The organism is Brevibacterium sp. ACRRH (assembly GCF_022346365.1).
Lineage (GTDB): Bacteria > Actinomycetota > Actinomycetes > Actinomycetales > Brevibacteriaceae > Brevibacterium > Brevibacterium paucivorans.
In genome coordinates, this window is the sequence record NZ_JAKRMN010000001.1 from 1 (window position 1) to 57,671 (window position 57,671).

At 59.6% G+C, this 57,671-nt stretch carries 52 protein-coding genes and 1 rRNA gene (1 of these 53 running past the window's edge); 31 read left to right on the forward strand and 22 right to left on the reverse strand.

Going from position 1 to position 57,671, the window contains the following annotated elements:
• Positions 1-116: ribosomal RNA gene (gene rrf, locus MHX53_RS00005) — 5S ribosomal RNA — on the forward strand.
• A 65-nt stretch (positions 117-181) separates the two neighbouring features.
• On the opposite strand, the gene MHX53_RS00010 is transcribed toward rrf, so the two are convergent.
• Both MHX53_RS00010 and MHX53_RS00015 read right to left on the reverse strand, forming a co-directional pair.
• Positions 182-838 (reverse strand): hypothetical protein, encoded by a 657-nt coding sequence (locus tag MHX53_RS00010; protein WP_239270788.1) that lies wholly within the window; start codon positions 836-838, stop codon positions 182-184.
• Between the two features lie 133 nt (positions 839-971).
• Positions 972-2,468, reverse strand: coding sequence for a helix-turn-helix transcriptional regulator (locus MHX53_RS00015; protein ID WP_239270789.1), 1,497 nt, complete (start codon positions 2,466-2,468; stop codon positions 972-974).
• 180 nt (positions 2,469-2,648) lie between these two features.
• Between MHX53_RS00015 and aceA the strand changes: the two genes are divergently transcribed.
• The 3 genes from aceA to MHX53_RS00030 all read left to right on the forward strand — a co-directional run bounded on the left by aceA (position 2,649) and on the right by MHX53_RS00030 (position 6,924).
• A complete protein-coding gene (gene aceA, locus MHX53_RS00020) occupies positions 2,649-3,926 on the forward strand; it encodes an isocitrate lyase (protein WP_204515118.1) in 1,278 nt (425 codons plus the stop codon).
• A gap of 96 nt (positions 3,927-4,022) precedes the next feature.
• A complete protein-coding gene (locus MHX53_RS00025) occupies positions 4,023-5,678 on the forward strand; it encodes an aldolase/citrate lyase family protein (RefSeq protein WP_239270790.1) in 1,656 nt (551 codons plus the stop codon).
• Positions 5,679-5,703: 25 nt separating this feature from the next.
• Entirely contained in the window at positions 5,704-6,924 is a 1,221-nt protein-coding gene (locus MHX53_RS00030) for an aminotransferase class I/II-fold pyridoxal phosphate-dependent enzyme (RefSeq protein ID WP_239270791.1), read from the forward strand.
• 22 nt (positions 6,925-6,946) lie between these two features.
• Here MHX53_RS00030 and MHX53_RS00035 read toward each other — a convergent pair whose 3' ends face one another.
• From MHX53_RS00035 to MHX53_RS00045, 3 genes are all read right to left on the reverse strand, one after another.
• Positions 6,947-7,315 (reverse strand): metalloregulator ArsR/SmtB family transcription factor, encoded by a 369-nt coding sequence (locus MHX53_RS00035; RefSeq protein WP_239270792.1) that lies wholly within the window; start codon positions 7,313-7,315, stop codon positions 6,947-6,949.
• Between the two features lie 100 nt (positions 7,316-7,415).
• Positions 7,416-8,159, reverse strand: coding sequence for a hypothetical protein (locus tag MHX53_RS00040; RefSeq protein ID WP_239270793.1), 744 nt, complete (start codon positions 8,157-8,159; stop codon positions 7,416-7,418).
• 279 nt (positions 8,160-8,438) lie between these two features.
• Entirely contained in the window at positions 8,439-9,407 is a 969-nt protein-coding gene (locus MHX53_RS00045) for an NAD-dependent epimerase/dehydratase family protein (protein WP_204515113.1), read from the reverse strand.
• A 136-nt stretch (positions 9,408-9,543) separates the two neighbouring features.
• Here MHX53_RS00045 and MHX53_RS00050 point away from each other — a divergent pair, with 136 nt between their 5' ends.
• The 5 genes from MHX53_RS00050 to MHX53_RS00070 are packed head-to-tail and all read left to right on the forward strand — an operon-like array spanning position 9,544 to position 13,339.
• Positions 9,544-10,425: a hypothetical protein gene (locus tag MHX53_RS00050; protein WP_239270794.1), complete on the forward strand. Its 882-nt coding sequence runs from the start codon at positions 9,544-9,546 to the stop codon at positions 10,423-10,425.
• A gap of 54 nt (positions 10,426-10,479) precedes the next feature.
• Positions 10,480-11,145, forward strand: a complete 666-nt coding sequence (locus MHX53_RS00055) for a hypothetical protein (protein WP_239270795.1) — start codon at positions 10,480-10,482, stop codon at positions 11,143-11,145.
• Positions 11,142-11,993, forward strand: coding sequence for a DUF692 domain-containing protein (locus MHX53_RS00060; protein WP_239270796.1), 852 nt, complete (start codon positions 11,142-11,144; stop codon positions 11,991-11,993). The genes MHX53_RS00055 and MHX53_RS00060 overlap by 4 nt, the downstream gene beginning before the upstream one ends.
• Complete coding sequence (locus tag MHX53_RS00065) at positions 11,990-12,505, forward strand: hypothetical protein (protein ID WP_239270797.1); 516 nt, start codon at positions 11,990-11,992, stop codon at positions 12,503-12,505. Before MHX53_RS00060 ends, MHX53_RS00065 begins: the two co-directional genes overlap by 4 nt.
• 30 nt (positions 12,506-12,535) lie before the next feature.
• Positions 12,536-13,339 carry a 3-oxoacyl-ACP reductase gene (locus MHX53_RS00070; RefSeq protein ID WP_239270798.1) on the forward strand — a complete coding sequence of 268 codons (804 nt, stop codon included), beginning with the start codon at positions 12,536-12,538 and terminating at the stop codon, positions 13,337-13,339.
• Positions 13,340-13,342: 3 nt separating this feature from the next.
• Here the strand turns inward: MHX53_RS00070 and MHX53_RS00075 are convergent, their stop codons facing one another.
• From MHX53_RS00075 to MHX53_RS00085, 3 genes are all read right to left on the reverse strand, one after another.
• Positions 13,343-16,072, reverse strand: a complete 2,730-nt coding sequence (locus MHX53_RS00075) for an alpha/beta fold hydrolase (protein WP_239270799.1) — start codon at positions 16,070-16,072, stop codon at positions 13,343-13,345.
• Between the two features lie 23 nt (positions 16,073-16,095).
• Complete coding sequence (locus MHX53_RS00080; RefSeq protein ID WP_239270800.1) at positions 16,096-17,133, reverse strand: 3-oxoacyl-ACP synthase III; 1,038 nt, start codon at positions 17,131-17,133, stop codon at positions 16,096-16,098.
• 177 nt (positions 17,134-17,310) lie between these two features.
• Positions 17,311-17,895: a dienelactone hydrolase family protein gene (locus MHX53_RS00085; RefSeq protein ID WP_239270801.1), complete on the reverse strand. Its 585-nt coding sequence runs from the start codon at positions 17,893-17,895 to the stop codon at positions 17,311-17,313.
• 75 nt (positions 17,896-17,970) lie between these two features.
• Here MHX53_RS00085 and MHX53_RS00090 point away from each other — a divergent pair, with 75 nt between their 5' ends.
• The gene (locus tag MHX53_RS00090; protein WP_239270802.1) at positions 17,971-19,323 is read left to right on the forward strand and encodes an MFS transporter; all 1,353 of its coding nucleotides are present in this window, start codon (positions 17,971-17,973) and stop codon (positions 19,321-19,323) included.
• A 46-nt stretch (positions 19,324-19,369) separates the two neighbouring features.
• Complete coding sequence (locus tag MHX53_RS00095; protein ID WP_239270803.1) at positions 19,370-21,487, forward strand: DUF255 domain-containing protein; 2,118 nt, start codon at positions 19,370-19,372, stop codon at positions 21,485-21,487.
• Here MHX53_RS00095 and MHX53_RS00100 read toward each other — a convergent pair.
• Positions 21,484-22,857 (reverse strand): M18 family aminopeptidase, encoded by a 1,374-nt coding sequence (locus MHX53_RS00100; RefSeq protein ID WP_239270804.1) that lies wholly within the window; start codon positions 22,855-22,857, stop codon positions 21,484-21,486. The two genes, MHX53_RS00095 and MHX53_RS00100, sit on opposite strands and share 4 nt — an antisense overlap.
• Positions 22,858-22,876: 19 nt before the next feature.
• Here MHX53_RS00100 and MHX53_RS00105 point away from each other — a divergent pair, with 19 nt between their 5' ends.
• Together MHX53_RS00105 and MHX53_RS00110 are read left to right on the forward strand one after the other, a co-directional pair.
• Positions 22,877-24,124: an MFS transporter gene (locus MHX53_RS00105; RefSeq protein WP_239270805.1), complete on the forward strand. Its 1,248-nt coding sequence runs from the start codon at positions 22,877-22,879 to the stop codon at positions 24,122-24,124.
• 63 nt (positions 24,125-24,187) lie between these two features.
• The gene (locus MHX53_RS00110; RefSeq protein ID WP_239270806.1) at positions 24,188-25,750 is read left to right on the forward strand and encodes a DUF1684 domain-containing protein; all 1,563 of its coding nucleotides are present in this window, start codon (positions 24,188-24,190) and stop codon (positions 25,748-25,750) included.
• Between the two features lie 55 nt (positions 25,751-25,805).
• Here the strand turns inward: MHX53_RS00110 and MHX53_RS00115 are convergent, their stop codons facing one another.
• The 3 genes from MHX53_RS00115 to MHX53_RS00125 are packed head-to-tail and all read right to left on the reverse strand — an operon-like array spanning position 25,806 to position 29,192.
• On the reverse strand, positions 25,806-26,426 hold the full coding sequence (locus MHX53_RS00115) for a PepSY domain-containing protein (RefSeq protein WP_239270807.1): 621 nt from the start codon (positions 26,424-26,426) through the stop codon (positions 25,806-25,808).
• Positions 26,427-26,482: 56 nt separating this feature from the next.
• Positions 26,483-27,232, reverse strand: a complete 750-nt coding sequence (locus MHX53_RS00120; protein WP_239270808.1) for a class I SAM-dependent methyltransferase — start codon at positions 27,230-27,232, stop codon at positions 26,483-26,485.
• Between the two features lie 7 nt (positions 27,233-27,239).
• Positions 27,240-29,192 carry a M13-type metalloendopeptidase gene (locus MHX53_RS00125; protein ID WP_239270809.1) on the reverse strand — a complete coding sequence of 651 codons (1,953 nt, stop codon included), beginning with the start codon at positions 29,190-29,192 and terminating at the stop codon, positions 27,240-27,242.
• A 43-nt stretch (positions 29,193-29,235) separates the two neighbouring features.
• On the opposite strand from MHX53_RS00125, the gene MHX53_RS00130 reads away from it, so the two are divergent.
• Positions 29,236-30,336 (forward strand): glycerate kinase, encoded by a 1,101-nt coding sequence (locus tag MHX53_RS00130; RefSeq protein ID WP_239270810.1) that lies wholly within the window; start codon positions 29,236-29,238, stop codon positions 30,334-30,336.
• On the opposite strand, the gene MHX53_RS00135 is transcribed toward MHX53_RS00130, so the two are convergent.
• Both MHX53_RS00135 and MHX53_RS00140 read right to left on the reverse strand, forming a co-directional pair.
• Positions 30,293-30,949: a copper resistance protein CopC gene (locus tag MHX53_RS00135; protein ID WP_239270811.1), complete on the reverse strand. Its 657-nt coding sequence runs from the start codon at positions 30,947-30,949 to the stop codon at positions 30,293-30,295. The genes MHX53_RS00130 and MHX53_RS00135 overlap by 44 nt on opposite strands.
• A 202-nt stretch (positions 30,950-31,151) precedes the next feature.
• Entirely contained in the window at positions 31,152-32,372 is a 1,221-nt protein-coding gene (locus MHX53_RS00140; RefSeq protein WP_239270812.1) for an MFS transporter, read from the reverse strand.
• Between the two features lie 136 nt (positions 32,373-32,508).
• On the opposite strand from MHX53_RS00140, the gene MHX53_RS00145 reads away from it, so the two are divergent.
• Positions 32,509-35,244 carry a cation-translocating P-type ATPase gene (locus MHX53_RS00145; RefSeq protein WP_239270813.1) on the forward strand — a complete coding sequence of 912 codons (2,736 nt, stop codon included), beginning with the start codon at positions 32,509-32,511 and terminating at the stop codon, positions 35,242-35,244.
• A 13-nt stretch (positions 35,245-35,257) separates the two neighbouring features.
• Here the strand turns inward: MHX53_RS00145 and pgm are convergent, their stop codons facing one another.
• From pgm to MHX53_RS00165, 4 genes are all read right to left on the reverse strand, one after another.
• Positions 35,258-36,898 (reverse strand): phosphoglucomutase (alpha-D-glucose-1,6-bisphosphate-dependent), encoded by a 1,641-nt coding sequence (gene pgm / locus MHX53_RS00150; protein WP_239270814.1) that lies wholly within the window; start codon positions 36,896-36,898, stop codon positions 35,258-35,260.
• Between the two features lie 87 nt (positions 36,899-36,985).
• On the reverse strand, positions 36,986-37,312 hold the full coding sequence (locus MHX53_RS00155; RefSeq protein ID WP_102238882.1) for a rhodanese-like domain-containing protein: 327 nt from the start codon (positions 37,310-37,312) through the stop codon (positions 36,986-36,988).
• 42 nt (positions 37,313-37,354) lie between these two features.
• Complete coding sequence (locus MHX53_RS00160) at positions 37,355-38,863, reverse strand: acetyl-CoA hydrolase/transferase family protein (protein WP_239270815.1); 1,509 nt, start codon at positions 38,861-38,863, stop codon at positions 37,355-37,357.
• Between the two features lie 22 nt (positions 38,864-38,885).
• Positions 38,886-39,593, reverse strand: a complete 708-nt coding sequence (locus tag MHX53_RS00165; protein WP_239270816.1) for a TetR family transcriptional regulator — start codon at positions 39,591-39,593, stop codon at positions 38,886-38,888.
• A 191-nt stretch (positions 39,594-39,784) separates the two neighbouring features.
• Here MHX53_RS00165 and MHX53_RS00170 point away from each other — a divergent pair, with 191 nt between their 5' ends.
• Positions 39,785-40,546, forward strand: coding sequence for an SDR family NAD(P)-dependent oxidoreductase (locus tag MHX53_RS00170; protein WP_239270817.1), 762 nt, complete (start codon positions 39,785-39,787; stop codon positions 40,544-40,546).
• A 116-nt stretch (positions 40,547-40,662) separates the two neighbouring features.
• Here the strand turns inward: MHX53_RS00170 and MHX53_RS00175 are convergent, their stop codons facing one another.
• Positions 40,663-41,268 (reverse strand): hypothetical protein, encoded by a 606-nt coding sequence (locus MHX53_RS00175; protein ID WP_239270818.1) that lies wholly within the window; start codon positions 41,266-41,268, stop codon positions 40,663-40,665.
• A gap of 148 nt (positions 41,269-41,416) precedes the next feature.
• On the opposite strand from MHX53_RS00175, the gene MHX53_RS00180 reads away from it, so the two are divergent.
• The 8 genes from MHX53_RS00180 to MHX53_RS00215 all read left to right on the forward strand — a co-directional run bounded on the left by MHX53_RS00180 (position 41,417) and on the right by MHX53_RS00215 (position 48,934).
• Positions 41,417-42,658, forward strand: coding sequence for a sensor histidine kinase (locus tag MHX53_RS00180; RefSeq protein WP_204515088.1), 1,242 nt, complete (start codon positions 41,417-41,419; stop codon positions 42,656-42,658).
• Positions 42,649-43,293, forward strand: coding sequence for a response regulator transcription factor (locus MHX53_RS00185; RefSeq protein WP_005883494.1), 645 nt, complete (start codon positions 42,649-42,651; stop codon positions 43,291-43,293). Before MHX53_RS00180 ends, MHX53_RS00185 begins: the two co-directional genes overlap by 10 nt.
• A gap of 1 nt (position 43,294) precedes the next feature.
• A complete protein-coding gene (locus MHX53_RS00190) occupies positions 43,295-44,299 on the forward strand; it encodes a DUF4097 family beta strand repeat-containing protein (RefSeq protein ID WP_239270819.1) in 1,005 nt (334 codons plus the stop codon).
• Positions 44,283-45,131 carry a DUF402 domain-containing protein gene (locus tag MHX53_RS00195; protein ID WP_239270820.1) on the forward strand — a complete coding sequence of 283 codons (849 nt, stop codon included), beginning with the start codon at positions 44,283-44,285 and terminating at the stop codon, positions 45,129-45,131. Before MHX53_RS00190 ends, MHX53_RS00195 begins: the two co-directional genes overlap by 17 nt.
• Positions 45,118-46,347: an alpha-hydroxy acid oxidase gene (locus tag MHX53_RS00200; protein ID WP_239270821.1), complete on the forward strand. Its 1,230-nt coding sequence runs from the start codon at positions 45,118-45,120 to the stop codon at positions 46,345-46,347. The genes MHX53_RS00195 and MHX53_RS00200 overlap by 14 nt, the downstream gene beginning before the upstream one ends.
• A gap of 21 nt (positions 46,348-46,368) precedes the next feature.
• Positions 46,369-47,217, forward strand: coding sequence for an enoyl-CoA hydratase-related protein (locus tag MHX53_RS00205; protein WP_239270822.1), 849 nt, complete (start codon positions 46,369-46,371; stop codon positions 47,215-47,217).
• A gap of 131 nt (positions 47,218-47,348) precedes the next feature.
• A complete protein-coding gene (locus MHX53_RS00210; protein WP_239270823.1) occupies positions 47,349-47,570 on the forward strand; it encodes a hypothetical protein in 222 nt (73 codons plus the stop codon).
• Positions 47,571-48,046: 476 nt separating this feature from the next.
• Positions 48,047-48,934, forward strand: a complete 888-nt coding sequence (locus MHX53_RS00215; RefSeq protein WP_239270824.1) for an ATP-grasp fold amidoligase family protein — start codon at positions 48,047-48,049, stop codon at positions 48,932-48,934.
• Between the two features lie 79 nt (positions 48,935-49,013).
• Here the strand turns inward: MHX53_RS00215 and MHX53_RS00220 are convergent, their stop codons facing one another.
• The gene (locus MHX53_RS00220; RefSeq protein WP_239270825.1) at positions 49,014-49,220 is read right to left on the reverse strand and encodes a hypothetical protein; all 207 of its coding nucleotides are present in this window, start codon (positions 49,218-49,220) and stop codon (positions 49,014-49,016) included.
• Positions 49,221-49,253: 33 nt separating this feature from the next.
• Between MHX53_RS00220 and MHX53_RS00225 the strand changes: the two genes are divergently transcribed.
• Positions 49,254-49,550, forward strand: coding sequence for a helix-turn-helix domain-containing protein (locus MHX53_RS00225; protein WP_275433410.1), 297 nt, complete (start codon positions 49,254-49,256; stop codon positions 49,548-49,550).
• A 277-nt stretch (positions 49,551-49,827) separates the two neighbouring features.
• Here MHX53_RS00225 and MHX53_RS00230 read toward each other — a convergent pair whose 3' ends face one another.
• The gene (locus MHX53_RS00230) at positions 49,828-50,775 is read right to left on the reverse strand and encodes a formate dehydrogenase accessory sulfurtransferase FdhD (RefSeq protein WP_239270826.1); all 948 of its coding nucleotides are present in this window, start codon (positions 50,773-50,775) and stop codon (positions 49,828-49,830) included.
• Between the two features lie 33 nt (positions 50,776-50,808).
• On the opposite strand from MHX53_RS00230, the gene MHX53_RS00235 reads away from it, so the two are divergent.
• Positions 50,809-52,158, forward strand: coding sequence for a molybdopterin molybdotransferase MoeA (locus MHX53_RS00235; RefSeq protein ID WP_239270827.1), 1,350 nt, complete (start codon positions 50,809-50,811; stop codon positions 52,156-52,158).
• A gap of 17 nt (positions 52,159-52,175) precedes the next feature.
• Here the strand turns inward: MHX53_RS00235 and MHX53_RS00240 are convergent, their stop codons facing one another.
• The gene (locus tag MHX53_RS00240; protein WP_239270828.1) at positions 52,176-52,835 is read right to left on the reverse strand and encodes an NUDIX hydrolase; all 660 of its coding nucleotides are present in this window, start codon (positions 52,833-52,835) and stop codon (positions 52,176-52,178) included.
• 316 nt (positions 52,836-53,151) lie between these two features.
• Between MHX53_RS00240 and MHX53_RS00245 the strand changes: the two genes are divergently transcribed.
• The 5 genes from MHX53_RS00245 to cls all read left to right on the forward strand — a co-directional run.
• The gene (locus tag MHX53_RS00245) at positions 53,152-55,017 is read left to right on the forward strand and encodes a glycosyltransferase (protein WP_239270829.1); all 1,866 of its coding nucleotides are present in this window, start codon (positions 53,152-53,154) and stop codon (positions 55,015-55,017) included.
• Positions 55,014-55,976 carry a glycosyltransferase family 4 protein gene (locus MHX53_RS00250; RefSeq protein WP_239270830.1) on the forward strand — a complete coding sequence of 321 codons (963 nt, stop codon included), beginning with the start codon at positions 55,014-55,016 and terminating at the stop codon, positions 55,974-55,976. Before MHX53_RS00245 ends, MHX53_RS00250 begins: the two co-directional genes overlap by 4 nt.
• A 67-nt stretch (positions 55,977-56,043) precedes the next feature.
• Complete coding sequence (locus MHX53_RS00255; RefSeq protein WP_239270831.1) at positions 56,044-56,880, forward strand: ATP-grasp fold amidoligase family protein; 837 nt, start codon at positions 56,044-56,046, stop codon at positions 56,878-56,880.
• 45 nt (positions 56,881-56,925) lie between these two features.
• Positions 56,926-57,390 carry a MaoC family dehydratase gene (locus MHX53_RS00260; RefSeq protein ID WP_239270832.1) on the forward strand — a complete coding sequence of 155 codons (465 nt, stop codon included), beginning with the start codon at positions 56,926-56,928 and terminating at the stop codon, positions 57,388-57,390.
• A 61-nt stretch (positions 57,391-57,451) separates the two neighbouring features.
• A protein-coding gene (gene cls, locus MHX53_RS00265) for a cardiolipin synthase (RefSeq protein WP_275433411.1) crosses the window boundary here: on the forward strand, positions 57,452-57,671 show its beginning. Its footprint extends 1,271 nt past the window's final position; the window shows 220 of its 1,491 coding nt (coding positions 1-220); its start codon is at positions 57,452-57,454; its stop codon lies off the right edge, out of view.

A 57,671-nucleotide genomic window follows, 5' to 3' on the forward strand; every position in this document is an offset into this window, starting at 1 on the left:
GCGGTGGTTATAGCGTCAGGGAAACGCCCGGCCCCATTCCGAACCCGGAAGCTAAGCCTGACAGCGCTGATGGTACTGCACACGAGAGTGTGTGGGAGAGTAAGACACCGCCGCAAAACCACTCTTATCATTAAGGGCCTGACCACCACACCGGTCAGGCCCTTAAACAATTCACCCAAGCTTAGTTCACCTTGACGTTGTCGGGCAGGCTTGGGAACTTGATCTGGTACTGGATCATGCCGTCCTTAAGTCCTTTAACAATGACGGTTCCAAAGTATGGTCGGTCTGGTGTTTCAAGCTCACAGCTCTGCGAACCCCGACCCCTGTAAACCTTCACGTCGTCTCGACACTCCACCGCTGTTAGCTGCTTCATGTTGTACTTGTTCTTCATAAGGTCGTAGATATCAGCTTCAATTGCGGCTTTAGGAATGACACCGGTACCGTCTTTATCGACCTTGACTCGAGTGTCTGAAGCTTTATTTGAGGTGTCTTGGCTTTCGCTTGTGCCGGAGCCCGAAGAACTGCCGTTCGACGAGCTACTACCGGAAGATCCACTGCCATGGTTACTGGTGCCACTGTTGCTTGAACTGCTACTGGAGCCCGAGTTGCTCTGATCAGTTCCGTTGTTGCCCTGAGGTGCTGTTCCCTGATCCGGTGCTGTTCCCTGGTCCGGGGCAGAACCTTGGTCAGGTGCAGTTCCGTCACCCTGAGGCTGCTGTTCGGTGCCCTGGCCTCCCTGTTGCTGGATCTGTTCACTCAACAGACCACAACCGGTAAGTGAAAGTGATGCCGCAACTGCAGCGGTAACGACGGCTGTGCGAATGTGTAGCTTCTTCATCATCTGTACTGTCCTCTCATGTGATGACTTGTATTGATTACTACGCTAGGCGTCAGCATCACGGATGTGGGCGTGGGACAGTAGTCACCCGGATACACATGTGGCCAGACCATCACATGTGGTCACGGGCACGTCATGAACTGGGGGAGTGCTTCTCTAGAAACTCAAACACCTCGGTGGAATCAACTCCGGGAAACACTCCGGGTGGCACAGCCGCCAGAAGCGACGAGTGAGTACGGGCCGACGGCCATGATGCATCCGCCCACTTTTCTTCCAACCACTCAGGCGGCTTCCGGCAGCAACTAGGGTCCGGGCACCACGACTTCGAGCGCACATGCGTGTCACGCCCTTCAAACCACTTGACGTGCGCGAAAGGAACACCCACGCTAATCGCAAAATCGCCGGCGCCAGGCATGACGCGCGCAGTACACCAGTACGTGCCATCCGGAGTATCGGTGTACTGAAAGTACGGGCTGAACCTGTCGGCAACAGTAAACACCGTGCGCGAACTGAACCGCTTACACGCATACTGCCCCTCAACCGCGCCAAGCGGGTCCGTGGGGAACGGCAAACCGTCATTCGAGTACGCCTTATGAATCGTCCCGTCGATGTGTACCTTCATGAAGTGAACGGGCAAATCCAAGTGCTCAGTGGCCAGATTCGTGAACCGGTGGGCAGCGGTTTCATAGCTCACGCCAAAGTAGTCGCGCAGCTCCTCAATAGAAATCCGACGATTTTTCTTAGCTTCCTGCAGGAACGGAACGGCTGACTTTTCTGGGATCAGAAGCGCTGCAGCGACATAATTGGCTTCCACACGCTGGGTGAGGAAGTCTTGATAGTCAGAAGGCGGTTTCTGCTCCAAGATTGCTGAGGCCAACGCCGTCAACAAATTAGACCTCGGATCCGTCCCTGCAGCATCGTCATTCGACATGTACAACCGCTTATTGAGCGTGTCGGACAACGACCGCACTGACCGGGGCAAATCAGACACATAGTGCAGACTGAAGCCCAGCCGCTCAGCAATATGAGCCGCGTCCCGGCGGCTCAATGGCCCGCCGTGATAGTCGATGTGGGCCAACACTTGCCGCGCCCGCTCCTCCAACTCCCCAAAGTAGTTGCCACGCGACCGCATCTTTTCACGCAACAGCCGGTTAGTGCGCCGAGCCTCTTCAGGTGTGGCAGCGCGCTTCTTCGTCATGTCGTGCAGACTCCGCTGGAGGCCCACGATCGCCTCGAGCGCGTCGTTGGGAAGTGACTTCACGCGCACCGTGGGCAAGTTGAGTGAGGAGTAGAGGGGTGAGCGCTGTGCGCGCTCGGCTTCCAGCTCTAAGGCTTGCCGTTGTGACACGGGGGTGGGGTCAAGGAGTTCGGCCGCCGAGGTGTCAAGCGCCTTGGCAAGTGCCGTCAGGAGCGTAATAGAGGGTTCTCGCTTGCCTGATTCAAACGCCGATATTTGTGAAGCGGCCCGGCCCACTCGTTCGCCCACTTGTTCCAGGGTCATCCCATGTTCGGTGCGAAAGTGGCGGATCTTGCGACCAATGCTGAGTGCGTCAGCGGTTCCTTCGGCGGTGTGTTCGCTCGCACCTGTGTCGGCGCCGAAACTGCGTGCGCCTGGCATGTGTTCTCCCATGCGCTTATCTTAATGTGACTCGTGCCACAAAAGCGACATACTCACGCAAAACAGAAAAACGGTCATTTTTTACTCGAGAAAAACCTTCCGGCCCCCTTGCGCACACCGAATACTGGTTTCACAGCAACAAAAAAGCTTGCATCACCCAATGCAAGAACACTCATATGAAAGCGAGAAGCGATGACTAACGAACTCCACAACGCCGATGCAATCCGCAGCGACTGGGCAACCAACCCACGCTGGTCCGGTGTCGCCCGTGACTACACGGCAGATGACGTGGTTAAACTGCGCGGATCGCTGATCGAAGAGCACACGCTTGCTCGTCACGGTGCCGAGCGCCTGTGGAACCTGGTCCACTCGGAAGACTTCGTTAACGCGCTGGGTGCCCTCACCGGTAACCAGGCAGTACAGCAGGTCAAGGCCGGCCTCAAGGCGATCTACCTGTCTGGTTGGCAGGTCGCGGCAGACGCCAACCTCGCATCCCAGACCTACCCAGACCAGTCCATCTACCCAGCCAACTCGGTGCCAGCAGTCGTGCGTCGCATCAACAACGCACTCATGCGCGCCGACCAGATTGAGACCTCGGAAGGCACCACCTCGGTCGAAGACTGGCTGGCACCCATCGTCGCTGACGCGGAAGCCGGATTTGGTGGCGCGCTCAACGTGTACGAACTCATGCGCGGAATGATCAACGCTGGTGCTGCTGGTGTCCACTTCGAGGACCAGCTGGGATCCGAAAAGAAGTGCGGCCACCTGGGTGGAAAGGTGCTGGTGCCCACTGCACAGCACATCCGCACCCTCAACGCAGCCCGCCTGGCAGCCGACGTTGAAAACGTCCCCACCCTCATCATCGCGCGAACTGACGCGGAAGCGGCAACCCTGATCACCTCGGACGTGGACGAACGCGACCAGAAGTACCTCACAGGGGAGCGCACCGCGGAAGGCTACTTCAAGGTCAACAACGGACTGCAGCCATGCATCGACCGCGGTCTGGCATTCGCACCGTACAGCGACCTGCTGTGGATGGAAACTTCCACTCCAGACCTGGATGTGGCTCGCCAGTTCGCGGAAGCGATCAAGGCTGAATACCCAGACCAGATGCTGGCTTACAACTGCTCGCCGTCGTTTAACTGGAAGAAGCACCTGGACGACGACACGATTGCCAAGTTCCAGCGCGAACTCGGAGCCATGGGATACAAGTTCCAGTTCATCACCTTGGCCGGATTCCACGCACTCAACTACTCCATGTTCGACCTGGCACACGGTTACGCACGTGAACAGATGAAGGCATACGTCGAACTGCAGGAACGCGAGTTCGGTAGTGAAGAGCGTGGCTACACCGCCACCAAGCACCAGCGCGAAGTTGGAACCGGCTACTTCGACCTGGTCAGCACGGCAGTCAACCCACAGTCCTCGACCACCGCGCTGAAGGACTCAACTGAAGCAGCGCAGTTCTAAACCGCTCTACACCGCTCTAAAAACAGAGCACCCCACACTTCGAGGCGCCCGGTAGCCTGAGCCACTACTGGGCGCCTCGAACTACAAGGAGGCACCATGTTCACCGTCAACGGGCCACACATCACCGGCATCGACAACATCTTCACTCCCGCCGCGTGCGATTTCCTCGACGAACTCCACCGCGTGTTCTACGCGCGCCGACGCGAACTTCTCGCCGCCCGCAACGCCAGCCGAGGTGGTTTTGAGAACGGTGACCTCCCCACTTTTGACCCTGCCACCAGCGATATCCGCAACGGAGACTGGAAGGTGGTGGGCACCTCGGGAGCGCCGGGACTCAAACGCCGCGTGGTGGAGCTGGCGACCCCGGTGGAACCCCGGGAGGCCGCCAAGTCGTGTAACTCCGACGCTGACGTGTGGATGGCTGACCTGGAAGACGGCATGGCGCCCACCTGGTCGAACGTGGTCACCGCCCACGAATGCCTCATGCGGGCTGCCCGTGGTGATTTCGCGTTCCAGTCGCGTTCGGGGAAAACCTTCAAAGCACGCAACCCGCACCCGCCCACGATGGTGCTGCGACCTCGGGGATGGAACCTCACAGAAGACCACCTGACCTGGACGGACGCGACCGGGCGCGCGCACCCAGCCAGTGCGACCCTGGTGGACTTCGGGCTGTTCGTCTTCCACAACAGCCGGCCGTTGCTCAAGCGCAATCACGGGCCGTACTTCTACCTGCCCAAGGTGGAAAACAGGTACGAGGCGCGGTTGTGGAACAGCCTGTTTGAGCACGCGCAGGAGACTCTGGGGTTTGCCCGGGGGACGATTCGGGCGACGGTGTTGATCGAGTCGGTGACGGCGGCGTTCCAGATGGACGAAATCTTGTACGAACTGCGTGACCACGTGGTTGGCTTGGCCGCTGGGCGTTGGGATTACGTGGGTTCGCTGGTTACGCACTTTGGCCTGCGCGAAGGGTTCACGGTTCCGCAGCGGGACGAGATTCGGTCGGATTCGCCGTTCATTCGCGCGTTTACGGACCTGCTGGTGAGCACGTGTCACCGGCGTGGCGCCCAGGCGTTGGGCGGGCTGAGTACCGCTGTGGTTGAGTCTGCGCATTTGCCGGTTGCGGAGCCACATGAGCGTGAGCGCGTGTATGAGGACAAGCTGGCCGAGGTATCCGCTGGCTTCGACGGCACGTGGATCGCGCACCGGTCACTCATCGATGTGGTGCGTGCGGCGTATGGGAAGGCGCGGGCTGACCGTGTGTCGGCTCCCGTGGCCGAGGTCGTCGCCACCGACCGTGTAGATCTCACCGAACAGTTGCTCACGGTGCCTTCCGGGGTGATCAGTGAGGAAGGTGTGCGGTGGAACTTGCGGGTGTGCCTGCACTACATCGATGCGTGGCTGCGAGGCGTGGGTAGTGTCGGTTACAACGGGTACGTCGAAGATGTGTCGACGGCTGAGCTTGCGCGGTTGCAACTGTGGCAGTGGACGCGCCAGGGTGTGACTTTGGAAGATGGGCGGATGCTTAGCCAGGCGCTGGTGACACGATTCCTGGTAGAAGAGTTGGCCGTGCTTCCGCGCACCAACGCTGACCATTTCGACGAGGCTGAAGACTTTGTTCACAGCGCGTTGCGGAGCGAAAGCGCACCCGAGCCGTTCTACCCAGTGGCCTACCGTGACCACATGGTCTTCCGTGGGGCGTCGGTGCTGAGCCCTTCGCGTGGCAGTGCGCCCGGTGTTTCGCGCGCTGCTTAACGGGTTGGTGTGACACCATGTGAACATGAGTAGCAACCAACCTTTACCCAGCACCCTGACACGCATTTCAGACCGGGCGAAGGTGGTGCGCCCGTTCTCTGTCATGAACATTCTGCAACGTGTAGCAGAACTCGAAGATCAGGGTCGCGACATCATTTCCCTGTGCGTGGGTGAACCGCTGCAGGGCGCACCTAAAGCAGTTCGCACCCGTGCTGCAGACATCATGACCGATGGCACGTCCCTGGGCTACTCGCCAGCCGCCGGTATCCTGCCTCTGCGCGAAGCACTGTCCGGCCACTACAAACGCTGGTACGGACTGGACATCCCAGCCGACCGGTTCTTCGTCACCACGGGATCCTCCGGTGCGTTCCTCCTGTCCTTCCTCGCGTGCTTTGACCCAGGTGACCGCGTGGCTCTGGCCCGTCCCGGCTACGCGGCGTACAAGAACATTTTGGCCGGCCTGGGTATCGAGGTCGTCGAACTGGACTGTGGCCCCGACGAACGCTTCCAACCCACGGTTGAATTGCTGGACCAGGCACACAGTGAAGGTGCGCTCGCGGGTATCATGCTCGCCTCACCGGCGAACCCCACCGGCACCATGATCCCTGGTGAGCAGTTCGAACAGCTCTCCAAATGGTGCCACAGCCACGACGTTCGCATCATCAGCGACGAAATCTACCACGGCATCACCTTCACGGACTCGATCGGTGACTGCGCCCTGCAGTTCAACGACGACGCAATTGTCATCAGCTCATTCTCTAAGTACTGGGGCATGACCGGTTGGCGTTTAGGCTGGGCCGTTCTGCCCGAAAACCTTGTGGACACAGTTTCGGGCCTTGCTGGAAACTACGCGCTGTGCGCCCCGGTTCCAGCTCAGCACGCCGCCGTGGAAGCCTTCACCGAATCTGCCTACGCGGAAGGTGAGGAGGCCCTCGCGGGATTTGCTCGCGCGCGTCAAAACGTTCTGGACGCTGCCCCGTCGCTGGGCTGGCGTGACCTGGCACCTGCTGACGGCGCGTTCTATATGTATGGCCTGGTAGAGGACGTCCTGGGGCCGTATGAAACCGCCACCCAGTGGTGTTCGGCGTTGCTGGAAACGGAAGGTGTCGCGGTGTCGCCCGGTCTTGACTTCGACAACGTGAACGGTGACAAGTGGGTGCGTATTTCCTTGGCTGCCGGGCCCGAGGCGGTTGCTGAGGCCCTGCGTCGCATCGCCAAGTTCCAAGCGGCTTATCTGGAAAAGTAAGGCGCGGGTTGGGTTTGCTTGGCTAGTTGGCGTTCTCGAGTTCGTTGACGTGGGCCATGGCGTCAAGAATGATGTGCGCGACGTGGTCGTCCATGAGCGAGTAGATCGCTTCTCGACCATCGCGTTGCACGGACACCAGATGAATCCCACGGAGCACTTTGAGGTGCTGTGACACCAGTGGCTGTGACAGCTCGGTTGCGATTACGATTTTGCTGACGCTGGCCGGTCCATGGGACAAAGTGAGCAGAATCTTCAGGCGTGACGGTGTAGCAAGAGCTTTGAATAGTTCAGCGGTAAGGCTGATGTTTTTTTGCGACGAAAATTCTGTTGGAATGTCGCAGTCACCCTCAGGGTGAATCTTGCTGACATCGACGGCTGTAGTTTCTGACATATTGAGTATCTTACCCGCGTGGAACAAACGACGTGTCTCCCTGGCTCCCTTCCCCTAGTAGGCGCCTGGGAGACACGCGCGTCGTGCCACGTGGCGTGGACTATTCAACCGGTCCTGCATGGTGGATCTTGGGCGCGTCGTCATTGGCCTTGAGCGTTCGCCATGCCAAGTTCTCCCACTTGCCGTAACGGTCCGGGTATCCCGAACGCTGCACAGCTTGCGCAGCGTCGTTCAGGCTCATCTTTTCCCAGCCTGGAATGTCCAGAAGACCCGCGTTCTCCACCTTGGGGTTCACGCCGTAGAAGGACTGAGCAGCAAATGTGCGCGTTTGGACTTCGTCTTCGGTTCCCCAGTTGTACTTGGGGCGTTGCTGGAACAGCCCCTTCGAGTCCTTGTCGCCGTGATCCAGGTTGTACATGTCGGATTCCTGGAACGCTGTCATCAACGCGATCTGAATTCCCCGGTCAGATACGTTGAACGCGCGTCCCACGCCAATAATGATGCGGGCGTTTTCAATCTGGTCTTTGTCCAGATACGACGGCTGCGGAGGAAGCTGTCGCTTGGGCTCTGGCTTCGGTTCTGGCTTCGACTCGTTCTGGACTGGATCTGCCTGTGGCTTCGACTCGTTCTGGACTGGCTGAGTCTGCTCTGATTCTTCCGGTGTCGAGTCAACTGGAGCCGGTGACTGCGACTGTTCGGGTTGCGCAACATCATCGCTCGTCGAGCTGGAATTGTTGTCGGTCACATTACCCGTCAGTGACGGCATCGCCGACGCGGGAGCTGAAAAGAGGCCTACTGATACAACGCCTACAGCGATTGCAAGTGGCAATTTTGTCTTAAGCATATGTTCCTAAAAGTGGGAAGTGGGAGCATTTAGCTTGTGTCGCCAAAAAGGATCGTAGTAGACATTTGCGTCAAATGATACACGCGAGCGTAGCCGAAACGTTATAAATAATGCTTACACCGATGTGATTCCGCAGGTCATGAGCACATCAAAGCGCGTAGAAAAAAGTTAAAAAAAGTTTCAAAATGAACGCTTATCGCGTGTCATGCTTGCAATCCCAGGTGGGTGTCGTTCCAGTCGTGCGTTGCTCGGTCACCCCGCAACCACCTCGGCGGCGATTTACTTTCCGTAGTGCTGAGCCAGGATCTTCAGACCCTGCTCGATGCTCACAGCGGGCGTCCAATTTAGCGCCTCACGGGTGCGGCGCTGGTCAAACCAGTGCGCGGTCGACAACTGCTCGGCAAGGAAGTGCGTGAGAGGTGGTTCGTCGTCGTGCTCGGTGAGGTTCCACACGGTCTCAATCGCAGAACCTGCCACTTTCGCGGCGCCGGCTGGGACGTGCATGCGGATGGGGTCAGCTCCGCCAGCCACGGCAATCCTGTTGAGAAGTTCGCCAACCGGCCGAGGTTGCCCGTTAGTCACCACGAGTGCCTCCCCGTGCGTGTGGGGCACCACCTCAAGGGCTGCGAGGATCGCGTCTATAGCGTTCGTCGAATACAGCGTGTCGATCAGGGGAGTGCCCGAACCCAAGATGGGGATGCGGCCCTGTTTGGCGCGTTCGATGACGCGTTCGGTCAGTTGCGTATCACCAGGGCCCCACATGAGGTGGGGGCGTAGCACAATCACGGGGAACGAATCGGAATCTGCGTTCAGTGCAATGATTTCGCCCTGTGCTTTTGTGCGTGCGTAGTCCCCGCGGGCTGTTTGCGGGTTTGCGGGTTGGGCTCCATCCCCAATAATTGACGACCCTGAGTGTGCCACCGAAGGCGATGAAATGTGGACGAAACGCTTCACACCCGCAGCCTGGGCGGCTTCAACCACCGTGCGTGTTCCATCGATGTTCACGCGGTCAAACTGCGCCGAGTCACCCGCCATGGAGACTTTCGCTGCCAGGTGGATGACCGCCTCGGCGCCGGCGAGCGCACCTTCCACACACGCAGGGTCCGTGACAGATCCCAGCACATCCTGCGCCCCGTCAACCCCGGACGGCCTGCGCTGCAAAGTGGTCACGTGGTGGCCCTGCTCAATGAGCGCGCGAGCAACACCAGATCCCAACAGTCCAGAAGCGCCAGTGACACAAATTCGCATATCTCAAGCGTAGCCGGTTGGGTGGGTGGGGTTTGTGGGGTGGGTGCCCTGGTAGACCCCACATCCATTGCAAATCTACGTACAGATGTAACCTGCTCGCCACACACAGCGCACATTCAGCCCGTACATTTGAACCATGAACCTGTTTATGACCGATGTGCCGGGACCCGTGTTCCTGGCCTTTTACGCGGTGCTCATTGCGATATGCGTTGTCCTGCTCATCGTCGCGCGAATGACATCAGCCGGGCCGCTACGCAAAACCCCTAACGTGCTCGAACTGGCCTACGCATCAGGTGGCCGCATAGGCCTGGTCACCACCGTCGTGTCCCTACTCGACCCGCCACAGCGCCTGGAACACCTGGAACGTCACGGTAACCCAGAGCTGTACCGCAACATCAGCTCGCACCCCATTGTGGGACGGGTGCGCCAACTCATGGAGGCAACTGATCTTCAGCACCTGCCCATTTCCAAGCGCGCGGAGAACGACCTCGGGTTCAAAGAACTTGAAAAAGACCTCATTGCTGACATGAAGCGCAACCGCCTTCTGTCAGACAACAAGACGTTCCTGCGTAAACTGGCCGGCTGGTTCACGCTTGCAGTGTTTCTATTCGGACTTTTCCGTTGCGCCGTGGGCATGTTTAACGACAAGCCCGTAGGCTTCCTTGTGGCCATGACCTTTGGCCTCATTTTCTTGATCGGATTTTATGTGTACGCGGGCCCAACGCAGGCCATGAAGCGAACACGCGCCGTAACGCTTAAGGACACCATGGCGCAAATGAGGGGACTTGAACCTCAGTCGCAAGCGTTCGCCCTGGGCTTCCCCCTGGCCCTGGCGGTGGGTGGAGCCTCAGCCGCGTGGCAACTGGACCCATCGTTTGCCTCGTTGTGGGCGTTGCCAACGGCGGCAGCGCTCGCGGACGGTGCTGGCAGCTCCTCGTGCGGTTCAGGATCCTCGTGCAGCTCGTGTAGCTCGTGCGGTGGCGGTGGTGGCTGCGGTGGTTGTGGAGGTGGCGACTAGTCTGGTGTGTGGCTACCGTGTGCATGGGTTTGGTAGCCACAGAGGAGGAGATTCATGTTCGACCACATCACAGGTGGAGCTTTCCTGTGGTTCTATGGTGCCTCGGTGGTGCTGCTGTTCTTCATTGTGTGGGGCGCTCGCGTGATGGTGAGCCGCGAATACGCACGCACACCCAACATTTTGGAACTGGCATACTCCAAGGACCGCCGCTCAGGCGTATACGCCACCGTGTCCACGTTGGTGTGCCCTCCCGCTCGAGCCGAATACTTCGCACGCAACGGTGACGTGAAAATCTTTGGCGGGCTCATGCAACAGCCGCTCATTCAACGCGCCCTGGAGATCACCGACAAGCAAGAAGTCCCTGAGCACGTGTACGAACAACTTGCACGCGACGACTATTCGCGCGCCCTTGTGCAGGATCTTCGCCGTGGCATGCGCGAAACTGGCATGCTCATCAGCCCCAAGCACCCGGCCCTGTTGGTTGCGCAGGCCGCCGGGTTGGCTCTGTTTTTGTTGGGAACCGCGCGCCTGGTCATGCTGGCGTTCGCCCACGAACCGGTGTGGGGTCTGTTGATCGAGGTGCTGGTGGTCGTCGGGATTCTGGCCTGGGCTTTCCGCGAAAAGGTCTCCAACCCCACCAAGAAGTTCCGTTCGCGCAACTACAAGCAGCTGACCAATGACATTCGCTCCTTGGATGTATCGTCCCGAGGTCGTTCGTGAGTAGTCTCCCCGCGGGCTTAGGTGTGGGGTGGCGTTGGGAAATGCGTCAGTCGCAGGCCAAATTGACGCCTGCTTTTGTTGAGGTTCTAGCCGAGAACCACAATCCGGGCGCCTTGGATGAGCACCTGCAGGTTCTGGTTGATTCGGATGTCCCGGTGGTCACTCACGGGGTGTCACTGTCTCTGGGTTCGGCTGAACCCCCGGACGCGGATACCTTGAACATGCTCAACGCGGTTGCAGAAGCGTGCGACTCCCCAGTGATCAGTGAACACATTGCACTGGTTCGCGCCCAGGAACTAGACGGGTTTTCGTCGCCGCACGCCCGGGTGCTGGAAGCTGGGCACTTGTTGCCAGTCCCGCCCACCAGTGACCAGCTGGCTGTCATGGTCGACAACGTGAACCGCGCACAAGATGTGTTGCAACGCCCGCTCGCACTCGAGCCGATCGCCACCCTGGTGGAATGGCCGGACCCGCAGATGCCCGAAGGCGAGTTCGTGACAGCGCTCTTAGATGAAACAGGGGCCGGGCTCGTGCTCGATATTGCGAACGTGTGGGCAAACGCCACCAATCACGGGCGCGACCCGCTCACCGATGTTTTAGCTATGCCCTTAGATCGGATCGCGTACTGCCACATCGCGGGCGGTTCGTGGCGAGGCGATATGTACCACGACACCCACGCGAGCCCTGTTGTACAGCAAGTCATGGCGTTGGCCCATGAAGTGGTGGAGCGAACCGGTCCGGTTCCGCTCATGTTGGAACGTGACTCAGCGTTCCCACCTGAAGACGAAATGTTCGCTGAACTCAACGCGCTCGCCGACATCGCAGGCCTAGACAGGATCACGCCGTGATGGCCCGCGACCTCACCGCGATTCGCGAAAAGCTGGCACAGGACCAAGCTCAGTTCGTGGCCATCATGGTGGGTGGTGCGGACAACACGATGGGCTTGGACCAGAAAAAACTTGATGCGGCTCGAAGTAGCCTGTTTTCCAAACGTTTGAGCACCTTAGGTGGGCACTACCGTGGCCTTGCCGTGGGCCTGAAGCGCGCGCGTTCGCAAGGCGAACCTGCATGGGAAACGGCACAGGACTGGCACACCACACACCCACCTGCCGACCACGACACAGACGGCGCGAGCCTCCTATTCTGCCTGGCTGACGCGCGGCAGCTACCACCCGAGGCGCGGGCGGACTTCGTGGGCGCCCGCATCCGCTACCGAAGGGTCACAAGCGGGCCCGGCAACCAGTCAAAAGGCCAGCCTGATGTGAAACCCCGCATAGGTCCGTTCGTCGTGTCACAAGATGGACTCGTGGCGTTCGGCTGGGGCCGGTGGGCATGGATTTTTGGTCGGGGAATGCGATGATGGTGCCAACTACGCATTGGAGGAGTCACTATGGCTAACGCACATGCCCATTCGACAAATGCTTTGCCCATCAGCGACCAGATTGTCCTGATCACTGGGGGTGCCCGAGGTCTGGGCGCGGCTCTGACGAAGACGTTCGTTTCCGAAGGTGCCAGTGTCGTCATCAACTACCGCACCAGCGAAGATGCTGCAGGTGAACTTGTTAAATCGATTGAGGGACAAGGCGGCCGGGCGCTCGCCGTTCAGGCCGATGTCACCGACTTCCGCGCGGTTCTTGCCATGTTTAAGCACGTGCAAGAGGAGTGGAACGCCCCAGTGTCCACCGTGGTGAACAACGCGTTGGTGGACTTTTCCTTTAACGGCGACGAACGCCCCCACGCCGATGAAATCGACTACGAACACTTCTCTGCACAGTTCCGCGGTTCCGTGGGTGGTGCGGTGAACACGATCCAGTCGGCCCTGCCAGGGTTCCGCGAACTGGGGTCCGGGCGCGTCATCAACATTGGCACCAACCTGTTCCAGAACCCGGTTGTTCCGTACCACGACTACACCGCTTCAAAGGCCGCGCTTTTGTCCGTGACCAGGACTTTCGCAAAGGACCTGGGGCCTCTGGGAGTCCGGGTGAACATGGTGTCCGGCGGTCTGTTGCGTACCACGGACGCGTCTTCGGCCACCCCGCCCGAGGTGTTTGACGCTATCGCTTCCACCACCCCTTTGGGGCATGTCACCACTCCCGAAGAGTTCGCGGCGGCAGCCACGTTCTTCGCGTCCCCAGCTTCACGCGCTGTGACTGGTCAGAACTTGGTGGTCGACAACGGCCTGGTGTTCGACTGAGTTTCACCCCAGCTGGGCCTCGGCCCATGCGCGTAGCTGTTCGCGGTTGATCTTGGAGTTGTGGCGGATGTCGGTAAGGAAGTCCTTGGCCACAAGTACAGCCGCCACATCTAAGTCGCACTTCTCGAGTACGGTTTCTCGGATCTGTTCGGTGATGTCGAGGCCGGCCAGGCCCGGTTTCATCTCACCTGTGCGCTCCAAAACAACGACGAGTGCTTGGTTACCGTGTGGCCCAACACCCACCACGGCACTGCGCGAAACCCCAGGCACCGTGTCCACAACGGCTTCGACACCTCCGGGCGCCACTGGCCCATAAGGCGTGGTCACAATGTGCTGTGTGCGCCCTTCGACCCAGATGCGCCCCTGCGCGTCCACGTGACCAATGTCGTTGGTGCGGTGCCATGTGTGGCCACCTGCCGTGTCGCGTTTTGATTCGATATCGGTGAGCCACAGGCGGTCGTAGCCTGACTTGATGTGATCGGCTGACACCACGAACTCACCCAAGACCCCCACAGCTTCAGAAGCCGCAGACGAAGAGAGTTCAACCAGCTCATCGGACGGGGAACCGTCAGGAAGAATCGGGGCGATCGCAAAACGCACGCCTTCGATCGGGCGACCCACGCACACGCCGTGATCATTAGCCGCTTCCTTCGCTTCTGCCACGCCTTCGGCAGTGATGTCGGCTAGCAACAGACCTTCCGTCATGCCGTATGGCGAGTGAACGGACGCGTTGGGGAACACAGACTTGATCTTCCGCATGAGGTCAAGCGGAACGGGCGCGCCAGCAGACAGCGCCATCTCGACACCGGCGCACGCTTCGCGTTGTTCGTCAGTGAGCTCATCAGCGGTTGCCGCAACATTGGTGTAGGCGGCCGGGGACGCGAAAACCATGGTGCAGGACCCGGCGGCGACCGCCTCGGCCAGGGCGCGCGCCGTGAGCGTGCGCGGCTTGGTCACAGACATGTTCGGAGTCACAGAGCTGGCGCCAATTCCCGGCCCCAACAGCGCAAACGGCGGGAACCCAGCCACCAGGCCGGTACCCGGTTTGACGTCGAAATGACGTTTGAGAACCGTGGCCAAGGCACCCAGCGCTCGGTGCGTGTAACGCACACCCTTGGCCGGGCCGGTAGAACCGGAGGTAAACAGCACGGCCGCGTCGTCGTCCAGGCGCGGGGTTTGGATCTTTTCGTGCGACTTGACCCAGCGACGCGACATTTCAGTCATCGACGTCTCAACCCCCAACAGGCGGCGCGTGAGTGCGTTGAGCGGGGTCACTGAAATTCGGCGCCCAGGCCAGCCGGCACCTCGGGCCAGGGTCAGACCGGGCACCTCACCAATAATCCATTGCGGATCCGACGCCTTCACCGCCCGCGTCATGCCAGCCGCACCCAAGCCGGCGTCGGCAACAACCACGACACCTCCGGCCTTGAGCACCGCGTACGCGGCGGCGGTGAGGTTGTTGCCAGGAGGCACCAAAAGGCTCACACGGTCGCCGCGCTTGAGCCCCTTCTCCTGAAGGCTCAACGCGATCGCGTCAACCACGTGGCTCAGCTGCGCCCAGCTGATCGCCTGGTCCTTGCTCATGTCTACGCTGGCCACGGATGGGTCAGTGTGACGGGCGTCCAAGGCGTCAAAGATCATGGGTACGTCGTGCACGTCCTGTGTAGCCTGCACAGCCTGCACGTCCTGCGTTGCTTGCCCATCAGCCGGAAGCGTGGCCTCAAGCCACTGCAGAACCGTCGACGCGTAGTCCACATCTTCAGCGAACAAGTGGTTGGTGCGCTCGAACCGGTGAATATCGGCCTGGGGGAGTCGCTCGCGCAAGTCTCGCAGGTACCGCTCTTGGAAAACCGGGTCCTTGGGGCCCCACAGAATCAACGCCGGCGCTTCAATCGTGGCGATGTCGCGGGCCAGCTCTTGCAGCTCACCGTGTGACGGGTGGTCCGAGGTGGCTGGAATGTCCGCGACGAACTGACCGATTCCGTGGCGTTGGGCGGCCGTCTGGTACGGAGAGCGGTAGGCGTTTGCGACCTCGGCCGGCATGGAGTTCGACAGCGCCAAGGTGGCGCGAAGGAAGGCATCCGTGCGCACGGTGGAGTACGGCAAAACCGGGCCGGTGAGTGCCGCGCGCAGGGCCGCGGGAATGTTTTCGTTGTCGTCGTGCCATACCGCGGTGTTGAGGGTCATGACGGCGGCGACGCGGTCTTGGTTGCGGGCCGCCCAGGTCAGCGACAGCACCCCGCCCCAGTCGTGTCCCAGCGTGACCAGGGGGTGGTCCGCGCCCGAGGTGGCGGACACCTCGGCGGTCAACTCTGAGATGACAGCGTCAAAGTCCGCGACACGCTGCGCGATGCGGCGCTGCGTGGGATCGTCACCCAGCGGCGTGGGCAGGTTGGAATGCTCGATGCGTTCCGAGTACCCCATTTCCAGCTGGTCGGGGGCGATGACGCGCCAGGTGCGCGCTCCGGGTTGACCCGCTGCGTCCACTGTGGCCCGGGCCAGGCGACGCCACAAGTACGACCATGTGGGGTTTCCGTGCAGAGCGACGATCGTTCCGGTGGGCTCGAGGCCGCGCTCACGCAACGCGGGCAGGGTGTCGAGGACGTGGAACGAACGTTCGCCATCGAAGGTGGGCACCGTTACGACGCGTGACCACTGTGGGTCCCATTCGGCCAGGTCAGGTGGGGTGGTTGCCGGTGCGGCTCCGAACGCCGCCTGTGAAGGGTGGGACACGTCCTGCCTTTCGACGGTTTGTTTTACCAGACGATTTCAGTCATTGCGGTGTTGAGACCGGACCCAACGCCCATGGCCAGGATACGGTCGCCCGATTTGAGCTCGTCAACTTTGCGGGCCAGTGTGATGGGCAGTGACGCCGGCCCCACATTGCCGAGTTCAGGGAAGGTGATGGGCATGCGGTCGAGGTCCAAGCTAGCGGTTTTGGCCATCTCGTTGGTGTGGATCTTGGACACCTGGTGGGTGACGTACATGGTCATGTCGTTCCAGTCCCAGCCGTCTTCGTGGGCTTCGTTCCACGCGTTAATGACCAGTTCCATGCCGTTGGACAGTAGGCCGGTAGCGTCGGTGAACATGCCGTTGTGGTCGCCTACGCACAGTTCGTGGTTCCACGTGCCTGCGCGGGTCACTCCGCCCAGGACCTGGTGGCCTTCGGGGTGGCGGTCGGCAGGGCCCAGCACGGCGGCTGCTGCGCCGGATCCCAGGGTGAGCGAGGCGAACTCGTTGAGGTATTCCTCGCGCGTGATGTCGTCTTGGGATAGGCGCTTCAGGGTGGCTTGTTGGACGCGGGAGGCGTCTTCACCTGCGACAACCAGGCCGTAGTCGATTTGGCCAGAGTCGATCATGGTGGCCACCACGGTCATCCCGTTGACGAACCCTAAACACGCGTTGGCAATGTCGAAGTTCATGGCCGAGGTGGGTAACCCGATTCCGTGGTGAATGGACACCGCGACGGAAGGTTCGAGAGTTTCACGGGTCACGGACGTGTTGATCATGACGCCGATCTGGTCTGCGTCGACCTGAGCGCGTTCGAGGGCTTTTTTACCGGCGTCGACGGCTCCTGAGATGAAGTCGTGCGGGTTGTCCCAGTTGCGTCGGTAATCCACTCCGGCGACCCGCTGAAGCAGCCCCTGCGGGAGGTGCAAACGCTTGAGAGTTGAGGCCAGCTGCTCGTCGAATGATTCGGAGGAAACCGGGTTGGGGGCAGTTGTTTCCGCTATCCCCAAAAGCGCTACGTTGTTGTGCCGGAAGGTCGTATTGCCGGGAGTTCTGCCGTTCAAAAGCGTCCGTTCAATTCTTGCGTCGAGTAGGTTTGCGGTTAACAGGGCGGTGGAACTGCGCGAGCAACTGTGCATGTCACTGCGCGTGCCCTGTTTTCCCTATCCAGTCAATCCTAATGCTCAACGTCAAAATGGCTAAGCGGGGGTGTGCAATCCCACATTTGGTGACGCGTGCGGTCAGTGTGTGTTGACGAATGCGAGGACTCGTTCCCACATGAGGGTGGCGAGTTCTTCGTCGTATTCGTCTTTGGTGGGGTCGGCGAAAAGGTGTGCCTTGCCTGGGTAGACGAAGTGGCTGGCATGCGCACCCGCTTCTGCTGCGCATTTCACTAACAGCTCCGGCTGGCCCTCGTCGTAGAACGGGTCGCCAACCGTGTGGTGGATCTGGAGCGTGACTGACGCCTGCCAGCTGGTGGGTTTGGGTGTTCCGCCCGCGTGGAACAACAGTGCGCCGGCTGCTTGCGGGTGACGCTTCCCAAAGCTCTGCGCCATGGCGGCACCCAGCGAAAAGCCACCAAAAATGAAGCGTTCAGCTGACGAATCAGCGACGATCTCATCCACCGCAGCTGACGCGCGTTTGGCCAGCTCAGGGAACGTCACGTCGTCGCGGTAGGCAAGGCCGTCCGCGGTTTCAGTAAACACGTTTCCGTCGTAGAAATCTGGAAGGTGGACGGTGTGCCCGGCATCTTTGAGGACATCCGCCATGCGGTGCATTCCCTGGTCAAGCCCCAGCGCTGAGTGGAACAGAATAATGGTCGACATGTGACCAGCTTAACTAAACAGAAAACGCTACGTATAAGATTCTGCAGAACTATTTCTATGTGTGAAGAGGGTGGAATGAATCAGCCTGTAGCGCCCGCCGAGGTGACAGAAGGTAAAGGTGGAATGTCACCGGGAGCGGTCAAAGCGTTGGTCGCGTCGATCGCGGGAACGTTGATCGAGTGGTACGACTACGCTCTTTACGGCGCGGCTGCGGGTCTGGTGATTGCTCCACTGTTCTTCCCCGGACACTTGAGTGCGGCAGCAGGGTTGAGCACCTTCGCGACGTTCGCGGTTGGCTTCTTGGCGCGTCCGCTCGGAGGTGTGGTGATCGGGCACATCGGTGACCGTTATGGCCGGAAGCCCGCCATGTTGCTCACCATCATTCTCATGGCGGTGGCAACCGTGGGAATCGGGTTGTTGCCCACCGCCCACGCTATTGGTGTGTTTGCTCCTATCCTGCTGGTGCTGTTCCGGTTCATCCAAGGGTTTGGTGCCGGAGCCGAACTCACGGGTGCGATCACCGTGGTGGCCGAATACACCTCGCCAAAACGCAGGGGCTGGTTCACCGGTTTCATTCTGTCCATGCCACCACTTGGCATTGTCCTCGCGACCGGTGCGTTCCTTTGGGCGTCGCACCTTCCGGAGGACACGTTCATTTCGTGGGGATGGCGTTTGCCGTTCTTGGCATCGGCACTGCTGTTCTTTGTGGCGCTTTACATTCGCGCGCAACTGGAAGAAACCCCTGAGTACGTAGCGTCACAGGAAATCGCTGAAAAGCAGCAGGCCGAAAACAAAGTGCCAATCAAAGAACTCTTGCGCACGGACCTCAAGGGCGTTCTGCTTGGGTTCTTTGGCATGTTCGGCCACAGCGCACTCGTCTACCTGATTGCGTCGTTTAGTGTGTTTTACCTGACCAGCCCATATGTGGGCATGAGCCGTTCGGATGCCCTTGTGGCCGTCACCGTGGGGACCCTTGTCGCCGTTGTGACCACGCCATTTGCCGGGTGGGCCTCGGATAGGTTCGGGGCGGGCACGGTCCTGGCAACCGCCTCGGCCCTGGGACTCGTTTACGCCTACCCATTCCTCAAACTCCTGCAGATGGGCACGGTGCCCAGCGCCACCTTGGCGGTGGGCCTTGGATTCGGAGTGGTGATTGCCGGAACTTCCGGTTCACAGGGCGCGTTCATGGCCAACCTGTTCCCGCCCGAACACCGCTTCTCTGGAATGGCGCTGGCACGCGAGGCCAACGGTGCGATCGTGGCCGGTTTCTCGCCCATGATCGTGCTGGCGCTCATCAACGCGTTAGACGGAGCCGTGTGGGCAGCGGCCCTGTTCTTGGCGGCGTGTTCATCCGTGGCAGTCATCGCGATCCTGCTGTCACGTGGCGCTGGCAACAACGACAACGCCCGCGTGACCAACTGGGCGTAGAAGCGTAACGGGTGTGACCCGCGGGCCAGGTCAGTAGGCTACGGGTATGGATGCGAACGCCCTACACACGTCCACCAGCCCCTACCTGCAATCCCACGCCCACCAGCCAGTGAACTGGCACATGTGGGGCCCGGAGGCCTTTGATCAGGCCCGTGCCCGCAATGTGCCGGTGTTGGTGTCGATCGGCTACTCCACATGTCATTGGTGCCATGTCATGGCGCGCGAATCCTTTTCTGATCCGGCCGTGGCGAAAGTGCTTAACGACAACTTTGTGGCCATCAAAATCGACCGCGAAGAGTTGCCTCATGTGGACGAGTTCTACATGAACGCGCTCCAAGCCTTGCGCGGGCAGGGCGGATGGCCACTCAACGCGTTCACCGACCACCAAGGCGTTCCGTTCTTCGCCGGCACCTACTTCCCGTCGCACACCGGCCGCGGCCTCCCCACCTTCATCCAGGTCCTCCAAGCGGTCACCAACACATGGCGTGACCAGCAAGAACAGATCAGTGCCATCACCCACCGGCTACGCACCCAGTTGGTGGCGGTCGCGGACTCGACGACCGCCTCGGTGCCGGAAAGGGAACTTGCCAACCTCACCACTAACGTCACTGCCGACCAGCCAGCCGTCCCAGCCATCCCGCCTGAGGAACTCACCGCCTGGAGTGAACAACTGGCCGACCGTTTCGACCCGGTGTCCGGCGGATTCGGCGGGGCTCCAAAGTTCCCACCGTCGATGGTCCTGCAGGCGCTCATGCAGCGGGCGGACTTCGACGACAACGCGCTGACCATGGTGCGTACCACGCTGCACAACATCGCCGCTGGTGGCATGCGTGACCAGTTGCGGGGCGGGATCGCCCGGTACAGTACGGACGCGCAGTGGCACGTGCCGCACTTCGAAAAGATGCTCAGTGACAATGCTGCGTATTTGTCGGCGGTGAGCGCGTGGCTGGTGTGGGAGCACGCGCGTGACCCGCACAGTGCGCACACGGAAGTGGCCCGCGCCGAGGTCGTTGCCACCGCCCGCTTCCTCCTCGCCGATATGCGCCTGCCAGGGGGAGGGCTGGCGACCGCGTTGGATGCGGATTCGCCACTGGGCGCAGAGAGCGTGGAGGGCGCGTTCTACACGTTTACGCGCTCGCAAGTGGAACAGGCGCTGGCCCAGGTGGCAAACGCGAGTGACTACTTTGCCCTAGTGGAGTTTCCGCACAGTGGTGTTGAGGCGGGGGAGGACCGGTGCGCGTTGATTGCGCCCGGGCGGGGTGTCGATGTCGCGGGTAGTGAAGACTCTGGTGCTGCCGGAGGTCGACAAGGTCGCTGCGATGTTCAGCCCGTGATTGAGCACCTGCGGGCGCTGCAGGAGACGCGCACTCCGCCTAAACGGGATAACAAGCTGATCACTGAGGACGCCTGTAGGGCCGCGGTCGCGTTGGTACGTGCGGGTCTGGTATTGGGTGCGTCTGAGCTGGTTGACGCCGGTGCCGCCACGGTGCAGAGCGTGCTGGACAACAATCGCGTCTGCGAGCGACTGTTGCGGTCCACCACCGACGGGAAACCGGGGCCCAGCGCTGCCGGACTCGCTGACTATGCGGCACTGATCCGCGCCTTGCTGGAGCTGCATCAAGTGGTGGGGCTTGGGACGCATGAGCTGACACATGCGCGCTTGCTACCTCTGATCGAAGAGTTGTTCGACACCGCACGCGGGTTGTTCGTGCGTGACGGGCACGTTCACGATCACGCACCTGACTCGCTGGTGCCCGCCTCGGGGGCAAACCCAGCTGATTCTGTGGTTCCGTGTGGTCGCACCGCGTTCGCCGAGGTGGCCCTCCTTGTGTCTGTCCTGTCACCGGAGACTGGGGGAGGGGCAGCCCAGTTGGCGCGGGAGTTGCTGACGGTGGGCCATCCGTTCATGCAAAGCACCCCCAGGGCTGCCGGGTGGCAGGCGTATGTGGCGATGCGTATGAACGTGCCGCGGGTGAGCACCAGGGATCCGGAGCTGGCGCGGATTGCGTATGCGCATCCGTCTCAGCCTGTTGTGGACACCAGTGATGATGCCGGGGCAGGTGCCGCCGTGGTGTGCGTGGGCACCCGTTGCCTGCAACCGGCCACGGATGCCCACACGCTACGCGAACAGTTGAACGAGCTCAGCGTCCAGAACCGCAACTAACCCCGCACAAACGCAGACAGAACCGCCACCATGTCAGCGATGTCACTGACCGCGATCATTTCGCGGGCCGAGTGCATACTCCACAAGGCTGCTCCCACATCCACCGTGGTCATACCTAAGCGCGTGGCGGTGAGTGGCCCAATTGTGGAACCGCACGGCATGTTGTTGTTTGACACGAAGTCCTGGTAGGCAACACCGGCGTCCTCGCACGCCTTGGCCCACACCGCAGCACCCACCGCGTCCGAGGCGTAGCGCTGTTGCGCATTGAGTTTCAGGAGTGGTCCGCGCCCCAGGAGCGGGGTGATGCGTGGGTCGTGGTGCTCTGGATAGTTGGGGTGAACAGCGTGACCAGTGTCAGAGCTGACGCACACAGAACCAGCAAGACTGCGCATGTACGTGCCGGGTTCCTCTCCCTGGTACCCCCAGGCAGAAGCCATGCCATACACAATGCGTTCGGTGACCTGAGCAAGCATGGGGCCACACGCGCCGGACCGTGTCCCGGACCCCACTTCCTCATGGTCAAAGGCCGCAAGCATCACAATGTCGGTGGGGTCGGTGAGCTTTTCAATCGCACACATTCCCGCGTGAACACTGACCAGGTTGTCCAGACGCGGAGAGGCGAGAAACTCGTTGTGCGCACCAAACAGTGCAGGTTCCTGGGCCGCGCATGTGTAGATATCGTGGCCCAGGACGTCCTCCGGGTCGACGCCAGCGGACTGCGCCAACAGCTTCTCCAGCTCAACCGGTTCTAGGCCCACCACAGGTTGAGTGTGGCGCTGCTTATCCAGCTTGAGGCCATCGTTGACTCCGCGATCCAAGTGGATCGCCAGCTGCGGAATACGCCCCACCGGCCCCGTCGACGCCAAAGCAGTAGTGCCGTCACGCAAAGCAAGACGTCCCGCGAACACCAGTTCACGATCCAACCACGAATTCAGTAACGGTCCGCCGTAGATCTCCACGCCCACCTGTGCGGCACCAGCGTTAGTGAAGTCAGACTTTGGAGCCAATTTGAACGCAGGTGAGTCTGTGTGAGCACCAATGACGCGAAAAACCGGCGCACCCCTAGCGCCAGCCCCGCCAGCAGAAGCACCAGAGCCACCCTCAGCCCCTACACCACCTGTGTTTTTCGCAACATTTCCCGCAACAGTTTTGGGAAGAACAAACGCCATGACCGCACCGTCGCGGACAACCACGTAGCGTCCTCCCGGAACCAAATCCCAGGTCTGCGCTTCGTCAAGTATCTGAAAGCCCTGGCCAGCCAATCGGTCCCGAACATGAGCGGCGGCGTGATACGACGACGGTGACGCTTTCACCACGCTCATGAGGTCGCGCGCGTAATCGTGTGCAAGTGTTTCAGTTGATTGAGTCATACGTATAGCCTAGTGAACCGTGATTGCTCAGCTTGTTCGCATCGTGGGGTGGACCTTCTTCCCCCTCGCTCTTTTAGCGAAACTGCCATTCGCCATGTCCGTGGTGGCAGTGATGACATCCGTCTCAGTGGTGACCCACAGCTACGGGATTGCCGGCATTGCCGCCGCCCTGGTTGGTGTAGGAACCGCCGTGTCCGGGCCCATTTACGGCATCCTGGCCGACAAACACGGCCAACGCCCAATCCTGATTTTCACCGCCGTCACCAACGCGGCCAGCCTGTTGGGTCTAGGTTGGGCGCTACGCGCAAGCGACACACAACCCAACGTCCTGCTCATCTGCGTAGCCGCCCTGTGCATTGGGTGTACACAACCTCAAGCCACGTCGATGGTGCGCTCACGCTGGCTCCAAGCCCTGCGTCACAACTTCAACGACGACGTCCCCACTCGCGTGACCAACGCGGTCCTGTCCTATGAATCCATGACCGACGAACTCGTTTTCGTCCTGGGCCCCGTGGTCGTGGGTATCATCGCCACCCTCACGGGTGTAGTGGTGCCACTTGACGCCGCCGCGATCCTGACCGCACTGGGTGTTTTAGGCATCGCCTTCCACCCTTCGTCGGTGTACTCAACGGGACGGGCCACGGCCAGGGTGGACGACCTCGGCGACGGCACCCCCACCCAACCCACGGCAGCCCCCATGGGAGCGCTCCTGGCGCCCCGCGTGATGGTGCCCGTGGCGGGCATGCTGTCGATTGGGCTGTTCTTCGGTTCCACGCTCACCAGCGTCACCAGCTTCATGGAAACGCAGGGCCGGGCCGATGCCACGGGTCTTCTGTACGGCGTGATGGGCGTGACCTCGGCGCTGTTCGCGTTTTCGGTGGTGGCTCTGCCAGACCGCGTCACCTTGGTCGCGCGCTGGGCGGTCGCGGGGATGATCGCGGTGTCTGGTGCCGCCATCCTGAATCTGGTTCCTGGCATGCCCGGTTTGGTGGGGGCGTTGTTGGTGATGGGTACCGGGATTGGGCCCGCTCTGGTGACGCTGTATTCAATTGCCGCCGAGGTGGCACCGACTGGCCGTACCACTGCAGTGATGTCGATGATGGCGACCGCGGTCACCGTGGGGCAGGCTACGGCAAGCGCGGTCGTGGGCAACTTGGTTGACGGTTCTGGTTTCCGTGTGGGCTACGTTGCGGTTGCCGTGGCTACCGCGTGTTTGTTGGCGCTCGCGTTTACGTACATGGTTGTGGGACGCCGGCTCACCAGGTAACGGTGCGTCAGACATGTGCTCCGGGTAGGGTAGAAGAAGTTGCTTTAACACGAGTGAGGTGCCGTGTTTTTAACCGCTCAGCTGACGTCTGAATGGCACGCGTGGCATGACGCGCGCGTGGCTGATTTGGCTACCCGTTTTGGTGCTCTGAGCATCACCGCAATCCAGTGGGTGCAGCCGGGGCAGTCGGGTCGCTGGTTTGACCTTCCCGGTGAGTTCACGTTTGACGGCACGTGGATGCACTTTAAAGTGGACCCCGGACACACTGTGGGCCCAACGGCTACGTCCTTGGAGGTTACTGACGCCCCGGATTCGTCGCTGGTTTCAGCAACGCACACCAAAGAGGACACGTTTAGTGCCCGGGTGTCGTTGAACACCGGTTTCAACTGGTTGTTGTGTGGCGATGTAGTCGTTGAACTCCTCAACCGTGAGGGGTACGTGGCGTTGCGAAAGCGGGACTCCAAAGCGCCTCTGCTTTCGCGGTTCATCGACGTTCCCACGTTCCCACTGGACAGGTCGTGGACGGTGCAGGGGACGTTTGAGGCGTTTGATCAGCCACAGGCGCACCGCATCGGAACCGCTACACCTGGTTTGGATCGCACGGAAACCTTCCCGGGCACGGTGACGTTTGAACTGGGCGGGCACCAGCACACGCTGTTAGCTTCTGGGTCGGTGAGCAACGGCCTCTACATCAACTTTTACGACTACACCAACGGAGTCACCACGCCTGAGTGGCGCCGTTTGAATTTGGGGGTCCCTGACCAATCCGGTGGCGTGATCCTGGACTTCAACCGCACAATTGTGTGGCCCATGGCGTTTACCCCGTACGTGGCGTGCCCGGCCCCCGTTGCCCAGAACATGCTTCCTTTGAGCGTAGAGGCAGGAGAGCGGAAGCCAGCGCAGACGCTGAGCGAATCGGGTGTGAACACGCCTGTTCTTTTGGTGCGCACAGGTGGCGACATCTTCTATGAGAAGTCGCTTGAACACCTCCGTAACCTGGGCGTAGATGTGACGATTGCAGACTCGACTACCGGGGAGCTTCTGCCTCCTCTGACCGGTTACGCAGGTCTTGTGGTGGTGGGGTATGACACCCCCGAGGTCACAGAGGTCAACGAACAGGTTCTTGAACTTCTCAGTGACGCTACGGGTGCGTCCGTTCCCGTTGTGGCCATTGGAAACGTCGCCACTTTGCTCAGCTCACAAGAGAAGGCTGAAGAACATCCGTGGCAGGCTTCTTTGGAGTCCACGGACTTCTCAGTTGCCTCGTTGGATAGCGAACAACAGGTCTCAGCTGGGCCGGTGTATGACGTGACCGTCAACGATGTAGTGGCCCGCGACCGCCTGTTTTCGCGGGTGGTTCGCTATGACGAGGGTGGCACGTCCTACATTCCCATTCGCGAAATCGAACCCGTTTTGCGCAAACAGCAGACACGCAAAAAAGCCGAAGCCGAAGGCACAGAACTTACTGAACCTTCGACCTCGGCAACGCTTGAGAGCCAGGCACCTGGGGGCCAGGACGCTGAAGGACAGGCTCAAGGACAGGCGCCCGGACTCCAGTGGTCCACACTTGCCACGTGGCAGGACCTCATTGAGCGGTTTGCGCGCTTAGTGCATTCGCAGATCTAACCCGCTGCGCATCCGCCAGCAGTCAACCGCCCGGCCGTTGCTGACCGCTCCGGGCCTACTTCTTGATGATGTCGCCGGAACGGTGGTGGATCTTGAACTTCACGGATTCGGTCTTGCCCTTGGGGTAAACCTTGACTTCCCAGTGAACGTTTCCGTCGGAGGAGAGCTCGGCTTCGTCAACGGTTCCTGGGGTGTGGCGGGTCGCTGATGCGATCGCTTCCTTGAGGGTCTGACGGACAACCGACGCGGCGTTCTTGTCCTTGGAGTCGGCCTTTTCCTCATCGTCCTTGCCTTCAACGGCGGAACCGTCGGCAGAGACTTTCACTTTAGTCTTCTTGCTGCCCGCAAGCACGTCGACCTTCCAGGCTCCATCGTCCTCGAATTCGATTCCGATCGCCTTCGAGTCCTTCACTTCACCTTCAGCAGTGTCGATTGCCGCGTTGGCAGCGTCAACCGATCCGCCCTTTTCGTTTGTGTCGTCATCGTCGCCAAGCGACGTCACACCGTTGTCGTCAACGGATTCGTTTGACTCTTCTGTTGCTTGGTCGGCAGGAGCCTGTTCGTCACCTGTGGTCTGTTTTGCGCCCTGGTCGTCGCCACCTCCGCAACCGGCAAGAGCCAGTGCAGCAGCGACGGGAACCGCCAGAAACGCTGTGCGCACGTTCAATTTCTTCATATTTCAACCGTAACGAAAAAGGTACGGTAAGTCCGGTTGGCGGCGTGTGATACCAATTACGGGCATCGCACGGCCACAACCAGGTCCTCCAACACTGCTGGCTGCCCACTGGGGTCTTCGACGGTCCGGTCCCACACCTCGGCCAATAAAACCTCACCAGAAAGTAGCGCCGGCTCAGTCTGAAGCGTTGGTAGCGCGCGGGTGCGAGCCTCCCATTCCGCCTCCGTGAAGTTTTTCCGCGCCCAGGGTGGCATGTGCGCGTGGGACACGGTGAGGAACACGCCACCAGGGTGTAACAGGGTGCGGGCGGCGCGAAGGAGTTCTTCGCGTTCTTCCACCACGTTGGTGTGGAGGAATGACACGGTGATCAGGTCAAATGTGGCGCCGGCGGCGTGCTGGTTGGCAAGCCAGGATTCGGCGTCCGAGGCGGTAAAAGTCGCCGTGACACCCTGCCTGAGTGCATGCGACTGGGCGCGTTCGATGGCCGTGGGAGCGATGTCAACGCCGGTGACTGCGTAGCCTTGGCTGGCTAGCCACAGCGCGTCGCCACCTTCGCCACACCCCAGGTCGAGTGCCCGGAGGTTCGGTCGCGGGGCAGGGTTCAGCCCCACCCGCGTGAGTGCCTGTTCCAGCGCGTGGTTGACCTTGCCCGACCACATTGAGTCAGACTCCCGGTAGCGCGCATCCCAGTGTTCGCGGGTTTCCTGCAAACGGTCCGGGGTGGGGTTGTTGGTGGGGTTGGCGCGGTTGCCCGCGCCCGCGTTGGTGGGGTCGCTGGCTGCGTTGATTCCGCCGAGGTCGTTCACGGCCGGCCTACCAGATGGAGACGCGTTCGGCTGGGTCCAGCCACATGCCGTCACCCGGTTTTGTGCCAAAGGTTTCGTGGAACGCGTCCATGTTCTTCAGCACCTGGTTGCACCTGAACTCTTCAGGGGAGTGCGGGTCAACAGCGAGCCGGCGACGGCGTTCTTCCGCGCGGAACTTAGACTTCCACGCGACCGCCCACGCGGTGAAAAACGCGCGAGCGTCGTCTTCGGATACGTTGCCGTCGGAAGCGATGTTGAGCGCCTTCCACGCGATTCCCAGACCGCCCAGGTCGCCGATGTTTTCGCCTACCGTGAGGGACCCGTTGACGGTATCGGATTGCTCCAGGCCTTCAGGGACCAAAACGTCGTACTGGTCGATAAGGCCCTGTACACGCTCAGTGAAGCGCTCGCGGTCTTCGTCAGTCCACCAGTTCACCAGGTTTCCGGTGTCGTCGTAACGAGATCCCTGGTCGTCAAAACCGTGGCCAATTTCGTGACCGATGACCGCACCGATCGCCCCGAAGTTCGAGGCGGGCAGGCCATCGGCGTCGAAGAACGGGGGTTGCAGAATGGCGGCCGGGAACACGATTTCGTTGAGCACGGGGTGGTAGTACGCGTTGACCGTCTGGGGGTTCATGAGCCATTCGTGCGGGTCAATAGGCTGGTTGATTCGGTCGATGTGGCGTTTGGTTTCAGCGACGGTTGCGCGGTCGACGTTGCCGGCGAGGTCATCTGCCTTCACCTCGAAGTTGTACTCACGCCACACGTCGGGATAGCCCACCTTGGGGGTGAACTGGCTGAGTTTGGTGAGTGCTTTTTGCTTGGTTTCTTCACCCATCCAGTCGAGGTTGGTGATCGACTGGCGGTATGCCTCGATGAGAGCGTCGACGAGTTCACGAATCGCGTCTTTGGATTCTGGTGGGAAGTACTTTTCAACGTAGAGCTTGCCTACGACCTCACCCAGGTACCCTTCGACCAGGCTGACGCCACGTTTCCAGCGTTCCCGGATCTGCGGAGTTCCAGACAGGGTGCGGGAGAAGAAGTCAAAGTTCTCATCCACAACGGCTTCGGGCAACGCCCCTGTTCGGCTGCTGAGGATCTGGTAGATCGTCCAGGCCTTGAGCCCTTCAAGGTCGGATTGTGCCCACACGTCAGTGTCGCCGGTGATTGCGGAAGGCTGGCCCACAATGAAGTGGTCTACGCTGTCGTCAACTCCCAAGGCGTCGAGCCAGGCGTTGATGTCGAAGCCTTCCGTGAGCTCAATGAGTTCAGCACGCGTGACCGGGTTGTAGGTTTTTTGGGCGTCACGGACAGCCACCCGGTCCCAGTGGTGGGAGGCCATGTCGGTTTCGAGTGCCAACACGTGAGTGGCCAGATCAGAGCTGGTGAACCCGGTGTGTTTTTCCAAGTCGGTGAGCTGTGCCAGGCGCTCAATGTGCTCCACGAACTTGGTGCGGATCTCGCTGTACTGTTCGTCTGAGTAGTACGACTCATCGGGCAAACTGATGCCGGCTTGCATCATGTACATGGCGTACGTGTCCGACTTCATGGCGTCCGGGGACACGTATGCAGCGATCACACCGCTCACCCCGTGGAGGTACAGTTCACCGGAAACGCGAGCGAGTTCCTGGTGGTTCTTAGCGCCTTTCACCAGGTCAAACAAAGGCTGGAGTGGTTCTAGGCCCCGATCTTCAATGGTCTGGGTATCCATGAAGCTGGCGTAGAGGTCGGACACCATCTGTGCCGCCGAACCCGCTGGTTCAGCCGAACCGGCCTGTGCGTCAGCCCCGTCCCCGGCCGAGCTACCAAGCCCGGTAATAATGTCACGGACTGCGACCTCGGCGGCGTCGTGCAACTGACGCATCTGACCGTCCCCGGCCCGATCCTGCGGAATTTCATATGTGTCGAGCCACTGGCCGTTGACGTGACGGAAGAAATCATCAGTTGGAAGAACAGTCATGGTTCTACGTTAGCGCCTTGCGGACGTGCACCATAATGAACACATGATCCTCATTGCTAGTGATGCGTTTAAGGGGACGATTGGCTCGCTCGAGGTGGCGCAGAGCCTGCGCGGACCGTGCGAAGAGGCCGGTTTCCAAGTGACGGTACTGCCTCTTGCCGACGGTGGTGAGGGCACCGTGGACGCGTTGGTGACCTGCGGATATGAGGCGCACCAGGTGGAAGTGACCGGGCCGTTGGGGCAGCCAGTGACCGCGCGGTGGGCGTCGTTGCGTGAGACAGCCGGTGGCACGGCAGGTGGCACAGCCGTCATTGAAATGGCCCAGGCGTCCGGCCTGCACCTGGTGGACCCGTCACCTCAAACTGCGTGGGACGCGCACACGTACGGTACCGGCGAGCTGATCGCGCACGCTATCGAGTACGGGTGTTCGCGGATCGTGGTTGGCGTGGGTGGGTCGGCCACAAGTGATGGCGGCCGTGGCGCACTCAGGGCGGTGAAAGAGTCAGGGGTGGACACCTCGGGCGTCGCCTTCACCGTAGCGTGCGACGTGGACAACCCTTTGACTGGGCCCCGCGGGGCCGCCGAGGTGTTTGGGCCTCAGAAGGGCGCCGACCCCGCAACCGTGGCCAGGTTGGAGGAACGGTTGGCGCGGTGGGCAGACCAGCTGGACCCGACCGGGCGCGTGCGGGATGTGCCGGGCGCGGGAGCCGCGGGTGGGCTGGGGTTCGCGCTCATGGCGGGCCTGGGGGCTGACCGAGTGTCCGGGGCCGAGTTTGTACTCTCGGCGGTGGGGTTTGACGAGCAGGTGGCGCGCGCCAGCGTTGTGGTCACCGGCGAGGGTCAATTCGATGAGCAGACGCTGGGCGGCAAGGGGCCGGGCACGGTGATCGCGCGCGCCGGGGCTGCGGGGGTTCCTGTGATTGTGGTGTGCGGGCAGGCGAAGTTGCGTGCCAGTGACGTGGGTGCTGGGCGCGCGGCGCTGGCCGGGGTTGCCGGAGCCGAGGTGGCCGAAGTTTTCGCGCTCACAGACTTCGCCCCGGTCCAGCAGTGTATTGCCGAACCGGGGCGAGTGCTCCAAGAAGTAGGGTACGCGCTAGCGACTACTGTTCGAGACCGCGGCTTTTGCGACGGAACATCACAATGACCAGCGCCACAACGGCGACTGCACCAATGGCGATTGCCACGTAGGCGATCGGGGACATGCCGTTGTTGTCTTCGCCGGCAGTAGCGGAGGCGTCGGTGCTGTCTGCGTTCGCTTCGCCTGCGTTGTCCTTGTTTTCGTCGCTTGCGTTGTTGTCGCCGGTGCCTTGGGCTGGGGCTTCGGTTGTGGTGTTGTCGCCCTCGTTTTCCGAGGTGGTTCCACCGGCCGCGTTGCTGTCCTTGATGGTGAACTTCACTGTTCCGCTGATGGGGTGGCCGTCAGAGCTGACCACGCGCCACACGACTTCGTAGTCGCCGGGTTCAAGGTCGTCGGGAAGTGCCGAGGTGACTTTGCGACCTTCTACCGCGATTTCACCGGCAGACACGTCTTTGCCGTTGTGATTGACCTGGATTTCGGTGCCGACTTCTTGAATGTTGCCGGAAAACTCCAGTTCGAGCCATTCGGGTTGCTTGTCCAGCTGGGCTCCGTTTTTGGGGTTGGACCCGATCAGCTGGTCGTGAGCAAGGGCTGGCGATGCGGACATCAAACCGAACGAACCGATCGCCAAGGTCAGAACTGCGCTGAGCAGTAGGGAAAGTGCTGACCTGTGAGTCATGGCGAGTCTCCAATCAAATAGGCAGTGTATGTCCAGTATGAGGGATGGAGTTGAGAAACTCCTCACGGCCCAAGCGGAGTGGCGCAAAGTGAAGTTCAGGGTGGGGCGCCAAATTAAAAACCACGACAGCCATGCATCTTTTCAGCCTGACCGCCGCGGTGGTTCCAATATAAACCCAAAAGTCATAAAACGTCACGTGAAGTTACTCACCAGTTTCAACTACTTCTCGCTGGTGACGCCTATACCCCGGATCCAGCACCTGGTTGCACACAATCACGACCAGAGCAGCCACCGATGAGCCCAACGCTGGGATCAGAAGCGCAGTCTTTGCGCCGTAAGAATCAGCAGCAATTCCAGCTAGCACTGACCCGGCTGCGACCCCCACGCTCATGAGTGTCCCAATCCACGCGAACGCCTCAGTGAGCCGGGACAGGGGAGCGAACTGCTCAATGATGGTCGACGCCGCAATGATGGACGGCGCAACGGTCAACCCTACAAAGAAAATGATGATGCACAAGAGCAACTGCGAAGTCGCAAGCTGGAGCGCCCAACCGCCCAGCGCCAACGCGCTCAGCGCAATCGCAAACCGAATACGCGCCTTGCTCTTCCACGTGATCGCCCCGTACACGATCCCAGCCGACAATGAACCGATCGCATGCACGCCAAGCGCAACACCGGCAAAGGACTTCAAACCCTGCTCTTCAGCAAACGCGACCGCGCCCACGTCCAGCGCACCAAAGTTGATCCCCACGAACAGCTGCGACATCACCACAACGAAAATTGCGGGGTTCGACATCACTTTGCCTTTGGGCGCAGTCGGGTCGTGCTTGGCGACCGGCGGTTCGGTATCTTTTTGGCTGTAATACAACGTCGCGCCAACGGCCAACGCCACCGACGACCCAATAATCCCCAACGCCGGCTGCACCGCAGTGGCCAACACCGTCACCAACACCGGGCCCACAATGAACAGGAACTCGTCAGCAACGGACTCCCATGACAGTGCCGTTGAAAACTGCCGAGGTGTGGGAGCGACGTGCGACCACCTGGCACGTACCAGCGACCCCACGCTACCCACACTGGCCCCCGTCACCACCGTGACCGGATAGACAAGCCACCACAGGTCCGCGTACACAGTGACGATCAGAGCAACCGTGGCCACAAGGTGTACGTAGGTCACCGGGACCATGACTCTTGACTGACCGTGCTTGTCGACAAGTTTGGCCAAAAACGGGGTCGCGATCGCGACAGCCACCATGTACACGGCGGATAAAACTCCAGCCAGCGCGTACGACCCCGTGACACCCTGCACAAAAAGCACGATCCCCAAGCCCAAAATGGCCATAGGGAACCGCGCAATGAGCCCAGCGAACGAAAAACGCCAGGCCCCAGGCAGGCTCAGAATGTCACGGTAGGTTGAAAGCACCAGATAATTCTAGGCCTCCATTGACGGTTTCTTAACACCCGTAGAGGGTGGCCTAAGACACCAAGCGTCATGAATTGCGAATCCTGCTCAGCAGCCTTCGCTGTCGACCAAATTTGACCGGGTCTAGACTCGAAGCATGAGCTCTTCGTCTCTTACCGATACGCTCGCAATCCCCAACCCGCACGCACAACAGCCCGGTGAAGTTGTTAACGCGCTCGACACCTCGGCAGACCGTGGACTCACCGACACCCAGGCTGCCACCAGGCTGAAAGCCTACGGTCATAATGAACTCGCTCAAGCAGAAACCGTTCCGCTCTGGAAGCGGGTGCTGCTGTTGTTAAACGAACCACTGACCTACCTGCTGTTCGTCGCGATCATCGTCTCGGTCGTGGCGTGGGTTGCCGAAGGTCGGCACGGCGCTCCCATCGACGCGATCGTCATCGCTGCAGTTATCGTCCTGAACACGCTTATCGGGTTGATTCAAGAGCTGAAAGCCGCCGATGCGGTCGCCTCGCTCAAAGAAATGACAAGTCTGAGCGCAACCGTCACCCGTGACGGCAACACCCACGTCATCAACGCCACCGATCTTGTTCCAGGCGATATCCTGCAACTCGACGAAGGCGATGCAGTTCCGGCAGACGCCCGGCTACTTTCCTGCAATGGCCTCATGGTCGCCGAAAGCGCGCTGACCGGCGAATCCGTGCCCGTACACAAGACCGTCGACGCGGTCGCTGCTGACACGCCGTTGGCTGACAGGTTGCCGATGGTCTACTCCGGCACGGCTATCACTCAGGGCAGCGCCCGTGCTGTTGTCACCGGAACCGGGGCCACCAGCGAAATTGGTCGGATCGCGGGCATGATTTCGACGGCCGAAACAACCGAAACACCCCTGCAAAAGGAAATGGCAGCAGTGGGCAAGACGCTCACCATCGTCGTCACCGCGATCGCCCTGGCCGTCATGGCCACTGTTTACCTCGTCACTGCAGATCACTCGGTGGCGTCTCTGGTGAGCATCCTGTTGTTGGGAGTGTCCTTAGCTGTCGCCGCAGTGCCGGAAGGCCTCACGGCGATTGTTTCAGCGATCCTCGCAATGGGTGTGCGCCAGATGGCCGATCACCAGGCGATCGTTAAGAAACTCGACGCGGTCGAATCGCTTGGGTCCGCCGGGGTGGTGTGTACTGACAAGACCGGAACACTCACCCTGAACCAGATGACAATCGACCGTGTCATCACCGCAGACGGCCGCTTCCACATCACTGATGCCCATGCCACTGAGACCCTCACGCTAGGCGCTATCGCATCGAACGCCCGCCTCACAGACGAAGGCCCAATAGGCGACCCGACCGAAGTCGCGTTCCTCACTGCGTGCTCCGATGCCGGAAACACTGTGCCCCGTGTACACCGCCTTGACGAATTGCCGTTTTCCTCCGAACGCAAACGCATGTCCGTCCTCACGGCACAAGACAGTGGTAACCCTGACACCGCGCAACTCGTCATGAAAGGTGCCCCTGATGTTGTGCTCGCCCGCTGCACTCACGTGCGCACCGCAGGCGGGGACGTAGAGGCCACTCCCGAGGTGCGTGCCCGTCTCGACGAAGAGGTCACCTCGCTGGCTGGGGAGGCTTACCGGACACTGGCGGTGGCCGTGCGCGAGGTGCCTGCCACCTCGGGCGGGGAAGAAAACCCCGCACCCAACCTGGACGCGCAGATGGAGCAGGGGCTGACGTTCGTGGGTCTTGTCGCGATGATCGACCCACCCAGGCCGGAAGCCAAGGCCGCGATAGCCCAAGCGCAAGAGGCTGGGATCCGCATCATCATGATCACCGGCGACCACCCGCTCACGGCTAAACGGATCGCCACAGACCTGGGTATCAACAAGCCGAAGATCCTCACCGGTGCCCAGCTGAACGAACTCGATGACGCGCAGTTCGCCGAGGCCGTCGAGACTACCGCTGTCTTTGCTCGCGTCGACCCCAGCCACAAGTTACGGATCGTCACAAGCTTGCAGGCCCACGGTCATGTCGTGTCGATGACCGGTGACGGCGTCAACGACGCACCGGCTCTCAAACGCGCAGACATCGGTGTGGCGATGGGCATTACTGGCACACGGGTGTCCCACGATGCGGCGACGATGATTCTCGCCGATGACAACTTCTCCTCGATCATCAGCGCAGTCAAACTGGGGCGCGGCATCTACTCTAACCTCAAGAAAGTGCTGCGCTACCTGCTGTCATCGAACATGGGGGAGGTTCTCACAGTCTTTGGCGGTGTCGTACTCGCGGGTGTGCTGGGACTCATTGAAGCCGACGGTTCGGTGATCCTTCCGCTGCTTGCCACCCAGATTCTGTGGGTGAACCTGGTCACCGACTCATCCCCGGCGCTCGCCCTGGGGGTGGACCCGGTTGATGACCACGTGATGACCAGGCCTCCGCGACGGCCCGACCAACGCGCGCTCGACGGTCGCGAATGGGCGCGGATCCTCAGCACCGGATTCGTCATGGCGGTGCTGTCGCTTCTCGCTCTGGATGTCTGCCTACCCGGCGGACTTATCGCTGGTGACGACGACGTAGCCACGGGCCGGACGGTCGCTTTCACGGTGCTCGTCATCCTGCAACTGGTCAACGCACTGTCGGTCCGGCACGCGCACAGGTCAATGTTTATTGGCCTGCTGAGCAACCGTTGGCTGTGGCTGGCGTTGGCAATCGGGTTGCTGCTGCAAGTCCTGGTCGTCTACGTGCCTATTCTGAACGTCGCGTTTTCGACCGTGCCCCTGGACTGGGAACACTGGTTACTGGTCATCGGCTGCGCAGTTGTGTTCACCGTCCTTGAAGAACTGCGACGGGCAGTCGTGACAATGGCCCAGCGGGGTTGAACCGTCAACCCCTCTACTTGAGAACGGCCCCCACGACCTCGCGCGCTTGCTCTTGAACCTGTGCCAAGTGGTCATCGCCCTTGAACGACTCAGCGTAGATCTTGTACACGTCTTCCGTACCGGACGGCCGTGCCGCGAACCACGCGTTATCCGTGGTCACTTTCAAACCACCAATCGCAGCACCGTTCCCGGGTGCTTCCGTGAACGTGCCCGTGATGGGGTCGCCTGCCAGAGTGGTGGCGGTGACGTCTGATGCGCTGAGCTTCTTCAAAACAGCCTTTTGCTCAGGCGTGGCCGGCGCATCGACGCGGGCATATGAACTCGCACCCAACTCGTCAACCAGCTTGGCGTGACGCTGCGATGGGGTTTCGCCGGTCTTGGCCGTGATTTCGGCAGCCAACAGGCACAGCAGAATTCCGTCCTTATCCGTGGACCACGCAGAGCCGTCCATCCGCAAGAACGACGCACCCGCCGACTCCTCACCACCGAATCCCAAAGTGCCGTCGGCCAGCCCATCTACGAACCACTTGAACCCAACGGGAACCTCGACCAGCTTCCGACCCAGGCGGGCCGCCACCCGGTCAATGAGACTGGAGGACACCAGCGTCTTCCCAATTGCCACCTCGGCGCCCCAACCGGGACGGTTCTGGAATAGGTAGTCAATGGCAACGGCCAGGTAGTGGTTGGGGTTCATAAGCCCGCCATCAGGGGTGACGATCCCGTGCCGGTCAGCATCCGGGTCGTTCCCAAAGCACAAGTCGTAGTCACCAGCCGACTCAATCAGCGACGCCATGGCGTACGGCGAGGAACAGTCCATGCGGATCTTTTCGTCCCAGTCCAGCGGCATGAAGCTCCACGCCGGGTCCACCTGCGAGTTCACCACGTCCAGGTTGAGATCGTGGATTTCGCTGATCGAGGACCAGAAGTCGACGCTGGCGCCACCCAGTGGATCGGCGGCCAAACGCAGGCCGGACTGAGCGATCGCCTCCATGTCAATGACCGCGCCGAGGTCGCCAATGTAGTTTTCGACGTAGTTGAAGTTCGTGGTGTTATCCAGGTGGAAGGCCCTCTGGAACGGGGTGCGAGGGACGTCCCGCCACGCGCCTTCCAGCAGTTCGTTGGCCCGGTTTTCGATCCACGCGGTGATGTCGGCTCCAGCCGGGCCACCGTGGGGTGGGTTGTACTTGATTCCACCGTCGCTGGGCGGGTTATGGGACGGGGTGATGATGATGCCGTCGGCCAGTCCCTGCGCGGTGCCCACGCGCTTGTTGTGTGTGATGATCGCGTGGCTGAGCACCGGTGTTGGGGTGTAACCGTCACGGTCGTCGATCATGACGGGCACGTCCGCCCCCGCGAGCACCTCGAGCACTGTGAGCAGCGCCGGTTCTGACAATGCGTGGGTGTCGCGTCCCAGGTAGATGGGGCCGGTGTAGTTCTGGCCGGCACGGTATTCGATGATGGCCTTGGTGATCGCTACGATGTGAGCTTCATTGAACGACCCGGTGAGGCTACTGCCCCTGTGTCCCGAGGTGCCAAACGACACTCGTTGGGTTGGCTCGCTGGGCGTGGGTACGGTGTCGTGGTACGCATCGAGCAGTTTAGTAATGTCGACGAGGTCTGTTTCCTGGGCTGGCTGTCCTGCTCGGTTGGTCATGTTTCACTCACTCCGGTCGTGCTACAAGGTGTGGGCGGATATGCGGGCTATAAGTGCGGGATTAGGTGGCGGAGATCAAACTCGGGGTCAAACTACTGTGGGTTCTTGACCGTTCTCAGACACAATTGGTCGCCCGTGGTCGAGGTTCCACGCGCCCATGCCGCCTTCGACAACCACAGCGTCAAAACCGTTGAGGTTGAGCCAAGCGGCGGCACGCAGCGCGCGACCACCTGAACGGCAGACGACGTACACGTCGACATCGACGGGCACGTCGCCATAGCGCGGTTCAAGTTCACTGAGTGGAATGTGGTGCGCACCTTCAATGTGTCCGGCTTCGAACTCGAAGTCCTCGCGGACGTCCAGGAAGACAGCGTCGTCTGGGATTTCTGGAACTGTAACTGTTGGTTCGCTCATACCGTCAGTGTATCCCTGGTTTTCAGAGGATTGGCTGAATTTTCACTTCCGCATGGTGCCGGTATCACGCAGTGAAACGTGCCAGCTCAAAGCCTCTTCCAGGATGTGTGGCGTGTGGAGCCCGGTCGCGTTCTTGCACGCGCGTTCGTAGTAGTCACGCAGGGCATCGCGGTAGTCCGGGTGCGCACAGTTGTCGATGATGCGCTGAGCACGCTTGTGAGGCGACAGTCCGCGCAGGTCTGCGATTCCCTGTTCGGTCACAATGACGTGAACATCGTGTTCCGTGTGGTCCACGTGGCTGGCCATGGGCACCACTGACGAAATCTTTCCACCCTTAGCCGTCGATGGTGAGACGAAGAAGTTGAGGAACGCGTTTCGGGCGAAGTCACCCGATCCGCCAATTCCGTTCATCATCTTTGACCCCATGATGTGCGTGGAGTTCACGTGCCCGTAAATGTCGGTTTCAACCATGCCGTTGATCGCGATAACACCTAGGCGGCGCACGATTTCTGGGTGGTTCGACATCTCTTGGGTGCGCAACAGGATGCGGCCCTTGTAGTTGTCGATGTTTTGGTTGAACTTTTCAGCCACGTCCCGCGACAGACTAAACGATGTGGCGGAAATGCTGTCGAGCTTGCCCGTGTCTAGCAGGGCGAGCAGGTTGTCCTGGATGACCTCGGTGTAGGAAGTCATGTGTTCGAACTCTGATTCAGCCAGTCCCGCCAGCACCGCGTTGGCCACATTGCCCACACCCGACTGCAACGGCAGAAGGTTCTTGGGCATGCGACCAGCTTTGACTTCGTGGCGCAAGAAGTCGATGAGGTATCCGGCCATCGCCTCTGAAGCGTCGTCGACAGGGCTGAACGTGTTGTCGCGGTCAGGAGCGTCCGTTTTTACGATCGCCACGATCTTGTCCGGGTCTACCCGCAGGTATGGGTCGCCAATGCGCTGGTCTGGCGAAAGGATCTGGATGGGGTTGCGGTGTGGAGGAATGCGTGTTCCGTAGTACACGTCGTGCATGCCTTCGAACTGGGTGGGCAACCAGTCGTTGACTTCCAGGATGACTTTATCCGCAAGATCGAGCCAAGTTTTGTTGTTTCCGACCGAGGTGCCCGGCACCAAAAGTCCGTTAGGGAGCACCGCTGCGACTTCGATGACGGCAACGTCAAGATTGCCGTAGAAACCGAACCACACTTGCTGGGCGAGGTGGCTCAGGTGCTGGTCCATGTATTCGACGCGTCCGTCGTTAATGGCTTTCCGCATGTCCGGGTCGGTGTTGAAAGGCGTGCGCAGATGCACCCCATCGACCTCAGCCAAGGCGCCATCCACCTCGGCCGAGGTGGAAGCACCAGTAAACATGCCAATCGAAAATTCGTCGCCAGCGCTGTGCACGTCACGAATACGGTTGGCGAGCGCTTGCGGGACCGCTTTAGGGAAACCGGCGCCGGTAAAACCACTCATACCGACGTTGTCGCCGTGGTTGATAAACGAGGCGGCGTCGGTAGCAGACATAACCTTGTGGGTTAGTTCAGGACACAAAATGCGGGACATGGTCCTCATTCTTTCAAATGACTCACAAAGGAGGTAAACGGACTGCGTTTTTGGCCTCATCTTTAGCGTCGCCTGGTGCGTCAGGAGTCGGGTCGATGTGATTGGCCGAAGCGTCAACACTGCCGTCGAAGAACGGTTCGATGTTGTGTGCTTGTTCAGAACCAAGCATACGTAATGTTGCCAGCACGTACTTGTGGGCAAGAAGTTCGGGAGTGTATGTGCCACCTGGTGAGAACCACTGGGGTATCGCATTGCACATCGCGTTCACCGACCGGGTGGCGAGCGCAGGGTCGTCAACATGAAAGATTCCCTGGGAACGACCTCGGGCAATAATCTTTTCAAACACGGAACTAGATTCGCGTTGCATTTCGCGGGCTTCTGCGTAGCGGGGGCCCGACAGCCGGCCGGTTTCTAGCAGAATGACGCGGGAGTACATGACGTTGGCGCACCTGTAACTGACCAGGTGCTGGACGCCGTATGCGACTTGGGCGTTGACGTCATCGGGGGCTTGGGCGAGGATTTCAGCCGTGCGTTCGTTGTACGTGGAGTAGGCCTTTTCCACCAGCGCAAACAGTGCTTCCTTCTTGGACGAGAAGTAGTAGTACAGGGCCGAAAGGCTGAGGTCAGCGCGCTGTGCGATGTCGCGAATGGATGCTCCGTCGAATCCATTGTGTGCGAACGTCACCAGTGCGGCTTGAAGGATTTGATCCCTGCCGTTGGGCTTTGTCATGTTGGGCTCCTTTTCGTGAGCTTCTCAACAACCTAATCATGCAGAAAATGTGACGCAAGTTATGTTCTGTTAACTGAGCGTCCTAGACTGGGCCATAGCCTGGTGAAGTAACCAGGAGTTTTGGTTTTACGTGTCAAGTGGCGCGCGCCCTTTTTGTGGGTGGTGTGCTCCGAACAACCGGAGGTAAAGGTATGAAACTCGACGGTGCAGTAGCACTGGTGACCGGTGGCGCTTCAGGTCTTGGACTTGCAACGACCAAGCGCTTCTTGGAAGCCGGCGCAAAAGTGGTCATGGTCGACTTGAACGAGCAGGTCGGAACCGAAGCGGCAGCGAGCTTGGGCGACAACGCGCACTTTGTGGCTGCTGACGTGCAGAACGAAGAACAGGTTCAGGCCGCTGTTGACAAGGCCACCAGCCTGGGTGACCTGCGTGTTGTTGTGAACTGTGCAGGTGTTGCGACCCCTGGCAAGTTGGTGGGCAAGAAGGGTGCGCTTCCGCTGGACCAGCTCAAGCTGGTGATTGGTGTGAACCTGATCGGAACTATCAACGTTTCGCGTTTGGCGACTGTTGCGATGCAGCAGAACGAAGAGCTCGACGGTGACCGTGGTGTCATCATCAACACCGCTTCGGTTGCAGCGTTCGATGGTCAGATTGGTCAGATCGCGTACTCCGCGTCCAAGGGTGGTGTCCACGCTGTGACTCTGCCGATGGCTCGCGAATTGGCTGCCAGCAAGATCCGCGTGAACACTATTGCTCCTGGTATCTTCCAGACCCCGATGATGGCTGGTCTGCCTCAGGCTGCACAGGATTCCTTGGCTGCTTCGATTCCGCACCCTGCTCGCCTGGGTACGCCGGAAGAATACGCGCAGCTTGCTGACATGCTTGTCACCCACGAATACATCAACGGTGAGACCATCCGCCTGGACGGTGCAATCCGTATGGCTCCGAAATAAGATTTCGGGAGTTTCTTTTGTAGTGCCGGCGCGTGCCCATTGTTGGGTGCGCGCCGGTTTTGTTTTGCTGGTTTTGTTTTGCTGTCTGTGAGTGTTTCGCACCCGCGCCGAGGTGGTTATTTGTGGGCGTGCTGCGTTTCGTCTGCGTCGTGGCGGGTGCGGAAACTGTGGACGAGCTGGCGCCTTAACACGATTCCGCGGGCGGTGCCCATGCCGATGAGGATGAGGGTGAGGCAGATGGCGCCGAGGGCCACGCGGTAGTCGAAGTCGTGGGCAAGTGGGCTGTAAGTGAGTTCGTGAACGACCACCGAAAGGATCGATGCGGCGATCGCAGGCAGTGTCCACGAGGGTGAGAGGCGTGCAGACAGTGAAATGAGTACGACCGCCCCAGCCGGTGCTGCCAGGAGGGTGACGAACCACAGGCACAGGATGACGAGTGAGGCGACGAGTGCTTCGGGTGGGCCTACGTAGGACTTTTCGCGTTCCATGGGGTCGTGGCGAATGGCGGCGGGGAGCAGAGCGAGAGCGAGAACGCCCAGTGCGATTTCTACCCCCATGGTCACAACTCCAACCGAGTCACCTGTGGGCAGGGAACGTGGGAGGTCGCCACGTTCTACAAGAATGTGTTGGGTCACGTACATGGCAACGCCAGTGATTGCCGAAATCCAAAACAGGATGAATGTCCTGGTGCGTGATCGCAGAGGTGTGTGTGACTCATCCATAGCGTTCACTGTAACGGCCAAGGTTTCATGCAACCTTAGAAACCCCCGTCTGGAACCCAACCTCAGCCACCGCCTCGGGGGTTTTCCCTACCCCGGTTGGCGGTCAGCACCATATTCTTGAACGGTAGGCGAAACCTAGATTGGAAGCATGAAGAAAGAACTGCTCATCCCGAACCCGTGGGGCATGCTCAATGTCCTGTTTTCGGGGATCATCGCGACCGTTTGGCTGTGGATTCAACTCATCGTCATCACAACCGGCATCAGTACCGCGCTGGCCGGTGGACTGGGACTCATTGTCCTGTTCTTTTGGGTGCTGGTGCAACGCGGTATCAATGTCCTGGAGCGTCGCCGCTCTGAAGCGATCTACAACACGGAAATCCCGTTCCCGCCTCGACGCCGCGCCAACAGCACAGGCTTCCGAGGCTGGGCAGAAACCAACATTCGCGCCGCCGGCGAAGCGTACTTCTGGCGCGAAACCGCACTGCACTTCTCCAAACAAGTGCTGGGGCTCTTCACACTCATCCTCGTCGCGATGTGTGCGACGTTCGCCACTTTCCTGTTCATCGGCGCCATTAACCCAGACGCGACTCTGATCGCCTTCGACGCCCCGGCACGAGGCCCGGCCCGTGGAATGTTCGTTGTGTTCGGGTGCCTGGCGTTCATCGTGGGGTTTGTGAGTCTGTGGGTGGCCGCGATCGCCGACCGCGCTCTTGACCGCTGGCTCTTAGCGGTGCCCCAGGCGGAAACCTTGAAGCGGGAACTCACCGAGGTTGACCGCGCTCGCGTGGGCGCGGTAGATGCGGCCACCACGGAGCGCCTACGTATCGAACGCGACCTGCACGACGGCGTCCAACCCACCTTGGTGGCCCTGTCCATGAAGGTGGGCATGGCTAAGGCGAAGGTGGCTCGTGACCCGGAGGGCGCACACGCCCTGTTGGAGGAAGCGCACAGTGATTCGAAGGCCGCAATCACTCAGCTACGCGAACTGGTCCGGGGAATCCACCCGGCGGTGCTCACCGACCGTGGTTTGGATGCGGCAGTTTCGGCTTTGGCGGCCCGTTCGGCCGTGCCTGTGACGGTGAATGTCGATGTGCCGCGGGTGGCACCAAACATCGAATCGGTCGCGTACTTTGTGGTCGCCGAGGCGCTTTCCAACATGGGCAAGCACGCTCAAGCCACGGAAGGCCACGTGAGTATCACGTACATGGGTGGTCGCATGCGGATTGAGGTGCGTGACAACGGCCGAGGTGGTGCCCAGCTTTCGACCGCCGGCTCGACTACCGGGTTGGCTGGGTTGGCCCACCGTGTGACGGCGGCCAGAGGTACGTTCAATGTTCATTCTCCCGTGGGTGGTCCCACGGTTATCACAGTGGAGTTGCCATGCGAATAGTGATTGCTGAAGATTCGGTTTTGTTGCGTGAAGGTCTTGTTCGTCTGCTCACGGATGCGGGGCACGAGGTAGTCGCCACCCTGTCTGACGCTACTGATCTGCTGTCGTCGGTGACGGACCTCAACCCGGACCTGGTGATTGTGGACGTGCGGATGCCGCCCACGTTTACGGATGAGGGTATTCGGGCCGCGGTGCTGATCCGTAGCCAGAACCCGGAGGTGAGTGTGCTGGTGCTCAGCCAGTACGTGGAGGAACGGTACGCGTCTGATCTGATCGCTGAGAACACGGGCAACTTTGGGTATCTGCTCAAGGATCGTGTGGCTGATGTGGATGACTTCCTGGCCGCGGTTGAAGACGTGGCGGGTGGGGGCACGGTTTTGGATCCCGAGGTGGTTGCCCAGATCATGGTCCGCTCCCGGAAGAAGGACGGGCTGGCGGTTCTGAGTGAACGTGAACGCCAAGTGTTGCAGTTGATGGCGGAGGGGAAGTCCAACTCAGCTATTGCGAGCACGTTGTTCCTAAGTAGTGGTGCTGTTGAGAAGCACATCAGTTCGATGTTTACCAAGCTTGGACTGCTGGCCGATAGCGACGAGAACCGCCGCGTCCTTGCTGTTCTGAAGTTCCTAGGAGTCTGATATGACGATGCCAACGGATTACTCAGGAAACCCAGTCCCAGGTGGGCAGAACGCGTACCCGCAACCACCTCGGGCGGGTGGGCACTCACAACAACCCAAACCAAAGAAGTACACGAAACCTGCACCACCGCTAAGTTCAACGGGCCGAATTCTGTGGCGCGTTGCCGTGGCCGCGGTGGTGTGCCTGGCGGTTGCCGTGCCGGCGAGTTTTGGTGCGGCGGCGGCCGTGCAGCTTCTGCAGGTCGAGGTGGTGGAAAAGAACATGCCGTTCAACCCAGCGGCCGACACTCTGGAGCTGACCGGGGAGGGCGCGAATGTCAAGGTCGTGACGACCAACGGTGAAGGGTTCATCAAGTACAAGGCTGTTGGGTCTGGGGAGCCGCCAAAGGTAGAAACACAATCATCTGATTCGGCCGACCAGGTGAACGTGACACACACATCTGGCGACTGGGCAGAAGCCAGAAGCACAACGGTTACGATCGGTGTGCCGGAAGGCAAAGCACGCAACATCCAGGCTGACTGGAAATCCGGTGATGTGAGCATCGACGAAGGCACATACCAGGACGTGAAAGTGACGGGCGGACGTGGTGTGGTCCACTTCGAAGCGAAAGCAAAACACGTGGAGTTGAGCACCAGGTCGGGCATGATTTCTGCAGAAGGCGAAGCAGAGAACTTCACGGGGCGTGCTCGTGCGGGAAGCGTCACGGTGGATGACCTGAAAGTTACCGGCGACATTGCGTTAGAGGCGACAAGTGGGGCCGTGACGTATGAAATGCCTGAAGACGCTCAGCCGTCCAGCATCCGTGTGGAGGCCAAAACTGGTGTGGTGAACATCGAGGTTCAGGATCCAAAAGACGTGCCGGACGGGCGCCCGTACGCCGTGGAAGCTCAAACTCAGACTGGCGACAGAACCGTCAATGTAGACTCAAACGATTCCGACCCCAACGCGATCCCGGTCAAAGCAACGACCAAAACTGGAGCAATCACGATTGACTACACTAACTGACGGTTCTGGGCAGGAAGGTTCTGGGCAGGAGCCGAGCCAGAACAACTCTGTCCAATACGGAGCTGAGCCTAGTCAATACGGAACGGAGCCGTTTCCGTCGCCAGCCCCGGCCGACTCCGTTCCGCTCGCCCAGGCTCCGCGACTGCAACCGGGTGACGTGGTGCGGTGGCGATTCCGTCGGCACGACTACGCGGCACACGGTGTGGATGTTGTGCAGCCGGTGCGGGTGGTGCGTCATGACGAACGTGGACTGGTGGTGTGGCTGGCCGGGGGTACGCCGGTGGTGCATGCCCGGTTGGCGGGGTTTGAGAGTGTGAACCCGCACAACGTGCCTGACCATGTGCGGTTTAACCCACGCAGGGTCGATCGTGTGGCAGTGGGTGGCCAGTGGTATGGACGTGGCGTGTTACGGCTGATTCCTGCGGGGATGCCTTTTTCGGTGTGGGTATTCCGTGAGGCGTCAGGAAAAGTGAACGCGCACTACGTGAACCTAGAGGGACATCACCGGTTGGGGTCCGCGGTGGACAGGCACGCGATGGGGGAGTTATACACCTCGGACCATGTGCTTGATCTTGTGATTCGCCCTGGCCAGGTGCCACAGCTCAAAGACGAAGACGAACTGGCCGCGGCGGTGAAGTACGGCCAGTGGGACGCTGACGTCGCGGCAGCAATTAGTGCCAATGCCTCTGTGGCGTTAGATCAGTGGGAACGAGGCATGTGGGCGTTTACCGAGGACTGGTCGGGCTGGCAGGCGCCCAGAAGTTGGGAAACCCCGGGCCGGGAATGTGTGGACCCGCACGGCTCGGTAGAGTGGCATCATGGTGACCATTAGACGTGTTCCGCAGCTTAAGAACTTTTTGCCTCTCATGCAGTTTGACCTCAACCTTGGGGGTCGAAAGTCCCGGTTGGCGCGTGTGGGTGACATTGACGATTTGCGCAGGATTGCTAAGCGACGCACCCCTGCGGGGCCGTTCAACTATGTGGACGGTGGTGCGCAGGACGAATACACGTACCGCGGTAACCGCGAAGCGTTTAGGAACTTAGAGTTTGACCCGGCGATTTTGGCAGGGTCGGCCGATGTGGACCTGTCCACCACGATCGCGGGCGTGGAATCGCGCTTGCCGGTGGGGATTGCTCCGACCGGGTTTACCCGCATGATGCACACAGAAGGCGAAGTGGCCGGTGTGCGTACGGCTGACCGTTTTGGGGTGCCGTTCACCCTGTCCACCATGGGTACGCGCAGTATTGAGGATGTGGCGTCCTGTGCGCCCAACGCAACCAAGTGGTTCCAGCTGTACCTGTGGCGTGACCGTGACGCGTCCCAGGACCTGCTGGAGCGGGCGTGGAAGAACGGGTTCGAAACGCTGTTGGTCACTGTGGACACCACGGTTGCGGGACGCCGTTTGCGCGATTTGCGTCACGGGCTCACGATCCCGCCTAAGCTGTCCGCTGGCACGGTGTTGGATGCGTCGTACAGGCCGGAGTGGTGGTTCAACTTCTTGACTACGGACCCGCTGACGTATTCGTCGCTGTCGAACGAGGTGTCGGATCTGGCGAGCCTCACCTCGTCCATGTTTGACCCCACGTTGAGTTTTGAGGACTTGAAGTGGATTCGCTCAGTGTGGCCCGGCAAGTTGTTCGTGAAGGGTGTTCTGACCGAGGTGGATGCGTCGAAGTCTTTGGACGCCGGCGCCGACGGGTTGGTGGTTTCCAACCACGGTGGTCGTCAGCTCGACCGCGCGCCTATCACCTTGGAGGCGCTTCCCGTGGTCCGTGAAGCGGTGGGTGAGGACGTGCCGATCATCCTGGATTCGGGCATCATGCGAGGCCAGGACATTATTGGTGCGCTGGCCTTGGGAGCCGACTTCACGCTCATCGGACGCGCGTACCTGTACGGCCTCATGGCCGCCGGTGAGGCCGGGGTGCGCAAGGTGTTTGAGATTCTGGAAAACGAAATGACCGTCACCATGCAGCTCATGGGGGCTGGGTCGATTGCGGACCTCAACCCGGACATGGTGCGCACGTACTCGCGGAACTTAAAGTCATAGGTGACGTAAAAGCATAGGAAAGTGACACCTCGGGCTGTTGCCGGGGCAACCACAACGGAGGGAACCATGGACGCATTCGAAGCCGAATACGGGACGGTCACGCTGACGATTGAGGACCGGTTGGCGCATGTGGAGTTCAACCGGCCGGAGACGTTGAATTCGCTGACGCATGGGATGTTTGCGGATTTGGTGGATGCGGGGCGGTTCGTGGAGGCGCGCGACGACGTGGCCGCCGTGGTGCTGACCGGTAAGGGTGCGGGGTTCTGCTCGGGCCTGGACATGAGTGAGTTCAAGAAAATGGCTGGTGGGCAGGCCGAGTTGCCGGAGGCCCGCGAGGGTGTGGGCCCGGCAAAGGCGTTGGCGCAGCAGGCCGTTTTTGTGTGGCAGCAGGTGGAGGCGCCGGTGATTGCGGCGGTGCAGAAGGTGGCGTTTGGCGGTGGCTTGCAGATTGCGTTGGGCGCGGATCTGCGGGTTGCTCAGCCGGATGCCAAGCTGTCGATGATGGAGATCAACTGGGGGATCGTGCCGGACATGTGCGGTACTCAGCTTCTGCCGCGTGTGGTGGGGGCGGGGAACGCCAAGCGCATGATTTTCACTGGTGAGGTGGTCACTGGGCAGCGGGCCTACGAGATGGGGCTGGTTGAGGAACTGGCCCAGGACGCGAATGCTCGCGCCCTGGAGTTGGGGCGTGAGTTGGCGGGGAAGTCCCGGTCGGCGTTGGCGCAGGCGAAGATGCTGGTGGACTTGAGTGGGCGCGCGTCGTTGAGTGATGCGTTCGCGGCTGAGCAGCGTGCGATCCGCAGTCTTATTGGTGGCGAAGAGCAGGCCGAGGCGGTCCGCAAGCGCATGCGGGAGCTTGGCAAGGGTTAAGGCTGGGTTAGCTGTGGCTGGCTCCGGGTTGGTGGCCGTGGTCGGACGCCGGGCTAGAGGCCGTTTACTCTACAGATCAAAGTAGCTCATAACTGTAGAGAAAATTACCGTACAACTGACGCACTCGCCACATGCGAGACCAGTTCGTCCCGTTTCGCCGTTGTAGAAAAGGACTAGCGAAGCTGGAACTTGAAAAGGGTGATACTATCCGCGTTCCTTCAGAGTTCAACGCATTCAACGTTCAGTCCATGTTGCCACGTCGTTATGACCGCCGTGTCGAAGTCGCGTCGAACATGATCAATGACTCGGAGTTCACCCCAACGGTCACACTGAGCGTTTCCCGTCAGGAGTGAGACCACTTATGTGGGTCGACTGTTTCGACCAAGGGAAGGGACCGAAATACCTTGCTCGGATACTGGTCAAACTTCCTGACGAGTTTCATGCTTTTATGGTCATTGGCCTGGAGACGCTGCCCGGCCCCGTGTCCGGTTTTATGTCGCAGGCACGCGCACTCGGGGGTAGAGCTCAGGATTCACTTTCGCATGAATCCCTCTCAGTCAAAGGTTGCCTTAATGTCTTGCGGAGCTGCTCGTTGTGGCGACGCTTTCGTTTCGACAAGTCTAAAAGAATCCTTTGGGCACGCCCTAGTTGAGGCAGAGAGCTACGCACTCCTGAGCTATGCTTTCGATCTCTCAGTGTTGCCTGAAGGGGTGCCGGGGGGTACGGTGATTGTTAACCTGGGCTATGCTGAGCCCTGGTCTTTGCGCTTCGCAGGTAGGCGGAGTGGGACACCTATCGATAGAGGACAGCCATGATATGGGATGACTACATGCGGATTCGAGCAAAAGGCTTGGAGCCGTTCACGCCGTGGCATCTACACGACAAAGTCAAGTGCTATGACTTCTTAGAGGCGCTCAATATCCCAACTAGCAAGATTCTGCGTCGCTTTGCCTCCCCCCGCGACATAGACTTGTCTGGCCTCCCCGAAACCTTTGTGCTCAAACCTACCTTGGAATCATCACTTCGCGGAGTCATGGTCCTGACCAAGACCGGAGACGAAGATCTATTCACAGAATCTCTGACGAATAAGCAACTCACGTTGAGCGAGATCGTAGAGATCCAAGACTCGCTCTTTTCCAAGAATTCAAATAAAGCCAATCAACTGATAGTCGAGCAAGTAATCCAGGACTGCGATGGCCTAGAAGTTCCTCGCGACTTCAAGGCGTACGCGTTCCGAGGGGAGATTGCAGCATTTGTAGTTATTGACCGGAACCATCCGACGGCACACATTGGACGTTACGACGAATGCTTTCGCTTACTTGATAAGTCGTCATTGGTCCAAGAAAAACCCAGCCTACCCCCTCAGCTTCCTGACAGTGAGACCTTGGAGGCGTTGACTTGCTTGGCACGTAAGACTTCCTTGGTTGTGCCTGCCCCCTTCTCACGGATTGACCTGTATGCCACGCCATCCGGCCCCGTAGTCGGTGAGATCACCTTGGTTCCTGGCGGGTATTTCCCCAAGAACAATCGACTGATGCTGTCTGACGACTTCCAAGCAGCTATGGGGGCAATGTGGAGTCGAGCCCAATCAAACATGGAAGCTACTTATGATGCGGTTGCAAGACGCATCTATGGGAAGCCTTTGGTTGCATGCACCTATGAGGAAGATCGTTCAATTAGAAGAGATCTAAAGCTTCACGGGACACCTCTTATTTGAGTACTGCACCACCAACAGCGTGCCCTCCAGTGACTTGACTCTCATGAGCATTCTGTCTATTCGAGATGTTTCCAGGGTCTCAACTTTCGTCGTTCGGACACGGAACGATCGATGCCGTGATACTCACCCCGGCTTTCGGGGCGTGGATGACCACATCGGCGTTGCGTGACCAGAGCGTCAGAGCGATGTCGAGCGCCGGTAAAGCGCGCAGATCATCCGAATCGGGTTTGAACGCCTCACTCAAAACCGTGATGCGGTGACTGTCTGATTTCAGTGCATCGTTCACGCCAAAGACGCTCGAACAGGCAAGCTGGGGTTATTGACATACTCACGCAACCGCGCAGTCGTTCTAGCCATCGTCAACGGTGGTATGAGCATTAAAGACGCATCAACATACTTCGGTATCAGAACCCGATGGGTCAGGACCCTACTGCAACGCTTCCGCACCGGCGGACTCGAAGCACTCCAACCACGCTCCACACGCCCCCTCACCAACCCCAACAAAACCCCAGAACACATCCGAGAAACAATCGTGGAACTACGCCACCCCACAGGAAAAAGAAACCGGATATTATCTCACGCAGTCCATCACCAAAAGAGCGCAAACGAAGCGTAACTAACCCAGGACGCTTCATCTCATGGTGGCGAAAAACGGGCCCAGGCGGTCCGCAAGCGGATGCGGGAACTGGGCAAGGGTTAACGTTGGGATGGCTCTAGGGCTGGTGCGGGCCCGACCTGTGATCTTTTGGGCATGAAAAATCCCCCAAGTGCGCTTCCAAGGAGAGGCGTGGGGGATATAGGGCTACCACTCTACCAACTTTGGAATGAAGTTTTGATGCCCGTGTGGTGGACGGTGGCCTGTTCTAGACTGCTCCGCTTTCGCTTGGCATGGGTCAGCTTTCGAGTAGCCGCTCCGGGGTCGAATACACATTAAACGTCCCCTTACGGTTAAACCCGATCACCGTCACACCCAGACTGTTCCCCAGCTCCACAGCAGCGGAACTGGGTGCGCTCACCGCAGAAAGAACCGGCACGCCCGCCATCGCCGCCTTCTGCACTAGTTCAAACGACGCGCGCGAGGACACCTGCAGTACGCACGAACTCAGCGGGAGGAGATCCTCGCGCATCGCCCACCCCAGGACCTTGTCAACGGCATTGTGACGGCCCACGTCCTCGGCGACGGTGAGCAATGTGGGGGAAGCTGACGGCGAGGTGGCGCTCGTGCCGGTTCCGGCACCCGCGCTTGAAGAAGCGCCCGAGGTAGCCCCAGCTCCGGCGGTTGAAGAACTGCCCGCCCCGAACTCAAACAGCCCGGCCGCGTGAATCCCGCCGGTTGTGGCAAACAGGGGTTGCTGGTCGCGCATGATGTTCGGCAGCTCGCACACAGTGGCAGGGTCAAAGAATGGCTCGGGCGTGGGCAGAGGATAGCTCGACACCTTCGTCACTGCTTCCAGCGCAGCCGTGCCACAGATCCCGCACGCCGAACTGGTGTAAACATTCCTTTCCTGCCCCGCCGGAAGCCCGCCGTTGTCTGCCAGGGTGGATGACACCTCGGGCGAAAGACGCACCCTAGCCACGTTGTAATTGCGGGTGCCGTCAGGGTCCAAGCCGGTGGAGAAATCGATTTCCACCACATCGCTGGCAGTGCGGATGATCCCTTCGCCCAGAAGCAGGCCCAGCACCAGTTCGGTGTCCATGCCGGGGGTGCGCATCATGACGGTGAACTCCTGGTCGCCTAGCCGGATTTCGAGGGGTTCTTCGCCGGCGACTTTGTCGGTTTTGGTGCGGATACGGCCGTTGGGCCCAAACACGTGGACGCGGGTGCGGACGGAACGACGCATGGTGACCTTTCGGCTGGAGGATACGCTGGCCCTATGGTCGAAAACGGTACAGCACAAAGCGGGCAGGTTGGAGCCTGGGGCCCCGGGGCAACCCCCGCCCAGGCGCCGAACCCACTGGACGCCATGCGGATGGCGTACGAAAGTGGCGCTCGCCTGTCCGCCCGGCAGGTCACGCGCCCGTTGGCCGAGTGCGTTGGTGAGGTGCTTGCCCAGGACGTGCGCGTGGTGCGGGATGTGCCGCATTATGATTCCTCGGCGATGGATGGGTTCGCGGTGCGAGGCCCGGGACCGTGGGTTGTGGGGGAGCGCGCGTGGCCGGTAGCGACGGGGTCGCTAGTGCCGCCGGAGGCCACCTCGGTCGTGCGACAAGAGTGGCTGCGGGTCGAGGCTGGTGATGCCGGCGGGGCGGGCGCTGAGTGGGTTTCCTTGGCGCCAGGGGTGCCACAGCGCGACCTGGAACCCGGCCGAAACATCCGCCGTGCCGGCCGCGAAGCTCTCACTGGGGACCTGGTCGCCCGTGCCGGGGAGGTGCTCACGCCCGCTCAGGTGGCGTTCGCGGCGGTGGCGGGGCATGACGCGTTGCCGGTGCGTGCCCGGCCGCGGGTGGGGTTGTTGTTGACTGGCACCGAGGTCGTCGCCTCCGGTCTGCCTCAGCCTGGGTTCGTGCGTGATGCGTTTGGCCCGCAGTTGCCCGCGTATGTGCGCATGTTGGGTGCCGAGGTGATTGCCAGTGTGCGAATCGGCGACGGTGAGGCGGAAACCGAGGTAGCGCTGGAGACGCTGGTTGGTCAGTGTGACGTTGTGGTGTCCACGGGTGGGACCGGGCATTCGCGAGTCGATGAGGTCAGGCGCGTGGCACTGAGGCGCGTCACAGGTGAGGTTGGCTCGGTCGGAGACAACACCGAGCCCAGTCGCGTCCTGTTCCCCGAACTTCACATGCGCCCGGGCCACCCCACGTTTCTCATGGAACATTCGGGGGTGGTGCATGTGGGCCTACCGGGTAACCCGTTGGCGGCCATGGTGGCGTTGCGGCTAGTGCTCACCCACGTGATCCGAGGTGCCCTGGGCCGTGGCGTCGAACAGCCCCAGACCGTGAGTCTTGGGCACGATTTCGACCCCGGCCAGGGTCGCTCTGGCGTCGGATCCGCGTGGCGGGTGATGCCAGCGAAGCCGGTGGCCACCTCGGCGCGAGAAGGTGGGCAGCAAGGCGCGCAATCTCAGGACACCTCGGGCGCGGAAGCGAACCTGCACCGCTGGGAGCTATGCGACAAGCGGGGCTCAAACATGTTGCGCGGATTGGCGCAGGCGCGCGGATTGGTGATCATCCCGCCGGACGGCGCGGGAGCTGGGGAGGCGGTGGCGTGCTTGCCGTTGCCAGTGTGAGGCTCCCGCCCCCGTGACTACCTAGCCTTGCCCAGGTCTTTCGCGTCGGCGGTGGTGGGGCGCACGGGGTCGATGCTGCGTTGGGTAGCCGCCTCAAGGATCGCGTCGACGTTACCCAGCTCGATGATTTCGTTGAGCAGGTGCAGGGTGGGGCGCATCATGTCGAGGCGGTGGGCGTTGTAGTCGGCCAGCAGTGTGTGGGCAGGTGCCCATTCGGAGTTGGTGGCTTCCGTGGTTTGGTGTTGGGCGGCGAGATTGTGGGCGTCGGCGACGTAAAAGTACGTGTCGAAGCGGCGTTTGGGGCCCGGTGGGGTGGTCCAGTTGGCCCACGGGTGCAGGGCGGTGGGGTCTAAGGTGGCGCCGGTTTCTTCGCGGGTTTCGCGTACGGCGGCGGTGAGGAGCGCGTTGATGGTGGGTGCGTCTGTGGCCCAGGTGCGGGCCCACTTTTGGGCGTGTGAGGCCGAGGCGGTGATGGGGGAGTGGTAGTCGGCATCGTCTACGCGGCCGCCGGGGTAGACGACCATGCCGGCGGCGAAGTCGATGGTGGTCACGCGGTGCTGGACGAAGAGTTCGAGGTGTGGATTGTGGCGGACCATGAGGACGCTCACGGCTTTGCGGATGGGAACCTGCAGTGGGTCGAAGTCGCTAACCGGGGTGGCGGGTGCGTGATCAACCATGATGCTCCTCTCTGACGCACTGCCCTCACTGTACCTGGTTTGGCCACTTCGACATGAGCGGAAACATATATTGTCTCAGGGTAGCGCACAGCACTGTATGCACGAACTGCTACATTCGCGAGCTCTTTCAAATCAAATGAGGCGATCTGACGGTAAGCCCTAAGCGTTGGCTACCTATACTTCGGTTAAAGTATTAACTACGTATGTAATTTTAATCTTCATCCGGGGCAAACGGTTTTTGGTTCTAGGTGAATGATTTAAGCGTGAAGTTCATGGGTGATGGCGAACTTCAGGCTAATAGTTTGAGTAGGTTGGTATGGATAACGCAGTGGCTACTCCGTTTGAAGAACTCGATGTTAGCTTTGACGTCCTCCCTGGGGAGCGGGTCTATGTCGACATTGAGATCAAGTGCGACAATGAAACTGAGAAAGCCGCCGTTCTTGAAGTGGTCGCTCTGACTGAAGAGTCTGAACCGGTTGAGCTACCTGACGCTGGGCACTCGAGTGCTTATAAGAACTTTCGGTATGTAGCAGGTTCTTCATCTGAATATAAGAATAACCACTTTGAATTTCAGGTACCCGATAATGTGGTGTCACTCAGGCTTAAAGGTAAGCTGCACAGAAAAATTAAAAATGTGTTCTACTCTGGGCAAGTTGTCTTTAATTCCGAATCGAGTTCTGAATCTGTTTTAACAACTCCCAGTGGCAATGATGTCGCGCTTCATCCACCAGCGTACAAAATTGTACTTAATCCACCAGAGGGTGCCACTTCTGTCAACGTCGAAGTTCACGGTTTAGCTGGAGATGGAGTTGAGAGTCGCACTCCGGTTTCAGTTGAACTGCGAGACAAATCAGGAAATGTACTTTTGCCGCCTACGAATCTAGGTATTTCTCCGGCAATCGGTGGATACTTCTACGTGTCTGTGTCAGATAAAAACATTACGGAGGTCACTGAAAGAAATTTTAGTTTCGGTGCAGAAACGCATGAAATTGTGATTCGCGGCAATAAATGGAATGATAAAGGCCTACTTTTAGTAGGAGCTCCAAAGGTGGAGTGGAGGCGGTCTGCAGAGTCATTGTGGCACCTCGAAGAGTTCTTAGATTCGATAAAGGCGGATGATCCGTTGTGGATTGTGGACACGACTGCTCCGCCGGTGGGAGACGATACTCGAGCTCTTCGTCCTAACAACCTCGTGCGCGAACTGAACAAGCTTGGACACCATGTTCTCTTCTTCCCGTTTAGCTCGATCGGTGAAATGTCGGAACGGCCATTGCCCAATGTCTGTCAAGCAAACCGGGAACACTTTGATGACGCTGTTGCGATGGTGGCGCGTAGAAGGCAAGGAAAAAATACAGTGTACGTGTGCTCGTCGTTCCCGTCGCTTTCAGCTAACGGTGCAGTCGATGCAGCAACTGCACATGGATGGCAGACGCTATATATCGTGCGTGACGACATGGAAGAATTCAACCGTGTCGGCTACTCAAAGTGGTACACGTCGACTTTGGAAAGGCGCATGATCGAACGCGCAGAGCGTGTAATCACCGTGAGCCCTGCCCTCCAACAGAAAGTTCGTAGCCTGACCGTTAAACGTGACGTCGATGTCCGTGTAATTCCCAATGCAGTGCGGGAAGAAGTAGTCGAACGTGCAAAGTCACTTCGCACTAGCGAGGTATGGAAGCACAAGGACCTTGCGGTTGGCTATGTGGGACACCTAACTCCATCGTGGTTCGATTGGGAAGCCGTACTCCACCTCGCTCGCGCACTTCCCGAGGCGCGTTTTGAGATCATTGGACATGGTGCCCCGGCACTGGGGCAAGTTCCAAGTAACGTGTCGATTCTTGGTCCGAAAACTCATGAGGAGATTGAATCGTACGCACGATCGTGGAGAGTGGGTCTTATTCCATTCATCCAGAGTCCTCTGTCTGTAGGCGTTGATCCCAACAAGCTTTTCGAGTACCTGGCGTGGGGGCTCCGTACTGTGTCGTCGCCAATGGGATCAGTAGACTCATCTCCGTCTACGTGGGTGTACCGGAATCCTCAAGAACTGGTGAGTGCTGTTAATGAAGCGTTGCACCAGCCGATGACCCATGAAGAACTCAGCAGAATCGACCAATTTGCAACCGAAAACACGTGGAATGCGCGTGCGCAACTCTACGTTGAGATGATGGGATTTTCCTCATGAGTAACAATCTGATTGTGTACAAGAACTGCTCGCGTGGTGGTGTTTCTTCGGTCATTCGTGGTCGTGCGCGAGCAAATCCGGAAGCCCATTATGACGCTATTTTCGAATTGAACAAGGGGGGTGTTGCGACTTTTGAGGAGTTCGCAAACCTCAGCTGCAGAGTAGTTGGTTCACGACTCGCTGAGTACATTAACCACGTTCTGGCAAACCGCGACTATGATCGTGTTTCGGTCCTATCAAACCCGCAACTTGCTAACACGCTAGAGGTTCCAGACAACACGGAGCTGGTCTATGAGATCCACTCTGGGGCGTTTTCGGTCGTCAAGAAAGAGCTTGACGTTCTCGACCAATCTCGCGTAGACGTGTTCAGGGTTCCATCCCATTACAGCGCGTTTCACGTGTTGCCAATGATCAAGCCTCGATTTCGGCGGAGGCTTGAAGTGGTCCCCAACCGCGTAGACACCTACTTCTTCAACGATGCGTTGGACGCGCCTTACAACACGTTCAGCGATGAGATTACGCCACTTATCTGGGTCGGTCGCTTTGACCGCGGTAAGGGATCGAAGTACCTATTGCGGTTACTTGCACAACTTCCAGAACGATTCCATGCGTTTGTGGTGATCAGCTTGGAAACTCAGCCCGGTCCTGCGTCGGAGTTTTTTGCAGAAGCAGCAAGCCTACGCGTCGAACATCGAGTTCACTTGCGAATGAATCTGTCTGCCGCGGAGCTGGCAAGTTTCTATCGCGGGGCGGCTCGAAGTGGAGGTAGTTTTATTTCCACAAGCCTGGTTGAATCGTTTGGGTATGCGCTCGTTGAAGCGCCCAGTTGCGGTCTAGATGTGGTCGCGTTTGACTTGCCGGTAATCCACGAACACAGTGACTTTCACACACGCATGACAACGGTTCAACCCGGAAATGTGGAAGCAATGGCAGAAGTGCTCACGGGTCGCGAAGCATAGACTGTTCGTTGAACTCCTAGCCACTTGTTCAGAAACCTCGGGGTCCGAGTTGAATTATCACTTGCTAATGAAGCGTCGGCTTTCGAAACTTGAAAAGGGCGTCCCAATTTTCCTTGGCGAGAAGCACGAGGTTAAAAAGTTCGCTCGGTTTGTCGGTGTTCGTGTACCACAGCAGTATTTCTACGGACGGTTGTCTGATCTAGATTTTGACCAGTTACCAAATGAATTCGTGTTAAAACCCGATTTCGCAAGTACCTCCCAAGGCGTCCGACTTTTGGAAAAACGCGGAAACGCGCTCTACGATCTCCAGAAAAATGAAGAATTCAACAGGGAAAGCGTCCTCGAAGAAGAGCGTGGCATTGCGCTCAAATATTTTGAAAATACATCACAGGGAAACTTTCATGCTGAGGAACTGTTGCGAGACCATGACGGCTCAGCTCCGATTCCAGATGTTAAGTGCTACTGCTTCAGCGGTGTAATTGGAATGATCGTCATTGAGCGACATATCACGCCAACTACACGCGAACTCATGTATTTCGACGGCAACTTTCTCCCATATGCTGATACAAGTGAGCGGTATTCGGTTGCTGAGGCGGCAAAGCATCTCGATACAATCGTTGAAGCGACAGTGCCGAAAAACTGGGAAGCTTTGAAGTTTACTGCGGAACGAGTTTCAAGTGCTGTTCCTTCGCCATTTGTTCGTGTTGATCTGTATGACGTCCCTAATGGAGTCTATTTAGGTGAGCTAACTTTCGAACCAGGCCCCTATTACTACAAAAATAGGCTCTTGATGTCGCATGCAGAATCTGCACGACTTGGTCGTTTGTGGTTGGAAGCTGAAGAGCGTCTAGTCAAGCAAGGGGTTATTCCAGTGCAAGATGACATGGACGATGTGGCTGAGTGATGGTAAAAATATTCACAGGCTTGCAATAGTTTCGAAGGAGAAGCAATGTCAGAACCCCGCGTCATTAATGGTGTTGAAGAGCTCGAGTCTTTGGTCGGTCAGCAAGTAGGGACTGGAGACTGGTTTGAAATTACTCAGGACCGTGTTTCTCAGTTCGCAGATGCGACCGATGACCACCAGTGGATTCACATCGATGAAGAGCGGGCCAAGGAAGGGCCGTTTGGTTCCACGATTGCGCACGGTTATCTGACACTGAGCCTCATTGCTGGTTTGAGCCCAAAGATCTTCACCATCACCGGAATGAAGATGATGATTAACTACGGACTTAACAAGGTGCGTTTCCCGCAGCCAGTTCCGGTGGGTTCCCGCGTGCGTGATGTCGTGGAGCTTGCCGAGGTGAATCGCAAGTCATCCGGTGTGCAGGTGGTTATGAACCACACTGTCGAAATTGAGGGTGCTGACAAGCCAGCCTGCATCGCACAGACCGTAACACTCATGGTTGAGGCGTAGCCCGACATTCTTTTCTGCGCACGTGCGGGGACTAGCGTTCTTGCGCGTGCGCTAAATTGGGATGGTGGACTTGTGGGCAACTCAACTGTTTGAACTCGACTGGCCAGCATGGCTGGTTACCCTACTGATCATCCCCGACATCCTGATTCGGCTCATTGCGCTGGGGTGGGTTCCGTACAGGCGCAAACCAGCCGTAGGGCTGGGGTGGCTGTTAGCCATTTTCTTCATCCCGTATGTGGGAATCATTGCGTTCCTGATTTTTGGTAGTTCAAAGTTGCCGG

Coding starts and splice junctions, on each gene's coding strand:
- MHX53_RS00030 (WP_239270791.1), top strand. CDS start 5,704: ATGAGTAGCAACCAACCTTTACCCAGCACCCTGACACGCATTTCAGAC.
- MHX53_RS00070 (WP_239270798.1), top strand. CDS start 12,536: ATGGCTAACGCACATGCCCATTCGACAAATGCTTTGCCCATCAGCGAC.
- MHX53_RS00130 (WP_239270810.1), top strand. CDS start 29,236: ATGATCCTCATTGCTAGTGATGCGTTTAAGGGGACGATTGGCTCGCTC.
- MHX53_RS00125 (WP_239270809.1), bottom strand. CDS start 29,192: ATGACTGTTCTTCCAACTGATGATTTCTTCCGTCACGTCAACGGCCAG.
- MHX53_RS00145 (WP_239270813.1), top strand. CDS start 32,509: ATGAGCTCTTCGTCTCTTACCGATACGCTCGCAATCCCCAACCCGCAC.
- MHX53_RS00050 (WP_239270794.1), top strand. CDS start 9,544: ATGAACCTGTTTATGACCGATGTGCCGGGACCCGTGTTCCTGGCCTTT.
- MHX53_RS00160 (WP_239270815.1), bottom strand. CDS start 38,863: ATGTCCCGCATTTTGTGTCCTGAACTAACCCACAAGGTTATGTCTGCT.
- MHX53_RS00240 (WP_239270828.1), bottom strand. CDS start 52,835: ATGGTTGATCACGCACCCGCCACCCCGGTTAGCGACTTCGACCCACTG.
- MHX53_RS00085 (WP_239270801.1), bottom strand. CDS start 17,895: ATGTCGACCATTATTCTGTTCCACTCAGCGCTGGGGCTTGACCAGGGA.
- MHX53_RS00055 (WP_239270795.1), top strand. CDS start 10,480: ATGTTCGACCACATCACAGGTGGAGCTTTCCTGTGGTTCTATGGTGCC.
- MHX53_RS00045 (WP_204515113.1), bottom strand. CDS start 9,407: ATGCGAATTTGTGTCACTGGCGCTTCTGGACTGTTGGGATCTGGTGTT.
- MHX53_RS00115 (WP_239270807.1), bottom strand. CDS start 26,426: ATGAAGAAATTGAACGTGCGCACAGCGTTTCTGGCGGTTCCCGTCGCT.
- MHX53_RS00135 (WP_239270811.1), bottom strand. CDS start 30,949: ATGACTCACAGGTCAGCACTTTCCCTACTGCTCAGCGCAGTTCTGACC.
- MHX53_RS00215 (WP_239270824.1), top strand. CDS start 48,047: ATGCGGATTCGAGCAAAAGGCTTGGAGCCGTTCACGCCGTGGCATCTA.
- MHX53_RS00040 (WP_239270793.1), bottom strand. CDS start 8,159: ATGCTTAAGACAAAATTGCCACTTGCAATCGCTGTAGGCGTTGTATCA.
- aceA (WP_204515118.1), top strand. CDS start 2,649: ATGACTAACGAACTCCACAACGCCGATGCAATCCGCAGCGACTGGGCA.
- MHX53_RS00235 (WP_239270827.1), top strand. CDS start 50,809: ATGGTCGAAAACGGTACAGCACAAAGCGGGCAGGTTGGAGCCTGGGGC.
- MHX53_RS00100 (WP_239270804.1), bottom strand. CDS start 22,857: ATGACTCAATCAACTGAAACACTTGCACACGATTACGCGCGCGACCTC.
- MHX53_RS00190 (WP_239270819.1), top strand. CDS start 43,295: ATGACGATGCCAACGGATTACTCAGGAAACCCAGTCCCAGGTGGGCAG.
- MHX53_RS00095 (WP_239270803.1), top strand. CDS start 19,370: ATGGATGCGAACGCCCTACACACGTCCACCAGCCCCTACCTGCAATCC.
- MHX53_RS00155 (WP_102238882.1), bottom strand. CDS start 37,312: ATGAGCGAACCAACAGTTACAGTTCCAGAAATCCCAGACGACGCTGTC.
- MHX53_RS00255 (WP_239270831.1), top strand. CDS start 56,044: ATGAAGCGTCGGCTTTCGAAACTTGAAAAGGGCGTCCCAATTTTCCTT.
- MHX53_RS00025 (WP_239270790.1), top strand. CDS start 4,023: ATGTTCACCGTCAACGGGCCACACATCACCGGCATCGACAACATCTTC.
- MHX53_RS00180 (WP_204515088.1), top strand. CDS start 41,417: ATGAAGAAAGAACTGCTCATCCCGAACCCGTGGGGCATGCTCAATGTC.
- MHX53_RS00210 (WP_239270823.1), top strand. CDS start 47,349: ATGCGAGACCAGTTCGTCCCGTTTCGCCGTTGTAGAAAAGGACTAGCG.
- MHX53_RS00175 (WP_239270818.1), bottom strand. CDS start 41,268: ATGGATGAGTCACACACACCTCTGCGATCACGCACCAGGACATTCATC.
- MHX53_RS00035 (WP_239270792.1), bottom strand. CDS start 7,315: ATGTCAGAAACTACAGCCGTCGATGTCAGCAAGATTCACCCTGAGGGT.
- MHX53_RS00200 (WP_239270821.1), top strand. CDS start 45,118: ATGGTGACCATTAGACGTGTTCCGCAGCTTAAGAACTTTTTGCCTCTC.
- MHX53_RS00260 (WP_239270832.1), top strand. CDS start 56,926: ATGTCAGAACCCCGCGTCATTAATGGTGTTGAAGAGCTCGAGTCTTTG.
- MHX53_RS00230 (WP_239270826.1), bottom strand. CDS start 50,775: ATGCGTCGTTCCGTCCGCACCCGCGTCCACGTGTTTGGGCCCAACGGC.
- MHX53_RS00165 (WP_239270816.1), bottom strand. CDS start 39,593: ATGACAAAGCCCAACGGCAGGGATCAAATCCTTCAAGCCGCACTGGTG.
- MHX53_RS00010 (WP_239270788.1), bottom strand. CDS start 838: ATGAAGAAGCTACACATTCGCACAGCCGTCGTTACCGCTGCAGTTGCG.
- MHX53_RS00090 (WP_239270802.1), top strand. CDS start 17,971: ATGAATCAGCCTGTAGCGCCCGCCGAGGTGACAGAAGGTAAAGGTGGA.
- MHX53_RS00170 (WP_239270817.1), top strand. CDS start 39,785: ATGAAACTCGACGGTGCAGTAGCACTGGTGACCGGTGGCGCTTCAGGT.
- MHX53_RS00185 (WP_005883494.1), top strand. CDS start 42,649: ATGCGAATAGTGATTGCTGAAGATTCGGTTTTGTTGCGTGAAGGTCTT.
- MHX53_RS00015 (WP_239270789.1), bottom strand. CDS start 2,468: ATGGGAGAACACATGCCAGGCGCACGCAGTTTCGGCGCCGACACAGGT.
- MHX53_RS00250 (WP_239270830.1), top strand. CDS start 55,014: ATGAGTAACAATCTGATTGTGTACAAGAACTGCTCGCGTGGTGGTGTT.
- MHX53_RS00245 (WP_239270829.1), top strand. CDS start 53,152: ATGGATAACGCAGTGGCTACTCCGTTTGAAGAACTCGATGTTAGCTTT.
- pgm (WP_239270814.1), bottom strand. CDS start 36,898: ATGACCAACCGAGCAGGACAGCCAGCCCAGGAAACAGACCTCGTCGAC.